General features: G+C 65.8%; 35 protein-coding genes and 1 pseudogene. 20 read left to right on the plus strand and 16 right to left on the minus strand.

Annotation, left to right across the window (positions count from 1 at the left end; genetic code table 11):
• Nucleotides 1-130: 130 nt before the first annotated feature.
• Nucleotides 131-1,192 carry an ABC transporter ATP-binding protein gene (locus ACOHX0_RS19805; protein ID WP_420678961.1) on the minus strand — a complete coding sequence of 354 codons (1,062 nt, stop codon included), beginning with the start codon at nucleotides 1,190-1,192 and terminating at the stop codon, nucleotides 131-133.
• Between the two features lie 28 nt (nucleotides 1,193-1,220).
• Nucleotides 1,221-2,006, minus strand: a complete 786-nt coding sequence (locus ACOHX0_RS19810; RefSeq protein ID WP_420678962.1) for an IclR family transcriptional regulator — start codon at nucleotides 2,004-2,006, stop codon at nucleotides 1,221-1,223.
• A gap of 147 nt (nucleotides 2,007-2,153) precedes the next feature.
• Here ACOHX0_RS19810 and ACOHX0_RS19815 point away from each other — a divergent pair, with 147 nt between their 5' ends.
• The 12 genes from ACOHX0_RS19815 (at nucleotide 2,154) to ACOHX0_RS19870 (ending at nucleotide 17,308) form a co-directional block, all read left to right on the plus strand.
• On the plus strand, nucleotides 2,154-3,392 hold the full coding sequence (locus ACOHX0_RS19815) for an ABC transporter substrate-binding protein (protein ID WP_420678963.1): 1,239 nt from the start codon (nucleotides 2,154-2,156) through the stop codon (nucleotides 3,390-3,392).
• Nucleotides 3,393-3,471: 79 nt separating this feature from the next.
• Nucleotides 3,472-4,401, plus strand: a complete 930-nt coding sequence (locus ACOHX0_RS19820; RefSeq protein WP_420678964.1) for a carbohydrate ABC transporter permease — start codon at nucleotides 3,472-3,474, stop codon at nucleotides 4,399-4,401.
• Between the two features lies 1 nt (nucleotide 4,402).
• A complete protein-coding gene (locus ACOHX0_RS19825; protein ID WP_420678965.1) occupies nucleotides 4,403-5,251 on the plus strand; it encodes a carbohydrate ABC transporter permease in 849 nt (282 codons plus the stop codon).
• Complete coding sequence (locus tag ACOHX0_RS19830) at nucleotides 5,248-7,332, plus strand: alpha-galactosidase (RefSeq protein ID WP_420678966.1); 2,085 nt, start codon at nucleotides 5,248-5,250, stop codon at nucleotides 7,330-7,332. The genes ACOHX0_RS19825 and ACOHX0_RS19830 overlap by 4 nt, the downstream gene beginning before the upstream one ends.
• Nucleotides 7,329-9,038: an IlvD/Edd family dehydratase gene (locus ACOHX0_RS19835; protein WP_420678967.1), complete on the plus strand. Its 1,710-nt coding sequence runs from the start codon at nucleotides 7,329-7,331 to the stop codon at nucleotides 9,036-9,038. Before ACOHX0_RS19830 ends, ACOHX0_RS19835 begins: the two co-directional genes overlap by 4 nt.
• Nucleotides 9,038-9,808, plus strand: a complete 771-nt coding sequence (locus tag ACOHX0_RS19840; RefSeq protein WP_420678968.1) for an SDR family NAD(P)-dependent oxidoreductase — start codon at nucleotides 9,038-9,040, stop codon at nucleotides 9,806-9,808. The genes ACOHX0_RS19835 and ACOHX0_RS19840 overlap by 1 nt, the downstream gene beginning before the upstream one ends.
• A complete protein-coding gene (locus ACOHX0_RS19845; protein WP_420678969.1) occupies nucleotides 9,805-10,710 on the plus strand; it encodes a 2-dehydro-3-deoxygalactonokinase in 906 nt (301 codons plus the stop codon). Before ACOHX0_RS19840 ends, ACOHX0_RS19845 begins: the two co-directional genes overlap by 4 nt.
• Entirely contained in the window at nucleotides 10,707-11,315 is a 609-nt protein-coding gene (locus ACOHX0_RS19850) for a 2-dehydro-3-deoxy-6-phosphogalactonate aldolase (RefSeq protein ID WP_420678970.1), read from the plus strand. Before ACOHX0_RS19845 ends, ACOHX0_RS19850 begins: the two co-directional genes overlap by 4 nt.
• On the plus strand, nucleotides 11,312-12,163 hold the full coding sequence (locus ACOHX0_RS19855) for an SMP-30/gluconolactonase/LRE family protein (RefSeq protein WP_420678971.1): 852 nt from the start codon (nucleotides 11,312-11,314) through the stop codon (nucleotides 12,161-12,163). Before ACOHX0_RS19850 ends, ACOHX0_RS19855 begins: the two co-directional genes overlap by 4 nt.
• Before the next feature lie 8 nt (nucleotides 12,164-12,171).
• The gene (locus tag ACOHX0_RS19860; protein WP_420678972.1) at nucleotides 12,172-13,185 is read left to right on the plus strand and encodes an aldose epimerase family protein; all 1,014 of its coding nucleotides are present in this window, start codon (nucleotides 12,172-12,174) and stop codon (nucleotides 13,183-13,185) included.
• A 27-nt stretch (nucleotides 13,186-13,212) separates the two neighbouring features.
• On the plus strand, nucleotides 13,213-15,129 hold the full coding sequence (locus tag ACOHX0_RS19865) for a beta-galactosidase (RefSeq protein WP_420678973.1): 1,917 nt from the start codon (nucleotides 13,213-13,215) through the stop codon (nucleotides 15,127-15,129).
• A 286-nt stretch (nucleotides 15,130-15,415) separates the two neighbouring features.
• Nucleotides 15,416-17,308, plus strand: coding sequence for a methyl-accepting chemotaxis protein (locus ACOHX0_RS19870; protein ID WP_420678974.1), 1,893 nt, complete (start codon nucleotides 15,416-15,418; stop codon nucleotides 17,306-17,308).
• 538 nt (nucleotides 17,309-17,846) lie between these two features.
• Here the strand turns inward: ACOHX0_RS19870 and ACOHX0_RS19875 are convergent.
• Both ACOHX0_RS19875 and ACOHX0_RS19880 read right to left on the minus strand, forming a co-directional pair.
• On the minus strand, nucleotides 17,847-20,060 hold the full coding sequence (locus ACOHX0_RS19875; protein ID WP_420678975.1) for an NADP-dependent isocitrate dehydrogenase: 2,214 nt from the start codon (nucleotides 20,058-20,060) through the stop codon (nucleotides 17,847-17,849).
• Nucleotides 20,061-20,382: 322 nt separating this feature from the next.
• A complete protein-coding gene (locus ACOHX0_RS19880; RefSeq protein WP_420678997.1) occupies nucleotides 20,383-20,874 on the minus strand; it encodes an SH3 domain-containing protein in 492 nt (163 codons plus the stop codon).
• Nucleotides 20,875-21,092: 218 nt separating this feature from the next.
• On the opposite strand from ACOHX0_RS19880, the gene ACOHX0_RS19885 reads away from it, so the two are divergent.
• The 6 genes from ACOHX0_RS19885 to ACOHX0_RS19910 all read left to right on the plus strand — a co-directional run bounded on the left by ACOHX0_RS19885 (nucleotide 21,093) and on the right by ACOHX0_RS19910 (nucleotide 29,651).
• Nucleotides 21,093-22,079, plus strand: coding sequence for a 2-hydroxyacid dehydrogenase (locus ACOHX0_RS19885; protein WP_420678976.1), 987 nt, complete (start codon nucleotides 21,093-21,095; stop codon nucleotides 22,077-22,079).
• Between the two features lie 63 nt (nucleotides 22,080-22,142).
• Nucleotides 22,143-23,942, plus strand: coding sequence for a gamma-glutamyltransferase (ggt, locus tag ACOHX0_RS19890; protein WP_420678977.1), 1,800 nt, complete (start codon nucleotides 22,143-22,145; stop codon nucleotides 23,940-23,942).
• 91 nt (nucleotides 23,943-24,033) lie between these two features.
• Nucleotides 24,034-25,437: an FAD-binding oxidoreductase gene (locus ACOHX0_RS19895; protein WP_420678978.1), complete on the plus strand. Its 1,404-nt coding sequence runs from the start codon at nucleotides 24,034-24,036 to the stop codon at nucleotides 25,435-25,437.
• Between the two features lie 360 nt (nucleotides 25,438-25,797).
• Nucleotides 25,798-28,305 (plus strand): GcvT family protein, encoded by a 2,508-nt coding sequence (locus ACOHX0_RS19900; protein WP_420678979.1) that lies wholly within the window; start codon nucleotides 25,798-25,800, stop codon nucleotides 28,303-28,305.
• A 293-nt stretch (nucleotides 28,306-28,598) separates the two neighbouring features.
• Nucleotides 28,599-28,871: a hypothetical protein gene (locus ACOHX0_RS19905; RefSeq protein WP_420678980.1), complete on the plus strand. Its 273-nt coding sequence runs from the start codon at nucleotides 28,599-28,601 to the stop codon at nucleotides 28,869-28,871.
• A 360-nt stretch (nucleotides 28,872-29,231) separates the two neighbouring features.
• Nucleotides 29,232-29,651: a PRC-barrel domain-containing protein gene (locus tag ACOHX0_RS19910; protein WP_420678981.1), complete on the plus strand. Its 420-nt coding sequence runs from the start codon at nucleotides 29,232-29,234 to the stop codon at nucleotides 29,649-29,651.
• Between the two features lie 72 nt (nucleotides 29,652-29,723).
• Here ACOHX0_RS19910 and ACOHX0_RS19915 read toward each other — a convergent pair whose 3' ends face one another.
• The gene (locus ACOHX0_RS19915) at nucleotides 29,724-30,314 is read right to left on the minus strand and encodes an HD domain-containing protein (protein WP_420678982.1); all 591 of its coding nucleotides are present in this window, start codon (nucleotides 30,312-30,314) and stop codon (nucleotides 29,724-29,726) included.
• 98 nt (nucleotides 30,315-30,412) lie between these two features.
• On the opposite strand from ACOHX0_RS19915, the gene ACOHX0_RS19920 reads away from it, so the two are divergent.
• Entirely contained in the window at nucleotides 30,413-31,264 is an 852-nt protein-coding gene (locus ACOHX0_RS19920) for a LysR family transcriptional regulator (protein ID WP_420678983.1), read from the plus strand.
• 105 nt (nucleotides 31,265-31,369) lie between these two features.
• On the opposite strand, the gene ACOHX0_RS19925 is transcribed toward ACOHX0_RS19920, so the two are convergent.
• The 10 genes from ACOHX0_RS19925 to xdhA form a co-directional block, all read right to left on the minus strand.
• On the minus strand, nucleotides 31,370-32,038 hold the full coding sequence (locus ACOHX0_RS19925; RefSeq protein ID WP_420678984.1) for a DUF938 domain-containing protein: 669 nt from the start codon (nucleotides 32,036-32,038) through the stop codon (nucleotides 31,370-31,372).
• The gene (locus tag ACOHX0_RS19930; RefSeq protein WP_420678986.1) at nucleotides 32,038-33,114 is read right to left on the minus strand and encodes an NAD(P)/FAD-dependent oxidoreductase; all 1,077 of its coding nucleotides are present in this window, start codon (nucleotides 33,112-33,114) and stop codon (nucleotides 32,038-32,040) included. The genes ACOHX0_RS19925 and ACOHX0_RS19930 overlap by 1 nt, the downstream gene beginning before the upstream one ends.
• Nucleotides 33,115-33,117: 3 nt before the next feature.
• Nucleotides 33,118-34,059 (minus strand): aldo/keto reductase, encoded by a 942-nt coding sequence (locus tag ACOHX0_RS19935; protein WP_420678987.1) that lies wholly within the window; start codon nucleotides 34,057-34,059, stop codon nucleotides 33,118-33,120.
• 211 nt (nucleotides 34,060-34,270) lie between these two features.
• On the minus strand, nucleotides 34,271-35,347 hold the full coding sequence (locus ACOHX0_RS19940; protein ID WP_420678988.1) for a BMP family ABC transporter substrate-binding protein: 1,077 nt from the start codon (nucleotides 35,345-35,347) through the stop codon (nucleotides 34,271-34,273).
• A gap of 65 nt (nucleotides 35,348-35,412) precedes the next feature.
• Nucleotides 35,413-36,333, minus strand: coding sequence for an ABC transporter permease (locus ACOHX0_RS19945; RefSeq protein WP_420678989.1), 921 nt, complete (start codon nucleotides 36,331-36,333; stop codon nucleotides 35,413-35,415).
• Nucleotides 36,333-37,415, minus strand: coding sequence for an ABC transporter permease (locus ACOHX0_RS19950; protein WP_420678990.1), 1,083 nt, complete (start codon nucleotides 37,413-37,415; stop codon nucleotides 36,333-36,335). Before ACOHX0_RS19950 ends, ACOHX0_RS19945 begins: the two co-directional genes overlap by 1 nt.
• A gap of 100 nt (nucleotides 37,416-37,515) precedes the next feature.
• On the minus strand, nucleotides 37,516-39,033 hold the full coding sequence (locus ACOHX0_RS19955; protein WP_420678991.1) for an ABC transporter ATP-binding protein: 1,518 nt from the start codon (nucleotides 39,031-39,033) through the stop codon (nucleotides 37,516-37,518).
• Complete coding sequence (gene xdhC, locus ACOHX0_RS19960) at nucleotides 39,030-39,977, minus strand: xanthine dehydrogenase accessory protein XdhC (protein ID WP_420678992.1); 948 nt, start codon at nucleotides 39,975-39,977, stop codon at nucleotides 39,030-39,032. Before xdhC ends, ACOHX0_RS19955 begins: the two co-directional genes overlap by 4 nt.
• Entirely contained in the window at nucleotides 39,967-42,363 is a 2,397-nt protein-coding gene (gene xdhB, locus ACOHX0_RS19965; protein WP_420678994.1) for a xanthine dehydrogenase molybdopterin binding subunit, read from the minus strand. Before xdhB ends, xdhC begins: the two co-directional genes overlap by 11 nt.
• Entirely contained in the window at nucleotides 42,360-43,736 is a 1,377-nt protein-coding gene (gene xdhA / locus ACOHX0_RS19970; RefSeq protein ID WP_420678995.1) for a xanthine dehydrogenase small subunit, read from the minus strand. The genes xdhB and xdhA overlap by 4 nt, the downstream gene beginning before the upstream one ends.
• Nucleotides 43,737-44,097: 361 nt before the next feature.
• On the opposite strand from xdhA, the gene dnaE reads away from it, so the two are divergent.
• Nucleotides 44,098-47,610, plus strand: coding sequence for a DNA polymerase III subunit alpha (dnaE, locus tag ACOHX0_RS19975; RefSeq protein WP_420678996.1), 3,513 nt, complete (start codon nucleotides 44,098-44,100; stop codon nucleotides 47,608-47,610).
• Between the two features lie 120 nt (nucleotides 47,611-47,730).
• On the opposite strand, the pseudogene ACOHX0_RS19980 reads toward dnaE, so the two are convergent.
• Nucleotides 47,731-47,844: pseudogene (locus ACOHX0_RS19980) on the minus strand (IS5/IS1182 family transposase); the annotation flags it as partial.

The following is a 47,844-nucleotide window of genomic DNA, read 5'->3' on the forward strand; positions in this document are numbered from 1 at the left end:
GCGCATCGTTGTAGCTGGACCAATTCGTCGTGCGGTAGCGGGCAGGTGCGGGCTTACTCATCGGCCCCGTCTAACCGCATGGATTCGTGATGTGAATCCTTAGCAGTAAGAGTTCTGCAACAACGCCCGTTCAGCGCAGGCGGAGTTCCGTCTTGGCGTCGAAGAACATCGCATTGGCCGGATCGAAATCCAGCATGACGCCGCTGCCTTCCGGGATCGCCTCGTCGCCCCTGGTCTCGACCACGATGCGCTCGCCCGTGGGTGTGTCGAGGTAGTCGTAGGCGACGCCGCCAAGGCTTTCGCGGATGTCGACGGTCACCGGCGAGGGACCTTCGCGGACCGCCAGGTGCTGGGGGCGCAAGCCGACAATCACCTCGCTGCCGTCGCGGGGCAGGGCGACGGGGGCCGGAATCGCGGTGTTGTCCAAGGCGGGAACCGTCACCTGACCGCCCGTCACCTTGCCCGCCATGAAGTTCATGGCAGGCGAGCCGATGAAGCCCGCGACGAACTTGTTGTCCGGGTCCTGGTAGAGATGCATCGGGGTGCCCACCTGCTCGATATGGCCCGCGCGCAGCACCACGATCTTGTCGGCCAGCGTCATCGCCTCGACCTGGTCGTGGGTGACGTAGATCATCGTCGCGCCGATTTCCTTGTGCAGCCGGGCGATCTCGACACGCATGTCGACGCGCAGTTCGGCGTCGAGGTTCGAGAGCGGCTCGTCGAAGAGGAACACTTCGGGGCCGCGGACGATGGCGCGGCCGATGGCGACGCGCTGGCGCTGGCCGCCGGAGAGCGCCTTGGGCTTGCGACTCAAGTAGTCGTCGAGCTTCAGGATGCGGCTGGCCTCGGACACTTTCGCCTTGATGGTGCCCCTGTCGACTCCGTTCATCTTGAGCCCGAAGCCCATGTTCTCCTCGACCGACATGTGCGGGTAGAGCGCGTAGGTCTGGAACACCATGGCGACGCCGCGTTCGGCCGGGTCGGCGCGGGTCACGTCGCGCCCGCCGATCATGATGGCGCCGTCCGAGGTTTCCTCCAGCCCGGCGATCATCCGCAGGAGCGTGGACTTGCCGCAGCCCGAGGGGCCGACGAAGACGCAGAACTCGCCGTCGGCGATCTGCAGGTCGACGCCGTGAATCACCTGGGCTTTGCCATAGCGCTTGACGGCCTGTTGAAGTGCAACACCTGACATGGTTTTCCTCCCAAGTTTTCCGATACGGCTATTGCGCCAGCGGATAGGGCCAGACCGCGGCTTCCGAGCCGATCTGTGCCGCGGTCCGCAACAGCGCGGGCCGGAATTTGTCTAGATCTTCCAATGGCATGCGGAACGTCGACGTGACCACTGAAATGGCCCCGATCACCCGGTTCGCGCCGCCAAGGAGTGGCGCGGCGATGCTGATGATACCCTGCTCGTGCTCTTCCCGGTCAAAGGCGACGCCCTCGGCGCGGATCTGCTCCAGTTCGGGGCAGAGGGTGTCGGGGCCGGCGTGGGTTGCAGGGGTGAAGCTTTCGTAGAGCTGCCGCTCCAGCGCGGCGTTCTGCCGGTCCGCGTCCATGAAGGCCAGCATCACCTTGCCGACGCCGGTGCAGTGGGCGGGGGAGCGGCGGCCGGGGCGGGCCATGGTCTGGAATCCCTGCGCGGGCGTCACTTTCTCGATGAATACCACGCGGCTGTTTTCCATCTGCGCCAGGTGCACGGTCTCGCCCACGTCATCGGCCAGCGTGCCGAGGAACGGCAGGGCCATCGGTGCGAGCGAGGACTGGTCCCAGGCATGGCGGGCGATCCGCACCAGCCGCATGCCGGGGACATAGACCTGCCGCTCCGCCTCATAGGCCAGCATGCCCTGGTTGGTGAGGGTCTGCAGCAGGCGGTGCAGGGTGGCCTTCGGGTAGGGGCTGGCCTCCAGAACCTCGGAAAACCGCACCGCGCGGCCAAAGGCCACTACGATATCGAGGAGATCCAGAGCCTTTCCGACCGTTCCGTCCGTTCCTGTCTGCTTGTTCATGCTGTCCGCTTGCTCAGATGTCCGGGGCTGCCAAAAGCAATTGTTGACTCAATAGCAAGTCGAAACTAGAGTGTCAATTGATAAAACGTTTGTTCCAATATGTGGAACTTACGGATTGAGAAATGTCTGGAGGAGAAAGGGAGAGACATGATCCGGAGAGCAAAGAAGCTGACGGCGGCATTGGCCGCGTCGACCCTCATCGCATCGGCGGCCTTTGGGGGCGAGCTGGTGATCAACACCGATACCTCCGACCCCGCGCCCAAGGCGGCTTTTGAAGCGCTGATCGCCGGGTTCGAGGCCGAGCATCCCGATGTCAAGGTGACCTGGAACCTGTTCGACCACGAGGGCTACAAGACCTCGATCCGCAACTTCCTGACCGCCGATGCGCCGGATCTTGCCAGCTGGTATGCCGGCAACCGGATGCTGCCTTACGTGAACGCGGGCCTGTTCGAGCCGGTGAATGACGTCTGGGAGGACAACGGCCTGGAGGAGACCCTTGGCTCGGCGCTTGGTTCCATGACCATCGACGGCAAGATCTGGGGCGTGCCCTATACCTACTACCAATGGGGGGTCTACTACCGCAAAGACCTGTTCGAGGAGCATGGCATCGAGGTGCCTGCGGACTGGGAGGCGTTCAAGGCGGCCGGGGCAAAGCTGAAGGAGGCGGGCATCACCCCGGTCACCATCGGCACCAAATACCTGTGGACCGCGGGCGGCGTCTTTGACTACCTGAACCTGCGCACCAACGGCTATGATTTCCACATGGCGCTGACCAAGGGCGAAGTGCCCTGGACCGACGACCGCGTGAAGGCGACCTTCAACAACTGGAAGGAACTGATCGACGCGGGCTTCTTCCTCGAAAACCACGCCGCCTATTCCTGGCAGGAGGCGCTGGCGCCGATGGTGCAGGGCGATGCAGCGATGTATGTGATGGGCAACTTCGCGGTCGCGCCGCTGCGCGAGGCGGGGCTGAGCGACGATCAGCTGGGCTTCTTCCAGTTCCCGCAGATCAACCCGGACGTGCCGATGGCCGAAGACGCGCCGACCGACACGATGCACATCCCGGCCAACGCCAAGAACAAGGCGGACGCCAAGAAGTTCCTGGCGTATCTGGCCCGCGCCGAGGTGCAGACCGAGATCAACAAGACACTCGGCCAGCTGCCGATCAACAAGAACTCCGAAGTGGGCGACGACAAGTTCCTGCAAGCCGGCTACGAGATGCTGTCCTCGACCGAAGGCGGCATTGCCCAGTTCTTTGACCGCGACGCCCCCGCCGAAATGGCCAAGGCGGGCATGGAGGGCTTCCAGGAATTCATGGTCAAGCCCGAGCGCATGGACAAGATTCTGGAGCGGCTCGAGAAGACCCGCCAGCGCGTCTACAACTGACATCCCTTGAACATGGCCCTGTCCGGCAGCGCCGGGCGGGGCAGGGCGCCAGCCTGCGCGCCCCAGTGGAGGAGAAGCCATGACCGCCCCCGTTGTCCCCGACACCCATCCGCCGCTGCGCAAGAAAAGCTGGTGGAAGCAGAACCAGCAGCGGCTTGCGCCCTGGCTGTTCCTGGCGCCGGGTATCTTCATGTTCCTGATCTACGTGATCATCCCGATCTTCCAGTCCGTGAATATCTCCTTTTACGACTGGGATGGCCTGGGCGCGAAAACCTGGGTCGGGGGTGCCAATTACGCCGAGCTGATGGATGACGAGGCGTTCTACACCTCGCTCAAGAACAACGTGATCTGGCTTGTCCTCTACATGCTGGCGATCCCGATGGGGTTGTTCGTGGCGCTGTTTTTGAACCAGACGGTGCGCGGCATCCGCATCTACAAGTCGCTGTTCTTCTTTCCCTTCGTGATCTCGCAGGTGGTCGTAGGGCTGGTCTTTGCCTGGTTCTACGATCCCAGCTACGGGCTGATGAATATCGCGCTGGGCTGGTTTGGGATCGAGCCGGTCGCGGTGCTGGCCAATGAGGACTACGTGACCTACGGGATCATCGCCGCCGGGCTCTGGCCGCAGACCGCCTATTGCATGATCCTCTATCTCACCGGTCTGAACGCCGTCGATCCCGAGCAGATCGAGGCGGCGCGGCTCGACAATGCCAAGGGCGCCAGGATGCTCTGGTACGTGATCCTGCCGCAGCTGAGGCCCGCGACCTTCATTGCCGTGGTGGTGACGGTGATCGGTGCGCTGCGCAGTTTTGATCTGGTCTCGATCATGACCGACGGCGGGCCCTGGGGGTCTTCGCGGGTGCTGGCCTTCTACATGTATGAACAGGCGTTTTCCGAATACGGCTTCCGCATGGGCTATGGCGCGGCCATCGCCGTCGTGCTGTTCCTCATCATGATGATCTACATCGTGGGCTTCCTGTGGAAGATGTACCGCGACGAGAAAGGCCACTGAGATGTTCCCCAGACCCATCGAGAAAACCTCTCCCGCCACCCAGCTTGCCTACAAGATCGCCCTGCCGGTTGCGCTGATCCTCTGGCTGCTGCCGCTCATTGCCGTGGCGCTCACCTCGGTGCGCTCGGCCGGTGACATCACTGCGGGCAACTATTGGGGCTGGCCGACCAGCTTCAACCTGTTGGAGAACTACACTGCGATCTTCAAGCAAACCCCGATCGGCCAGTACATCCTCAATTCCTTCAAGGTGACGATCCCGACGGTGATTGGGGCTGTGGCGCTCAGCTGCATGACGGGCTTTGCGCTGGCGGTCTACCGGTTCAAGGGCAACCTTCTAATCTTCTTCATGTTCATCGCGGGCAACTTCGTGCCCTTCCAGATTCTGATGGTGCCGGTGCGCGACCTGACGCTGGATCTGGGCATGTACAACACCTGGTACGGGCTGGCGCTGTTCCATATCGCCTTTCAGGCCGGGTTCTGCACGCTGTTCATGCGCAACTTCATCCGCGCACTGCCATACGAGCTGATCGAGGCGGCACGGGTCGAGGGGATTTCCGAGATCCGCATCTTCTGGTTCGTGGTGATGCCCTTGATGAAGCCCGCGCTTGCGGCGCTGTCGGTGCTGATTTTCACTTTCATCTGGAACGATTACTTCTGGGCCACCGTGCTGACCCAGGGCGCCGACAACCAGCCGATCACCGCCGGGCTTTATTCGCTGAACGGCCAGTGGGTGGCGGCCTGGCACCTGGTCTCGGCCGGGTCCATCGTGGCGGCGCTGCCGCCGGTGCTGATGTTCTTTCTGATGCAGCGCCACTTCATCGCCGGTCTGACCTTGGGAGCCGTGAAATGATCCGAAGCTGGCGGCTGGATGACAATAAGCAGACCCTGGTCCTCGCCTCGCAGAACGGCCGCCTGGCCGGGGTGGTCTATTGGGGCCCGCGCCTGCCGGAGGATGAGAACCTCGACACGCTGGCCCGGGCGCAGGCCATTGACGTGACCGGCGGTATGCTGGACGAAAACCCCGAACTGTCGCTCTGCCCCGAGGCGTCGCGCAGTTTCCCCGGCCAGCCGGGGCTGGTGATCGCGGATGCGGCAGGGCGGCCGGTTCTGCCGCGGTTCCGGTTCGACGCGGCGGAGGCGGACGGCCAGCGCCTGACGCTCACGTTCCGCGATCAGGCCGCGGGGCTGGCCTACCGGGCGCTCTTTGCCCTGGATGCCCAGACCCACGTGCTTGAGGTCCGGGCCGAGATCGACTGCACCCAGCCAATGCGCCTGCACTGGCTCGCTGCCCCGGTGGTCCCCGCGCCGCAACTCAGCGACGGGATGATAGACTTTGCCGGACGCTGGTGCGGCGAGTTTCAGATGGTGCGCACGCCTTGGACTGCTGGCATCCGCTGCCGCGAGAACCGCACCGGCCGCTCCGGGCACGAGCACTTTCCCGGACTTATCGTTCCCTGCCGCGGCGCCACCAATACCGCGGGGGAGGCCTATGGGTTCCACTACGGCTGGTCCGGCGGGCACCGCATGGTGGCCGAGGAGCTTCCCGACGGGCGCCGCCAGGTGCAGTTCGGGCATGCCACCGGGATCGAGGCGGAACCGGCCACCCGCTTTGCCACCGCGCCGCTCTACGCGGTCTATTCCGGCGAGGGGCTGAACGGCTGCGGTGTCGCCTTCCAGCGCCACCTGCGCGACCGGATCGTGCAGTTCCCCGATCCCTCCCGCCCGCGTCCGGTGCATTACAATTGCTGGGAGGCGGTCTATTTCGATCACAAGCTGCCCGAGCTGAAAGAGATCGCCAGCCGCGCGGCGGAGCTTGGCGCGGAGCGCTTCGTGCTGGATGACGGCTGGTTCGGCACCCGCGACGATGACACAAGGGCGCTTGGCGATTGGCAGGTCGATGCGCGCAAGTACCCCGATGGGCTCAAGCCGCTGATCGACCATGTGCAAGGGCTGGGCATATCCTTCGGCCTCTGGTTCGAGCCGGAGATGATCAACGCCGACTCCGACACCTTCCGCGCCCATCCCGATTGGGTGCTGGGGGATGAGGACCAGATCCCCGGCCGCCAGCAGTTCGCGCTGAACATGGCCCTGCCGGAGGTCCGGGACTACCTGTTCGGGCGGATCGGCAAGGTGCTGTCGGATCACGAGATCGACTACGTGAAGTGGGACCACAACCGCGTGTTGCCCGCGCCCGATGCCGCCCAGACCCGCGGCACCTATGCGCTGCTCGACCGGCTGCGGGAGGCCTTCCCGCGGGTCGAGATCGAAAGCTGCGCCAGCGGCGGCGGGCGGATCGATTTTGGCATTCTGCAGCGAACGCAGCGGGTGTGGCTGTCGGACAGCAACGACGCGGTGGAACGCCTCAGGATACAGCACAACGCGGCGCTGTTCCTGCCGCTGGCGGTGACCGGCAGCCATGTCGGCCCGCGCCGCTGCCACACCTCGGGCCGCAGCCTCGATATCCGTTTCCGCGCCTGGGCCGCGGCTCAGCGCCACATGGGTTTCGAGATGGACCCGCGGGAGCTGACGGATGAGGAGGCGCAGGTGCTGCGCGAGGTCACCGGCTGGTGGAAGGCCAACCGCGGCTGGATGGCATCGGCGGATATCCTGCGCCTTGACAGCGCCGATGCCGCGGTGATTGCCGAACAGCAGCTGGCCCAGGACGGCAGCCAGTTCGTGGTCTTTGCGGGCAAGGCCGAAACCTCGCCCCAGATCGCGCCTCGCCCGCTGCGGCTGACCCGGCTGCAACCGGAGTGCTACTACCGCATCGAGCTGGTGAACCGGGGTGATGCCCCGGCGCTGTCGCGCGGTGCCCAGGCGATCAAATCGGAACCCCTCGTCCTCAGCGGGACCAGCCTGATGACCCAGGGCCTGACGCTTCCGTGGACGTTCCCGGAAACGATGTGGGTCATCAAAGGAGAGCAGGTATGAGCAAGGAGCGACGCAACCGCGCCTGGTATGGCAAGCTGGACAAGGATGGCTTTATTCACCGCAGCTGGATGAAGAACCAGGGCTTTCCGGATCATGTCTTTGACGGCCGCCCGGTCATCGGCATCTGCAACACCTGGTCCGAGCTCACGCCCTGCAACAGCGGCCTGCGCGAGCTGGCCGAGGGAGTGAAGCGCGGCGTCTGGGAGGCGGGCGGCTTCCCGGTGGAATTCCCGGTGATGAGCCTCGGGGAGACCCAGATGAAACCCACCGCGATGCTGTTCCGCAACCTGCTGGCGATGGATGTGGAGGAATCGATCCGCGCTTATGGCATCGACGGCGTGGTGCTGCTTGGCGGCTGCGACAAGACCACGCCCGGGCAGCTGATGGGCGCGGCCTCGGTCGACCTGCCCGCGATCGTGGTGAGCTCGGGTCCGATGCTGAACGGCAAGTGGCAGGGCCAGGACATCGGCTCGGGCACGGATGTGTGGAAGTTCTCCGAAGCGGTGCGCGCGGGCGAGATGACACTGGCCGATTTCATGGCCGCGGAATCGGGCATGAGCCGCTCCAAGGGTGTCTGTATGACCATGGGCACCGCCAGTACCATGGCCAGCCTGGTCGAGGCGATGGGCATGAGCCTGCCCACCAACGCCGCGCTCCCGGCAGTGGACGCCCGCCGCATGGCGCTGGCGCATCTGACCGGCAAGCGCATCGTGGGCATGGTCGAAGAGGGGATGTGCATGTCCTCCATCCTGACCCGCGAAGCCTTCGAAAACGCGATCCTCGCCAATGCCGCCGTTGGCGGGTCGACCAACGCGGTGGTGCATCTCCTGGCCATCGCGGGCCGTGTCGGCATCGACCTGACACTGGATGATTTCGAGATCGGCTCGGAAATACCCTTGCTGGTCAACTGCATGCCCTCGGGAAAATACCTGATGGAAGATTTCTGCTATGCGGGCGGAATGCCGGTGATTCTGAAGGAGCTGTCGCACCTGCTGCGCCCGGCGCGCACCGTGATGGATACCGATATCCAGGCTTACGGCGAAGGCGCGGAGTGCTGGAACCGCGACGTGATCCATGCCTTCGACGCGCCCCTGAAACCAGCCGCGGGCCTGCGTGTGCTGCGCGGCAACCTGGCCGAGCGCGGCGCCATCGTGAAGCCCTCGGCCGCCACCGACGCGCTCCTGGAACACGAGGGGCCGGCGCATGTGTTCGAGAATATCGAGGAATTGAAGGCCACCATCAACGACCCGGACCTGCCGGTGAACAAGGACACCATTCTTGTGCTGAAGGGCTGCGGCCCCAAGGGCTATCCTGGCATGGCCGAGGTCGGCAACATGCCGATCCCGCTGAAGCTGGTGCAGGAGGGCGTGCGCGACATGGTGCGGATCTCTGACGCCCGGATGTCCGGCACGGCCTATGGCACGGTGATCCTGCATGTCTCGCCCGAGGCAAACGAGGGCGGCACGCTGGCGCTGGTGCGCACCGGCGACCGCATCCGGGTCTCGGCCAAGGCGGGCGTGCTGGAGCTGCTGGTGCCGGAGGAAGAACTCGTCGCCCGCCGCGCGGACTGGCAACCGCCCGAGCCGCATTATACCCGCGGTTATGCGAAGATGTACGTTGACCACGTGATGCAGGCTGACCAGGGCGCGGACCTCGACTTCCTCGTCGGCAAGGACACCCGCCCGGTAACAAGAGAGAGCCACTGATGACCAAGACCGCCACATTCCACGACCTCGCGGGCAAGAGCGTCTTCATCACCGGCGGCGGCGCGGGTATTGGCGCTGCGCTGACCGATGGCTTCATGGCGCAGGGCGCGCGGGTCGCCTTCGTGCAGCGCTCCGATGCCACCGCTTTCTGTGATGCGATGGAAGAAAAGCACGGCACGAGGCCGCTGTTCCTGCCCTGCGACATCACCGATATCGCTGCGCTGAAGGACTGCATCGCGCGGGCCGCAAAGGCGCATGGCCCCGTCACCGCGCTGGTCAACAACGCCGCCAACGACCAGCGGCACGGCGCGCTGGAGGTGGACGAGGACTTCTGGGACTGGAGCCAGGCGATCAACCTCAAGGCCTATTTCTTTGCCTGCCAGGCGGTGATCCCCGGCATGCGCGATGCCGGCGGCGGCGCGATCGTCAACTTCTCCTCGATCAGCTACATGATGGGCAATACCGGCTACGTCAGCTACACCACCGCCAACTCCGGCATCAACGGCATGACCCGCTCGCTCGCGCGGGAGTTCGGGCCGGACCGCATCCGCGTCAACGCTTTGGCACCGGGCTGGGTGTTGACCGAAAAGCAGCTGGACCAATGGGCCACGCCCGAAGCGCTGGCGGCGCATATGGAGCGGCAATGCCTGAAGGATCACCTGAAGCCGCAGGATATTGTCGATGCTGTGCTGTTCCTCGCCTCCGATACCAGCCGGATGATGACCGGGCAGGCCATGGTTGTCGACGGCGGCGTGGTGGTGACGGGATGAGCACGGCGGAGGCAGCCTGGGTTGCGGCGGACTGGGGCACGTCGAACCTGCGGGCCTGGGTGATGGATGGTTCGGGCGGCGTGATCGCGGCGCTGTCGTCGGACCGGGGCATGGGCAGCCTGAAGCCCGCGGAGTTCGAACCAGTGCTGCTGGACCTGCTCGCGCCGCATCTTACGGACCGGCCCATGCCGGTGATCGTCTGCGGCATGGCAGGCGCCCGGCAGGGCTGGGTCGAGGCACCTTATGCCGCGGCCCCCTGTCCGCCGCCGGGCGCGGGCGCGGCAGCGCGGCCGGTGGTCTTGGACCCACGGCTGGACGTCCGTATCTTGCCGGGGGTCCAGCAAGACAGCCCGCCGGACGTGATGCGCGGCGAGGAAACCCAGATCGCGGGCTTCCTGCGCGAAGATCCTGCTTTCGAAGGTGTGCTCTGCCTGCCGGGAACCCACAGCAAATGGGTCCGCATCAAGGGCGGGCAGATCACGGGGTTCACCACTTTCATGACCGGAGAGCTGTTTGCGCTGCTGTCCGGCCACTCGGTCCTGCGCCATTCACTGGCGGGAGAGGGCTGGGAGGACGCGGCTTTCCATGGCGCTGCCGGGGAGGTCCTAGCCGCGCCTGAGCAGCTGGCGGCGCTGCTGTTTCCCTTGCGGGCGGCGTCTCTTTTGCAGGGCGCCAGTGCCGCCACCAGCCGCGCGCGCCTCTCGGGGCTGCTGATGGGAGCGGAGCTCGCCGCCGCACGGGAGCATTGGCAGGGACAGGCCATCGTGCTGATCGGCGCGCCAATGCTGACCGCGCTCTACCGCGCGGCGCTGGAGGCCCAGGGCGCCGCTGTGCGTGAAACGGATGGTGCCGGGCTGGCATTGGCGGGGCTGACGGCCGCTTACGAGGAGATGACGACATGAGCCGCGAAATCATTGCAATTCTGCGCGGGGTGACACCCGAGGACGTTCTGGAGATCGGGCAGGCCCTGGCCACGGCCGGCATTGACCGCATCGAGGTGCCGCTCAACTCGCCCGACCCGTTCCGCTCCATTGAAGCGCTTGCTTCCGCGCTGTCCGGGACGGCGCAGATCGGCGCGGGCACCGTGCTGCGCGCCGAAGAGGTGGACGCTGTGCACGCCGCGGGCGGCAGGCTCATCGTCTCGCCCGACTGCAACCCGGAGGTGATCACCCGCACCAAGGCGCTGGGCATGGCCTCCTATCCCGGCGTGATGACCCCGACCGAGTGCTTCACCGCCCTGCGCCACGGCGCCGACGGGCTGAAGCTGTTTCCCGGCACGCTCATCGGCATCGGCGGTTTGAATGCCATCCGCGCCGTTCTGCCGTCTGACGCGCGCACCTATGCCGTCGGTGGCGTGGAGCCTGCGAATTTCGCCGAATGGCTCGCTGCCGGCGCCACCGGATTCGGCATTGGAACCGCGCTCTACAAGCCCGGCTTCACGGCCAAGGAGGTTGCCGCCCGCGCCGCCGACATCGTTTCTGCCTACGACGCGGCGGTCGCGTCATGAGCCCCGAGGTGTTCGACAGCCGCGCTTGCACGCTGGGCGAAGGCCCGCTCTGGCACCCGGAGCGCGAACAGCTGTTCTGGTTCGATATTTTGGGCAAGCGGCTCATGAGCCGGGACGCAAGCGGCGCGCTGGAGTGGCAATTCGGCGAGCATGTCTCGGCCGCGGGCTGGATCGGCCCCGGCATCTTGCTGATCGCGTCTGAGACTGCGCTGTTCCGGTTCAGCCTTGCGGACGGCTCACGGGAGGATGTGGTTGCGCTGGAGGCGGACAACCCGGTGACCCGCTCCAATGACGGCCGCGCCGACCCCTTCGGCGGCTTCTGGATCGGCACCATGGGCAAACAGGCCGAGCCGGGGGCGGGCGCGATCTACCGCTTCTACAAGGGAGAGCTGGTGCCGCTGGTGCCGGATATCACTATCTCCAACGCGATCTGCTTCAGCCCGGACGGGCGCCACGCTTATTACACCGACACGCCCGCCCGCCGCATCCTGCGCCAGCCGCTGGATGCCGAAGGCTGGCCCGAGGGCGCGGCGGAACTGTTCCTTGATCTCTCAAAAGAAGGTCTGAACCCGGATGGCGCGGTCGTGGACGCCGAGGGCTGCCTGTGGTGTGCCCAGTGGGGCGCCTCGCGTGTGGCACGTTACGGGCCGGACGGGGCGTTCCTCTCTGCCATCGAATTTCCGGCCAGCCAGATGTCCTGCCCGGCCTTCGGCGGCCCCGGCTTGCAGACACTGTTCGCCACCTCCGCCGCGCAGGGGCTCGATCCTGCGGGAGACCATGACGGGCGGACCTTCGCGGTGAAAACCGGCTTCACCGGGCAGGCCGAACACCGCGTTTTGCTTGGGTGAGGCAAGGGATGGAAGGCGCCGGGGACTTTGGCAGGCTGCCCTCGGGAGATGCGGTGCGCCGTTTCACCATCGAAGGAGGCGGGCTCACGGCCAGCATCCTGAGCTACGGTGCAACCGTGCAGGACCTGCGGCTGGAGGGTTTTACGCACCCGCTGGTCCTCGGCGCGGATCACCTGGCGCCCTACCTCGGGCCGATGGCCTATTTTGGCGGTCTGGTGGGGCGGTTCTCCAACCGCATTGCGGGCGGGCGCTTCGAGACGGACGGGCAGGCGTTCCAGGCGGACCGCAACGAGAACGGCAAGCACTGCCTGCATGGCGGACGCGCGGGGGCCAGTTTCCGGCTGTGGTCGCTTGCGGAGCTGCGCGGGGACCAGGTGGTTCTGTCCTTGCAAATGGCGGATGGCGAGATGGGCTTTCCGGGAAACCTGGACGTCCGGGCGGCTTTCACGCTCACCGCCTCAAGGGCGCTGGAGATAGACTTATCCGCCACAACCGACGCGCCCACCCCGGTGTCCTTCGCGCATCACGGTTATTTCACCCTCGACGGCAGCCCGTCGATTGGCGGGCACATGCTGCAGATTGAGGCGCCGGAGTACCTGCCCGTGGACGAAGACAGCATCCCAACCGGGGACATCCGCAGCGTCGCCGGCACAGAGTTCGACTTCCGCAGCCCCCGCAATATCGGCACCCAGCCGCTGGACCACAACTTCTGCCTCTGCTCGCAGCCTGGAACGCTGCGTGAGGCCGCGGTCCTTTACGCTCCGCAGAGCGGGCTTGCGATGGTGGTGGAGACCGCCGCGCCCGGGGTGCAGGCCTATACCTGCGATCACCTCCCGCCCGCTGGCGTGCCGGGGCTGGAGGGCCGCCGCTACGGGCCGCGCGCCGGGCTCGCGCTGGAAACCCAGGCCTGGCCGGACGCTCCGAACCGACGCAATTTCCCAGCTGCGATCCTGTGTCCGGGAGAGACCTATAGACACCAGGTCAGATACCGGTTCATCACCCCGAGCCACCCAGACCGCTGACCGGCCATCCAACCATATGAGGGCACCATGAAACGCACCCTTGGCACCTGCTATTACCCCGAGCACTGGCCGCGGCACATCTGGGAGGAGGACGCCCGCCGCATGGCAGAAGCCGGGCTCACCTGGGTCCGCATCGGCGAGTTTGCCTGGTCCCGGCTGGAGCCGCAGCCACGCGCCTATGACTTTGCCTGGCTGGACGAGGCCATCGGGATCCTCGGGCAGGCGGGGCTCAAGGTGGTGCTGGGCACGCCCACCGCGACACCGCCGCGCTGGATGCTTGACCGTCACCCGGACATGCTGGCGCGCGATGCCGAGGGCCGCCCGCGCCATTTCGGCTCGCGCCGCCACTATTGCTTCAGCCACGAGGGCTACAAGGCTGAATGCGCGCGGATCGTCACGCTCCTCGCCGAGCGCTACGGCACCAACCCCCATGTCGCCGCCTGGCAGACCGACAACGAATACGGCTGCCACGACACCGTGCTCTCCTACAGCAACTGCGCGCTGCAGGCGTTCCGCAAATGGCTTGAGGCCCGCTATCCGGCGCAAGGCAACCAAAGCGGGATCGAGGCGCTGAACGAGGCTTGGGGCAACGTGTTCTGGTCGATGGACTATGGCGACTTCGAGCAGATCGGCCTGCCCAACCTCACCGTGACCGAACCGAACCCCTCCCACGTGCTCGACTTCCACCGCTTCAGCTCCGATCAGGTGGTGGCTTTCAACCGGCTCCAGACCGAGATCATCCGCGCCCATTCCAAGGCGCCGATTGCCCATAACTACATGGGCCGGATCACCGGTTTCGACCACTACAAGGTGGGCGGCGACCTGGATATCGCCAGCTGGGACAGCTACCCGCTCGGTTTCCTCGAAGACCGGGTCAAGACGGACGCCGCCCATCAGCGCGCCTATGCGCGCCAGGGTGATCCGGACTTCCAGGCCTTCCACCACGACCTCTACCGCACGGTCGGGCGCGGCCGCTGGTGGGTAATGGAGCAGCAGCCCGGGCCGGTGAACTGGGCGCCGCACAATCCGGCGCCGCTGCCGGGCATGGTGCGGCTCTGGAGCTGGGAGGCCTTTGCCCATGGTGCCGAGGCGGTCTGCTATTTCCGCTGGCGGCAGGCGCCGATGGCGCAGGAGCAGATGCATGCCGGGCTCCTGCGGCCCGACAGCCTGCCCGCGCCCGGGCTGGGTGAGGCCGCGGAGGTCGCGCGCGAGCTTGCGGAGGCGCCGGAGGTCGCGCCCCGGAAGGCCGAGGTGGCGCTGATTTTCGACTACGAGGCCGACTGGGCCTGGTCGATCCAGCCGCATGGCGCGGGGCTCAGCTATTTCGACCTGGCGTTTGAGACGTACCGCGCGATGCGCCAGCTTGGCTGGTCGATCGACGTCCTGCGCCCTGATGCGGATCTGAGCGGCTACCGCCTGATCGCTGCACCTGGGCTGATGCATATGACGGATACCTTGAAGCAGAGGCTGAGGGAAAGCGATGCCATCTGCATCCTGGGCCCGCGCAGCGGTGCCCGGGACGCCACCATGCGCACGCCGGTGCCGCTGCCGCCGGCTCTGCCGGGCTGGAACCTGACTGTCACCCATGTCGAAAGCCTGCGGCCGGACATGCCCATTCCCTTGCAGGGCGGCGGCGCGGTCACTGGCTACCGCGAGGCGGTGGAGGGCGACTTCGAGGCCGTGGTGCAGCTGGACGACGGCAGCCCCGCCGCCGCCGCGGATGGCCGCATGATCTACCTCTGCGGCTGGATGGACCCCAGCGCTCTGGCCCGCGTGCTGCGCCATGCGGCAGGCGAAGCCGGGCTGGATTGCCTGGACCTGCCGGAAGGCGTGCGGGTGCGGCAGACCGGCAAGGAATGCTTCTGGTTCAACTACTCGGCAGAGGCGCGCAAGGTTTCGGGCCGGACCCTGCCGCCGGTGTCCGTACTGCGGACGGTGATCTGAGACGGGCGGGCGGGGCTTTTGCCGCCCGGAATTTTACGCGCTGAAGAAGAAGCCCGCCTGACGCGGGTCTTTTGCGGTGGCCGCGGCCGGGCGGGTCCGCTGCCGGGCGCCTGGGGCAGGGCCGGGGCCACGGAATGGCCTTGGTCCTGCCGTTTTGGCGCGGCGGTCCGCGTTGCGCGGGCGCAAATAATAGGCCGGAATTTATGCGAACCTCAGTGGCTAGGGAATTCTTAGGATTCCCTGCCTAACCGTATGTGGAACTGCCCTCAGAAAGGACCTGTTCCCGATGCCTGCACTTCTCTACCGTCTTCCTGTGCGAATTTACGCCTTGGCGGCGCTTGCGCTCGGCTTGGCGGCCGCGCTGACGGCGGTGCTGCTGTCGCAGTCCGTCAAAAACGCCTACGACATGCGCTACAAGGAGCTCCACCATGTGACGGACGCGGCGGTGAGCTTGTTGCAGGATCTGGAGGCGGGTATCCATGACGGCCGGTTCACACCGGAACAGGCCCGCGACATCGGCCGCGAGCGCCTGACTGCCCTGCGTTTCGGAGAGGCGGGCTATGTTTTTGTCTTCGATCATGACCTGGTCGTTCAGGCGCATCCGACCGTGCCGGACTGGAATGGCACCAACCAGGGCGACTTTGAGGATGTGACCGGAATCAAGGTATTCCGCGAACTGGAGAAGATCGCCGCCGCCGATGGCGCCGGGCCGCTGACCTACTACTTCAAGAAGCCGAATTCCGAAACCATCGAAGCCAAGATCGGCTACGTGCAGGCCTTCCAACCCTGGGGCTGGATCGTGGGAACCGGGGCCTATGTCTCTGATATCGATGCCGATGTGGGGGTGATGCGCACCAAGGCGATGGTGATGTTCGCGATCAGCCTTGTGGTTCTGACGCTGGCGGCCTTCTTCATTACCCGCGGCGTCACCGGCCCGCTCGGCGCGCTGCGCGACCGGATGCTGACGCTGGCCGATGGCGATACGGAGAGCGAAATTCCAGCCACCCGGTCCCGCAGCGAGCTGGGCGAGATGGCGCGCACCCTGGACGTGTTCCGCCAAGCCCAGATCCGGCAGCGCGACTTGGAGGAAGCCAAACAGGAGCAGGACGAGCGGCAGAGCGAGGTCGTGAGGGTGCTCAGCGGCAAGCTGTCGGCGCTGTCGCATGGCGACCTGACCGCGCAGATCACCGAAAGCTTCCCGGAGGAGTACGAGCAGCTGCGCGCCGATTTCAATTCCACCTCCAGCCGTCTCAGTGATACGGTCGCGCAGGTGATCGACGCAGCCAGCAGCATCCGCAATGGCGCCGCCGAGATCAGCCAGGCCTCCGACGACCTGTCGCAGCGCACCGAAAGCCAGGCCGCCACGCTGGAGGAAACCGCGGCTGCACTGGACCAGCTGACCGCCAGCGTCAAGTCCGCGGCGGACGGCGCCCGCGGTGTCGAGGCCACGATGGGCGAGGCCCGCGCCGAGGCCGAGGAAAGCGGCAAAGTGGTGCAGAACGCTGTGCAGGCAATGACCGGGATAGAGCAATCTTCCACGCATATCTCGCAGATCATCAGCGTGATCGACGACATCGCCTTCCAGACCAACCTGCTGGCGCTGAACGCAGGTGTGGAAGCGGCCCGCGCAGGCGAGGCTGGCAAGGGCTTTGCGGTTGTTGCAAGCGAAGTCCGCGCCCTGGCGCAGCGCTCGTCGGATGCGGCAATGGAGATCAAGACCCTTATCGGCGACAGCTCGAAACAGGTGGAGCGCGGCGTCGATCTTGTCGGCAAGACCGGCGAGGCTCTGCAAAGCATCGTGGCGCGGGTCGGCCACATCTCGCAGCTGGTCTCGGGCATCGCCGAAAGCGCGGCCGAGCAGTCCACTGGTTTGGGGGAAATCAACACCGGTGTGACCCAGCTGGACCAGGTGACCCAGCAGAACGCCGCCATGGTGGAAGAGGCCAATGCCGCGGGCCACATGCTGAAATCGGACGCGGCCAAGCTGGCCGGGCTGGTGGAGCATTTCAAGATCAGCGGCATGGCCGCAGCACCAGCGCGGGCGGAACCGGCGGCTGCGCCTGCGGTGCCGACGGCCCATGGCGACGATGGCTGGGACAACAGCGCCGCGGTTCAGCCGGTCAAGGCAGTGCCAGCCAGCGAAGGCAACACCGCCAGGGCACTGTGGGAAGATTTCTGACCTGCCAGCGGCCTGGCAAAAAATCAGGACGCCCGGGTTCGGCCCGGGCGATTTCTGTTTGCGCAGTTTGCGCCGGGGCAGAAACTGCTTTCACCCGTGCGCCCGGCAGGGCTTGCTCCGCTTCCGGCCTCACATTCGCGTGTTTGCGGCTCGGGCCTCTGCTGGCGGTGACGGCGACAGGTCTTTGATGCGGCGGGCGGGCGCTGTCCCGGTCCGAAGAAATTTCGGGCAGCGTGTGCAGCCGGCCTTTCGCGGCCGCAGTGGGATAAGCGCAGGATCGCGTTATTTTTGGGTGCCTTGCAGGAAATTGCTGCGGGCAAGCCGTTTTGGAGACAGTTGGGCGAAGCGTTCGCGGCCGGCATCCCCATGCCCTGCTTGAAAAAGGGGAACAGGGAGAAGCGTATTTTCCGAGGCACCTGTATGTCACCGGCGCCGCATTCTGGCGGGCAGCTCTGGCGGCGCCCGCCGGGTCAAGCCGGAATGAAAATGCCCGGCGCGAGGGCCGGGCATTTCGGAGTTTTTGTTCAAGCGCAGGCGCTTAGCCGATGATGGCGTTCAGCGTTGCCGAGGGACGCATCACCTTGGCCTTCAGCTCGGTGCTGGGGTGGTAATAGCCGCCGATATCGGCCGCATCGCCCTGCACCGCTGCGAGTTCGCTCAGGATCTCTTCTTCCTTTGCCCCCAGCGCTTCGGCGATCGGCGCGAAATGCGCGGCCAGCTCGGCGTCTTCGGTCTGCGCCGCCAGCGCCTCGGCCCAGTAGCGGGCAAACCAGTAGTGGCTGTCGCGGTTGTCCGGTTCACCCACTTTGCGCGAGGGCGAGCGGTTATTGTCGAGGATGCCTTGAGTCGCGTCCTCCGCCGCCTTGCCCAGCACGTCGGCCTTGGCATTGCCCTTGACGTCGGCCAGGAACTTGAGGCTTTCCCCCAGCGCGCAGAACTCACCCATCGAATCCCAGCGCAGGTGGTTCTCCTGCACCAGCTGCTGCACGTGTTTCGGGGCCGAGCCGCCGGCGCCGGTCTCGAACAACCCGCCGCCGTTCATCAGCTTCACGATCGACAGCATCTTGGCCGAGGTGCCCAGCTCCAGGATCGGGAACAGGTCGGTCAGGTAGTCGCGCAGCACGTTGCCGGTGATGGCGATGGAATCCTTGCCTGCGGTGATCGTCTCCAGCGACTGGCGGGTGGCTTCGCGCGGGGCGAGGATCTGGAATTTGTCCGCGACACCGGCCGCGTCCAGCGCGGGCTTCACGTATTTGATCAGCTCGGCGTCATGCGCGCGGTTTGCATCCAGCCAGAATATCGCCTCGGAGCCGGTGAGGCGCTGACGGTCCATTGCCAGCTCGATCCAGTTCTCGATCGGGGCTTTCTTCACGGTGCAGGCGCGCCAAATGTCGCCCTGTTCCACTTCATGGGAATGCAGCGTGTCGGCGTTGGACAGCACAATGCGGATGGTGCCGTCGGCGGGGGCTTCGAAGGTGGTCGGGTGGGAGCCGTATTCCTCTGCCTTCTGCGCCATCAGGCCGACGTTGGCGACCGAGCCCGCCTTGGTCACGTCCAGCGCGCCGTTTTCCTTGAAGAAATTGATGGTCTCGTCATAGACCGGCGCATAGCAGTTGTCCGGAATGACGCAGTTCACGTCGCCCTTGTCGCCCTTGGAATCCCAGCCCTTGCCGCCGGCGCGGATCACCGCGGGCATCGAGGCGTCGATGATCACGTCGGAGGGCACGTGCAGGTTGGTGATGCCCTTGTCGCTGTCGACCATGTACATTTCGGGGCGCTCGGCGCGGATGTTTTCGATCGCGGCGACGATGTCGGGGTTGTTCTTCACCCGCTCCAGGAGGTCGCCCATGCCGGAGTTGGGGTTCACGCCCAGCTCGCGCAGCTCGGTGCCGTATTTGTCGAACACAGGCGCCAGCCAGGCTTTCACGGCATAGCCGAAGATGATCGGGTCGGAGACCTTCATCATCGTCGCCTTCATGTGCAGCGAGAACATGGTGCCGTCGGATTTTGTGTCCTCGATCGCGTGGCCCAGGAAGTCCGACAGCGCCTTGACCGACATGAAGGTTGCATCGGCGACGGTGCCCTCGTCCAGCGGCCAGCCGTCCTTCAGCACGGTGACGGAGCCGTCCTTGGCAACAAACTCGATCCGCGCGGCACCGGCCTGGGCGGCGGTGATGGTGGCGGATTTCTCGTTTGCGTAGAAATCATTCCCCGGCATCGAGGAGACCTTGGTCTTGCTGTCTGCGGACCACTCGCCCATCGAGTGCGGGTTCTTCTGGGCGAAGTTCTTCACCGCCTTCGCGGCGCGGCGGTCGGAGTTGCCTTCGCGCAGGACCGGGTTCACCGCCGAGCCCTTGATCGCATCGTAGCGCGCACGGATCGACTCGGCTTCCTTGCCCTCGGGCTTTTCCGGGTAGTCGGGGATGTCGTAGCTCTGCGCCTGCAGCTCGGCGATGGCGGCGGTCAGCTGCGGCACCGAGGCCGAGATGTTGGGCAGCTTGATGACATTGGCCTCGGGCGTCTTCACCAACTCGCCCAGGGCGGCGAGGTCATCGGACTGGCGCTGGTCTTCGGTCAGCTTCTCCGGGAAGGCTGCGATGATGCGGCCCGCAAGCGAAATGTCCTTGGTGCCCACGGTGACGCCTGCGGCGGCGGCAAACTTGCGGATCACCGGCAGGAAGGAGGCCGAGGCCAGCTCGGGCGCTTCGTCTACGATGGTATACAGAATGTCGGGGTTTGAGTTTTCTGCCATGTTTCACAACCTTTCAGAGAGTTCGGAAGCTTTGATACTTTTAGCGTAGCGGCGCTGCGCCCCTGGGATAAGCCCGTGGCGGGGCCGGTGCCGGCACCGGCCGGCCATGCGGGGCGGCCATCGGGTATGGCCCTCATGTAAAACACGATTGCCGCGGGTGCAATTGCCGCATGTATCTTTCCCGCTGCGCGGATTGCCGCGTTTGCGGGTGCGGGGTGCGACCGGAGGAAGGGGAGGGGCGCTGCCCCTCTTGGCCTGACGGCCAATTCACCCTGGGGTATTTGCGGTCAGAAAGTGGCTGCGGGACGTTTTAGCGCGGCGGTTACTCGCGGATTTCGCCGGGTGCCACGCCCCAGAGCTTTGTCTTGGGCGCCCAGCCGCGGTAGCCGCCGGCCGAGATATGGCACCAGTCCGGGGTGCAGCTGCCGAGCCGCGCCACCACGCCCAGCTCGAAGGCGGCAGTGACCGGGGCGCGGTCGTCAGGTTTGGCGTGCACGGTCAGCATGTCTTCCTCCACCAGCACGGTGCGCACCCCCGAGAGCAGCGCGTAATGCACCCAGCCGCCGGCGCCGTCGCGGTCGCGCACCCGGCGCCAATGGCCGTATTCGGCGGTGATTTCCAGCGGCATGCTGCGGCGTTTGAACACCCAGTCGATCTTGTGGGTGAGGGAGGGGCCGCGGCGAACGTTGCCCTCGGCGGCCTTCATCGAGACGAAACGGGGCAGCGGCAGGTTGGTGACCGGGCCGCGGTTTTCCGCCAGCGCCGCGCTGCACGCGCCAGCCGCCAGCACAAGCGCGGCTGCCGCCGCTGCCAGATGGCGCCATGCCGATGCCGCTGTCTTCACTGCCTGTCCGCCTCTCTGCCTAGCCGCCCGGGGTTGCCCGGTTCGCCGCCCGCCTCTGTTTCCCCGATGTGGCGCCGCGGCACAAGGCGGCGGGTCGGGGGAATGCGCATGGGTTCTTGTGCCCGTCTGCGTCCTGCGCCACGATGCCATGCAAGCGCAACAATTGAAAAGACCAGGGGAGAGCGCAAGTGCCAAGAGAACGTCTGAGTGTTGTCGTGACGCGACGGTTGCCGGAACCGGTGGAGACGCGGCTGAGCGAGCTGTTTGATGTGCGCCTGCGCGAGGATGACGCGCCGATGAGCAAGGCTGAGCTGGCGGTGGCGATGAAGGAGGCCGATGTGCTGGTGCCCACGGTCACCGATACGATCGACGCAGGTCTTCTGGGGCAGGCGGGCGAGCGGCTGAAACTGATCGCCAACTACGGCGCCGGGGTCGACCATATCGATGTCGCGACGGCCCGGCAGCGCGGCATTCTGGTCTCCAACACGCCGGGGGTGCTGACCGATGACACCGCGGACATGACGATGGCGCTGATCATGGCGGTGGTGCGCCGCATTCCCGAGGGACTTGCAGTGATGCAGAGCGGCGACTGGAAGGGCTGGGCGCCGACCGCGCTTCTGGGCGGGCGCATCGCCGGGCGGCGGCTGGGTATCCTTGGCATGGGGCGGATCGGCCAGGCGGTGGCCCGCCGCGCCTCTGCTTTCGGCATGCAGGTGCATTACCACAACCGCCGCCGCCTCCGCCCCGAGGTCGAGGAGGCGCTGGAGGCAACCTATTGGGAGAGCCTTGATCAGATGGTGGCGCGGACGGACGTGCTGTCGATCAACTGCCCCTCGACGCCCTCGACCTTCCACTTGATGAATGCGCGGCGGCTGAAGCTGATGAAGCCCTCGGCGGTGATCGTGAACACCTCGCGCGGGGAGGTGATCGACGAGCATGCGCTGACGCGGATGCTGCGCGCGGGCGAGATCGCGGGCGCCGGGCTCGACGTCTATGAGCACGGCACTGACATCAACCCGCGCCTGCGCGAGCTGCCGAATGTGGTGCTGTTGCCCCATATGGGCTCGGCCACGCTCGAGGGGCGGATCGAGATGGGCGAGAAGGTGCTGTTGAACATCAAGACCTTCGAGGACGGCCACCGGCCGCCGGATCAGGTGGTGCCGTCGATGCTGTAGGCTGGCGCCCTCGCCGGGGCCGGAATTGAAGCGGAGCATTTGCAAGAATAGGGAGAGATTTCCATGAGGCATTCGAATCTGGCTCTGGCACTGGCGGCGGCTCTGGCCGCTCCGGCCGCGGCGCAGGAGGCCGCGGATGCGGTGGCGCCGGAAGGCGCGGCGGCGGGCAGTGCCGCGGCGATCTCGCAAGAAGTCGCGGCGGCGCAGGAGGCTAAGGCAGCGGGCCGCGTAGTGGAGGCGGAAAACTGGATGGTTGCGGCCGCCAATCCGCACGCGGTGGCGGCAGGCGCCGAGGTGCTGCGCCGGGGCGGCACGGCGGCGGATGCGATGGTGGCGGTCCAGGCGGTGCTGGGGCTGGTGGAGCCGCAATCCTCAGGCCTCGGGGGCGGCGCCTTTCTGGTCTGGTATGATGCTGAAACCGGCGAGCTGACTACGCTCGACGGGCGCGAGACCGCGCCGATGGCGGCAACGCCGGTGCTGTTTCAGGATGAAAACGGTGAGCCGCTGAAATTCTATGACGCGGTGGTGGGCGGCCGCTCGGTCGGCACGCCTGGGACGCCCGCACTGATGGAAGCCGCACACCGGCGCTGGGGGCGGGCCAATTGGGCGGGTCTGTTCGAACCTGCGGTGCGGCTCGCCGAGGAGGGCTTTGCCGTCTCGCCGCGCCTGGCCGCGCTGGTGGAGGGGGATGCCGATCGGCTGGGACGCTTCCCGGCCACCGCCGCCTATTTCCTGCCGGACGGCGCGCCGCTGGCCGAAGGTGCCACGCTGAAGAATCCGGATTATGCCGCCACCCTGCGGTCCTTGGCCGATCAAGGCGCCAAGGCCTTCTACACCGGCCCGCTGGCGGCCAAAATCGTCGAGGCTGTGACCGGCGCGGAAGGCAACCCGGGCGTGCTCTCGGCCACGGATCTTGCGCTTTATCACGTGAAGGAGCGTCCGGCGGTCTGCGTCACCTACCGCGCGTTCGAGGCGTGCGGCATGGGGCCGCCGTCTTCTGGCGCACTGACGGTGGCGCAGATACTCGGCATGCTGGAACAGTATGATCTGGCTGAACTGGGCGCGGAGAGCGCCGAGGCCTGGCGGCTGATCGGCGACGCCTCGCGTCTGGCCTTTGCCGACCGCGGCCGCTTCATCGCCGACAGCGACTATGTGCCGGTGCCTGCGCAGGGGCTGGTGGCGGCGGATTACCTCGCCGCGCGGGCTGAGCTTTTGGCCGGTGACGACGCGCTGCCCGAGGTGGCGCCCGGCGCGCCGGAGTTCGACCATGCGGGGCTGATGCCCCGGCTTGCGGATGACCAGTCGATCGAGCTGCCCTCGACCTCTCATATTTCGATCGTGGATCAATATGGCAACGTGCTGTCGATGACGACGACGATCGAGAACGGCTTTGGCTCGCGGCTGATGGCGGGTGGCTTCCTGCTCAACAACGAGCTCACGGATTTCTCCTTCCGCACCCATGTCGACGGTGCGCCGATTGCCAACCGGGTGGAGCCGGGCAAGCGGCCGCGCTCCTCGATGGCGCCGACGATACTGCTGAAGGAGGGCGAGCCGGTGCTGGCGATTGGCTCTCCGGGCGGCAGCCGGATCATCGGCTATGTGGCGAAATCCATCGTCGCCTGGGCCGACTGGGGGCTGAACCTGCAGGAGGCGCTGGCGCTGCCGCATGCGGTGAACCGCTTTGGCACCTACGATCTGGAGGCGGGCACAAGCGCCGAAGGGCTGGAAGGGCCGCTGACCGAGATGGGGTATGAGGTGAACATCCGCGATCTGAATTCGGGCCTGCACGCCATCGGGATCGGGGAGGACGGGCTGAAGGGCGCGGCCGATCCCCGCAGGGAAGGCATCGCGCTGGGCGGGTGAGGCCCGCCGCCCTTGTTCCCCGGCACTGCCCGCCTATAGTGCCGGGAAAAGAAATGGTGTGTCCGCATACCAGTCACAGGGAGACCCGCACATGGTGCAAGCCACATCGCTGCCGCGCAACGAGGCCGGCATCAAAGCCGCCGTAGATATCCTGAAACAGCAATTCGGCGAGCGGTTGCAGACCGGCCAGGCGATCCGCGAGCAGCACGGTCATACCACCACCTGGATCGTCACCCAGGCGCCCGACGCGGTGGTGTTCCCCAGCTCCACCGAAGAGGTCTCGGCCATCGTGAAGGTCTGCGCCGAGCATGGCGTGCCGGTGATCCCCTTCGGCACCGGCACTTCGCTGGAGGGGCATGTGAACGCGCCGGCGGGCGGCATCTGCATCGACCTGATGCGGATGGACAAGATCATCGCCGTTCACCCGGAGGACCTCGACGTGGTGGTGCAGCCCGGCGTCACGCGCGAGCAGCTCAACACCCATCTGCGCGATCAGGGGCTGTTTTTCCCGATCGACCCCGGCGCCAATGCCTCGCTTGGCGGTATGGCGGCGACGCGCGCCTCGGGCACCAATGCGGTGCGCTATGGCACTATGAAGGACAATGTTCTGGGGCTGGAGGCAGTGATGGCCGATGGCGGCGTGATCCGCACCGCCCAGCGGGCGCGCAAATCCGCGGCCGGGTATGATTTTACCCGGCTGCTGGTCGGCTCCGAGGGCACACTGGGGCTGATCACCGAGCTGACACTGAAGCTGCAGGGCATTCCAGAGGCGATCCGCTCTGCACGCTGCTCCTTCCGCTCGGTCGACGACGCCTGCCGGGCGGTGATGATGACCATCCAATACGGTATCCCGGTCGCGCGGATCGAACTCCTGGACGCGCTGAGTGTGCGCGCCGCCAATGCCTATTCCAAGCTGGAATTGCCGGAAACGCCGCTGCTGCTGCTAGAATTCCACGGCTCTGATGCGGGGGTTGTGGAGCAAGCGGAGACCTTCGGCGGCATTGCGGAGGAATTCGGCGGCTTCGACTTCGCCGCCGCCTCCACCGCGGAGGAGCGCAACGCGCTGTGGCAGGCGCGCCATGACATGTACTGGGCCTGCCTGCAGCTGCGCCCCTCCGCCAAGGGCATCTCCACCGATGTCTGTGTGCCGGTGTCGCGGCTGGCGGAATGCGTGGGTGCTGCGCGCGCCAAGGCCGAGGAACTGGAACTGATGGCGCCGATGGTGGGCCATGTGGGCGACGGCAATTTCCACGCGCTGCTGCTGATCGACATGGAGAGCGCGGCGGAGCGGCAGAAGGCCGACGACTACATCGGCTGGCTCAACGATCTGGCGATCTCGATGGAGGGCACGTGTACTGGCGAGCACGGCATCGGCCAGGGCAAGCGGCCCTATCTGCAAAAGGAGCTTGGCGCGGCCACCCGCTACATGGCGGCGGTGAAGGCGGCGCTGGACCCGGAAAACATCCTCAATCCAGGCAAGATTCTGGAGATCTGAACCGCGCTCGGAACCAGCCGCCCGGAACAAGCCGAAGGCGCCGGGCGAGCGCCTGCCCGTCCCCGCGCGCTGGCGCTCTGGCAACCGCTGCACCCTGCCGGACCTTTGAGGCACTTCGCCGGGATAAACTTCCCTGCAATGTTCGCTCAGCGCCGCTTTACGGGCAGGCGCCCGCCCGGCGCGGCGAGGGCGAAATTCGCGCCGATCAAGGGCGCTCCTGCCTGCCAGAGGCAAGAATTCCGCCCTGCCGGCAGGCTCAGGTCGGTTTTGTCGGTTTTTGGGTCGGATGGATTTCGCGCACTGTTCCGCGCTTCGGCATAAACCGTGATCAAGAATCCCACAACTCCGGAGAGCGGGCGAATGAAAACCCAAGTCAAAGCACTGGTTGTCGGCGGCGGTGCCGTTGGTGCCTCGATTGCCTACCACCTGGCCAAAGCGGGCTGGGACGACGTCATGCTGATCGAGCGTGACGAGCTGACCTCGGGCTCGACCTGGCATGCGGCTGGCCTGCTGCCGCTGTTCAACATGTCTTATGCCACCACCCACATCCACAAGTACTCGGTCGATTTCTACAAGACCCTGGAAGCGGAAACCGGGCTCAACGCGGGCTTTGCCGTGGTCGGCAACCTGCGGATGGCACAGACGCAGGAGCGCATGGATGAGTACATGCTCTATGCCTCCACCGCGGAAACCTGCGGCGTGAAATACGAGTGGCTGACCCCGGATGAGATCAAGGCGCGCTGGCCGCTGATCAATACCGAAGACCTGAAGGGTGCGATTTACCACACCGAAGACGGCTACATCAACCCGGCCGACGTGACCCAGGCGATGGCCAAGGGCGCGCGCCAGCGCGGTGTCGCGATCGAGCGCAAGTGGCAGGCCGATGCCTTCGAATGGAAGGGCGATCACTGGGACGTCACCCTGACCAAGATGGTCGAGAAAGGCGGAAACCTGGTGCCCGGCGAGGAGCAGATCGTGGTCTCGGCCGAACATGTGGTCACCGCGTCGGGCAACCATGCGCAGCGCACCGCCAGGATGCTGGGTATCAAGATGCCGGCCATCCCGGTTGAGCACCAGTTCATCGTCACCGACGCCGACCCCTCGCTGCAGCAGTACCGCGAGGAAGGCAACCCGGAACACCCGGTGATCCGCGACGCCGACGCGCAGTCCTACGTGCGCGAGGAACGCGGCGGCTGGATCCTGGGCGTCTACGAAAAGCACGCCCCCGCCTGTTTCGAGCACGGCGTGCCCGACAGCTTCCGCGCCGACCTGTTCCCGCTGGATCTGGAGCGGATCGAAGAGCAGTACATGGCGATGATCCACCGGATGCCCTCCTGCGAGGAGTCGGGCCTCAAGGACGACTTCAACGGCCCGATCTGCTACACACCCGATGGCAACCCGCTGGTTGGCCCGGCTCCTGGCCTGCGCAACATGTGGCTGGCAGAGGGCTTCTCCTTCGGGATCACCGCCGCTGGCGGCACCGGTTACTATCTGGCGCAGATGATGGTCGACGGCGAAGCCGAGATCGACATGGCCTCGCTCGACCCGAAACGCTACAGCCAGAACTGGATGACCACCGAGTTCGCGGCCCGCAAGAACGAAGAGTGCTACGATCACGTCTACATCCTGCACCACCCGGACGAAGAACGCCCGGCTTGCCGGCCCTTGCGCACCGCACCTGCCTACGACCGGCAGAAGGCGCGCGGCGCCCAGTTCGGATTTGTCAACGGCTGGGAACGCCCGAACTACTACGGTCCGCTGGATGCGCCGGAAAACTTCGACCATGATGCCCGCAGCTTCCGCCGGGGAGACTGGTGGCAGCATGCGGTGGAAGAGGCCAAGGCGATCCGCGAAGGCGTGGGCCTGATCGACGCAACCGCGTTCACCAAACATGTGGTCAAAGGCCCCGGTGCCACGCAGTTTCTGGACTGGTTCACCTGCAACAAGCTGCCGAAAGTCGGCCGCATCAACCTGACCTACGCGCTGACCTCGCTTGGCACCACCCGCACCGAATACACCATCGTGCGCAACGGCGAGAACAACTACTATCTGGTCTCCGCAGGTGCCTGGTCCGAGTATGACGCGGACTTCCTGCGCAAGGCCGCCGAAGACAAGATGGAAGAATTCGGCTATATCGAGATCCAGGACGTGACCACCCAGTGGGGCGTCTTCGCCATCGCAGGTCCCAAGTCCCGCGATGTGCTGAAAGAGGTGATCAACGACGCGGATCCGGAAACCGCGCTGTCGAACAAGCGCTTCCCCTGGCTGTCGGCCAAGCAGATCGAACTGGGCATGTGCCCGGTCAATGCGATCCGCGTTGCCTACACCGGTGAACTCGGCTGGGAACTGCATCACCCGATCGAGATGCAGAACTACCTGTTCGACCTGCTGGAGAAGGCCGGCGAGAAACACGGCATGAAGCTGGTTGGCGCCCGCGCCCAGAACTGGCTGCGCCAGGAGAAGAGCTACCGCGCCTTCGGCAACGAGCTTGGCCGTGACGCGACCCCGCTGGAAGCCGACCTGCCGCGCTTTGTCGATTTGGAGAAGGACTTCCACGGCAAGGACAAACTGGTCGAGACCGGTGTGCGCGTCAAATGCTGTACCCTGCTGATCGACGGCCCGGCGGACGCCGATCCCTGGGGCCGCGAGGCGCTTTATACCGAAGACGGAACCCGCGTCGGGCGCCTGACCTCCGGCGGCTACTCGGTGGCTTTCGAGAAGTCGATCGGCATGGGCTACGTGAAGCCCGAGCAGGCGGTGGAAGGCACTCAGTTGAAGGTCAAGATCCAGGACAAACTGTGGGATGCGGTCGTCACCTGCGACAGCCCCTACGACCCGAAGAACGAGACCATCCGCCAGAACGGGTGAAGGACGCCTGGACGGGTGTCCAGTGGGCACTCATCCGTGACGAAGGCGGAGTTCCCAGGAATTCCGCCGGTATGGAAACGAGAAAGCCCCGGCCGATGTGCCGGGGCTTTCTTGTTGGGGCAGTGAAACCTTCGCGCTTGCACAGGGTTGGGCAATCCCGCCATTCTTCAGGCATGGATTACCCGCCTTGGCTTCCGCAGCCCGTGAACACTCATACGGGAAGGCTGCTCGCTGTCGCCCGTTGCATTCATCAATTGCATTACTGAGAGGAGGTCCACTTAACCAAAGGCCCCATGAAGACCTTTGACAACTTGTGCGTTGGACCGCTTGAATTGGCCGCTGAAGTTCTCCATTCCTCGGGCTTCATAGAGTTTTTGGACGATCTTCAGCGCAGAAGCGTATTTGTCTGCGGTCCTGCTGACTTTGAAGCTGTTGCAGCATCCAGTGCGGCGCAAGACATCGACGTGGAACTTGTAAAGACCGCAGTTGTCCGCCTTAGCGATGAAGGTTTCGGAGCAACTGACGAGATCGACTGGCTTGTCGGAGAACTGCGCAGGGAAAGCTGATCTGAAACTCCGCGGGCAGGCGCTGGCCTGGCGGCGTTGCTTTGATTCCGGGCGCTCGCGGGACTGGCGCTTGCGAGCGCCGGTCCGTCCGGACCGGCCCGATCCGAACGAAGCCCTCCTGCCGTCCCCGTTCGGATATGAAATCCGGAGGTTCCATTCGGGCCAGGCGCGGCCTGTCTGGCCCGTGTGGCGGCGCGCAACGCACGGTCCACAGCATCCTCCTGTGTCTGCTTCCCGCGGCCTGCGGGTCCGCCGAGACGGCGGCCTCCGGCAAAGACTCAGACTTGTCTCGCGTTTTTCAGGAACTTTCGCGCGCGGCACTCGTTACCTTGATGAAGCAACTGGCAAAGGAGAAGACACATGAAACGTCTCGCAACCATCGCTCTCGCCGCAGGTATCGCAGCAGCACCCGCACTGGCGGAAACAAGCATGGACACCGACGGCCTGATCCGCACCCGTGATATCACCGGCGGCGACATCTACACGCTGAACGGCCCGATGGATGACGACACCTGGGGCAACTGGGAAGCTGACGGCGTTGGCCCGGACTGGAACGACATCGGTGAGATCGAAGACATTATCCTGGACCGCAGCGGCCAGATGATCGGCGTCGTGGCGGAAGTTGGCGGCTTTCTGGACGTGGGCGACAAACACGTGATGATCCCCGTCGAGAACATGCGTCTGACGCCGGTCGATGACAAGAAATACGTGATCGTCACCCGATTCACCGAAGAGCAGCTGGAAGAAATGCCCTCGGTCGACGAAGGCTGGTGGGACTAACTGTTCCTAACCTGGAAGAGGGGCCGCATGGCCCCTCTTTTTTTGTGCGCGGACTGCCGTCGTGCACCCGGTTCAGTCCGATGCGGTCTGGTTCAGTTCCATATGGCCATTGCCCCGTGTCAGGACCCGCCGCAGGATCGGCTCGAAGAATTCCAATGGCCGTGTCGGGTAGTCCGGGTCGAAGGCGCATTGGTCGTATTCATGGCAAAAGTAGCGGCAGTCCTCCCAATAAGGGCTGTTGCGGTATCTGTCCCGCGCGTGGCGGTCGCCGCCCAGATGGTGATTGTAGTAATATCCCTGGAACACACAGTGGTGCTTCATAATCCAGTAGCATTTCTCGCTCACATAGGGTTTCAGCATCGCCGCCGCCAGTTCGCCGTGGTTGTAGGGCGACAGGATGTCGCCGATGTCATGCACCAAGGCGGCCACCACGAACTCCTCCTCGGCGCCGTCCGCGTAGGCCCGCGTCGCGGCCTGCAAGCTGTGCTGGAAACGGTTGACCGGGTAGGGCGTCCACGCCTCGTCAAGGGAGCGGATCGCGTCCAGGATGCGGCCGGGCAGGGCGGCGTTGTAGGCGGCCTCATACTCCACCACCGCGGCCCAGTCCGCCGCCGTGGCCTGTTCGAAACTGGTCCAGCCGGGTTTGCATGTTTGGTCGGGCATAGTCGTTGTTCCTCGCTTGTGTCCGGATGAGGCTAGCGGCGGGCGGGCGAGCAGAAAAACGAATTGATTTGGTCATTGTGAGCAGAAATATTGCTCATATGCAGATCAGCGCTTTCGAGACCTTTCTCGCCATCGAGGCAACCGGCAGCTTTCACGCCGCAGCGGCGCGGCTGCACATTACCCAGACTGCCGTGAGCGCCCGCATCAAAGCGTTGGAGGAGCGGCTCGGCACCGCCCTGTTCGAGCGCGGTCCCGGCGGCGCAAGGCTCAGCGCGGCGGGACGGCAGTTCCTGCCCCACGCGGTGCAACTGGTGCGCAGCTGGGAGATGGTGTCCGGGGGCTTGCGCGGCAGCCTTGTCCGGCAGGCGCCGCTGCGTCTTGGGGCTGCGCTGTCGGTCTGGGATGCGCTTCTCGTGGATGTGGTGGTCCGGCTGGAGCGGCGGCAGGGCACGGTGCCATTTACCCTCAACTACGACCACCTGCTGAACATGGACGAGGCGGTGGCGCAGCGGCTCTTGGATCTGGCGATCGTGAACGAGGTGCCCGCGGGCACCCGGCTGGGCGTGGAGGAACTGCCGCCCGAGCGCCTGCTGCTGCTCTCGGACCGGCCCTTGCGGCTGGAGCGGGATGCGCTGCCGCTGTTCGTCAACCTGGAGCTTGGCCGCGAATATCAGGCAGGGGTTGCACAGGTGCTGCCGCGCGGCGGCCATCAGCAGGTTGTTCTGGGCAATGCCCCGATGGGTCTGCGCTACCTGATGGAGCGTGGCGGCGCGGGGTATTTTCCGGCCGTGATGGCGGCGGAGGCCCTGGCGGACGGGCGCCTGCATGTGGCCGAAGGCGCGCCGGAGCTGCTCTTGAGCTGCAAGGCGCTCTATCTGCCGGGCAACCCGGCACTGGAGCAGATCCGCACGGTGCTTTCGGGCTTGCGCGCGCTTCGGTCCGCCGGATGACCCCGCCGCCCGCGGCTGGAACCGGTGCCGGCCAAACCGGAAAATGGAGATTTTCCGGCCCGGATTCCGTGCCGGAATCCGGGGCCCCGTTGCAGCCGCCAGGTCTCAGCCAGCCGGTTTTTCGGTAACAAAAGCAAGGTTGTTGGCTGGCATTTCCGCTGCCTCGAGCAGATGCAGTCCGGCCGCGTCCAGCCAGTTCCGGACTGCGCGATCGTCCTTGTAGCCGGTCTCGGGGTCATGCGCCTTGAGGCTTGTGTGAAACGCGCGGTCGCCAGCGCTGGTCAGCCGCCCTGCCCGCAGAAAGGGGCCATAGAGCACGAAGCGGCCACCGGGGGCGAGGGCGGCGGAGGCTTCGCGGATCAGCACCTGCGCCTCGCTCTCGCTGATCAGGTGCAGCAGGTTGACCAGCACGATCAGGTCCTGCCCAGGATGTGCCGCCGCCCAGCCCGGTGCTGTGGCGTCCAGTTCGGCCGGCGCCTTGAGGTTGCCGCGTCCGGCTTCAGCCGTATAGGCCTGGATGCTGGCGAGCCGGGACGGGTCCAGCTCGCTCGGTTGCCAGTTGAGCTGCGGCAGGCGGGCGGCAAAGGCCACCACGTGCTGGCCGGTGCCGCTGGCCAGTTCCAGCGCGTGGCCGCGCTCCGGCGCGATGCGCAGGAGCAGTTCGCAAATCGCGGGCGCGTTGCGCGCCGCGGCCGGGGCAGTGAGCTTGCCCGTCTCCAAGCCTGCGTCAGGCCGCGCCACCGGGGCCGCGCCGGGCACCCCGCGCAGGGGCATCAGCGCAGCCGGTCCGGGCGGAGCGCCGTCACCGCTGCGGCCTCCAGCTCCGGGCTGCGGCCCGCCACCAGATCGGCCAGCATTTGCGAGGCGGCGGGCGCGGTCTGGAAGCCGTAGCCGCCTTGCGCCGCGCACCAGATGAAATCCGGGCAGGCAGGGTCAGGCCCCAGCACCAGCGCCCCGTCCGCCACAAAGCTGCGCAGCCCGGCCCAGTTGGCTTCCACCCGGGTGACCGGCTCGCTCACCATCGCCTCGTAGCGGGCGAGCCCCTCGGCCAGCACCATGTCGTCGGCGAAGGCATCATGCGGCTCCACCAGGCCGGTATCGGCGGGGGAGACCAGCAGCTTGCCCGCGTCCGGCTTGGCGTACCAGGTTTCGCCTGCGCCGATCAGCATCGGCCAGCCGCGCACGTCATGGTCGGCGGGTGCGGGCAGCCGCGCCATGGAGCGCCGCCGCGGCTGCAGGCCAACGGGCGCGATGCCTGCTAGTGATGCGATGCGGTCGGCCCAGGCGCCCGCCGCGTTGACCAGCTGGCGGCCTTCATACGCCTCGCCGCCCGCCTGCAGTTGCCAGCCGCGCGCGGTGCGGGTGATCGCGGTGACGGCCGCTTTTGTCACCACCCTGCCGCCGCCCGCGCGTATGGTCCTGGCGAAGTCCTGCAGCATCCGGTCGGTGTCGATATCTTCGGCGGCGCTGCTGATTGCAGTATGGGCCACGGCGCCGGGCTTCAGGATAGGCACCATGGCGCGCGCTTCCTCCAGGTCCAGCGGCGCCATTCGCAGCGCGTCGCAGTCGCGCTCAAAGAGTGCAGCCTCCTCCGGCCCCGCCACAAGCAGCAGCCCGCGCGGGGTGAGGTAGCCGCCATTGGCCTCCCGGTGGTAGGCGGCGCTCGCCCGGCTCAGCGCCACAACCGCGGCGTTGCCGTAGTTCTGCTCGAACAGCGCTGCGGAACGGCCCGAGGCGTGGTAGCCAAGCGCGTCCTCCATCTCCAGCACGGTGACGCTGCCGAGTGCGGAGAGCCGGGCTGCTGCGCTCAAGCCCGCGATGCCGCCGCCGATCACGAGGAAATCCTGCATCGCTCAAGCCTCCTGTTCTTCGAGCCGGTCTGTGGCGGGCGCGGGCCGCGGGCTGAGCGCGGCGATGGCCTGGTAGAGCGCGCCGTCCATCCGAAAGTCCAGCGCCGCCAGCGAGGGCCTGAGCTGGACCGCGTCGCGGCCGGAGATGATCGGCATCGGCCGGCAGGTATGCGCCGCGGCCCAGGCCACGGCGAGAGTTGCCGGGTGGGTGCCGCGCTCCGCCGCCAGCTCCGCCAGTTGCCGGGCGGTCTCGTGCATGTGCGCTTCGCCATAGCGGCGGTTGTAGCGCGGATCCTCGTCCAGCCGCCCGCTGCTGCCTGCGGCGTATTTGCCGCTCAAAAGCCCGCCACCCAGCGGCGAATAGGGTGCCACAGCGATGTCCTGATCGGCGCACATCGGCAGGATTTCGACCTCGGCCTGGCGCTTCACCAGCGAATACATCGGCTGCAGGATGTCGATGGCAAGGCCCGAGGCCGCGCCTTCCATCTGCGCCTTCATCACCTGCCAGGCGGCGAAATTCGACAAGCCCGCATAGCGGATCAGCCCGGCATCCTGCAGCGTGGCGAGGCATTCGAGCGTCTCAAGCAGGTCCGTGTCCGGGTCGAACCGGTGCAGGTAGAGGATGTCGACCATCTCCAGGCCCAGGCGCCGGCGGCTTTCGTCGAATTGCTTGCGGATGTTCTCCGCCCCCGCGCCGCCCGAGTAGCCCGCCTTGGTGGCGATCAGCAACCGGTCGCGCTCGCCGCCGATCAGCCGGCCCAGGATCCGTTCCGAGCGGCCATCGGTATAGACCCAGGCGGTATCGAAGTGATTGATGCCCGCGGCCCTGCAGGCGGCATACATGGCGGCCGACTGCGCCTCATCGGCGCGGCCGCCGAACTGCATGCTGCCAAAGGCAAAACGGCTGGCCGGAGTGCCATCCGGAGTGGTCAGAATCCTGCTCATGCGCGGAGAGTGGCACAGGACCGGACCATGCGAAAGCGCGATTTGGCCGATGCCGCCGATAGGGCGGCGGGGAAGAATTTTGAAAAATTCTTGGCCGGAAAATTTCGAATTTTCCGGCGCCCGCGTGAGCCCGGCGCAGCGCATCAAGGGGTGCGCAACAATAAAGGCCCGCCGTGCGGCGGGCCTTTCCGGTGTCGGGAAAGCCGAGGGCTTACTGCGGGATGTCGCCTTCGATGCCTTCGACATAGAAGTTCATGCCCGCCAGCGTGCCGTCATCGGCGGTTTCGCCTTCAGCCAGCCAGGGCGTGCCGTCCTGCTTGTTCAGCGGGCCGGTGAAGGCGTGGTGCTCACCGCTGGCGATGGCTTCCTTGACCGCCAGCGCGGCTTCCTTGATTTCGGCCGGCACCGCGTCGGAAATCTCGCCGATCTCGACCATGCCTTCCTTGATGCCGTGCCAAGTGTCGACGCTCTCCCAAGTGCCGTCCATCACCGCCTTGGTGCGCTCGATGTAGTAGGGCGCCCAGTTGTCGATAATCGAGGAGACCCGCGGCTTCGGCGCGTATTCCGCCATGTCGGAGGCCTGGCCGAAAGTGATCACATTGCCCGCCGCCTGTGCAGCGGCTTGCGGTGCGGTGGAGTCGGTGTGCTGCAGGATCACGTCGGCGCCCTGTTCGATCAGCACCTTGGCGGCGTCGGCCTCTTTCGCCGGGTCGAACCACGTGAAGGCCCAGACGATCTTGAATTGAACGTCGGGGTTCACCTTCTTGGCGTGGATATAGGCCGAGTTGATGCCGCGGATCACTTCCGGGATCGGGTAGGAGCCGATATAGCCGACGATGTTGCTCTCGGTCATGTGGCCCGCGATTGTGCCTTGCACGGCGCGGCCTTCGTAGAAGCGGGCGGAGTAGGTCGAGACGTTCTCGGCGCGCTTGTAGCCGGTGGCGTGCTCGAACTTCACGTTCGGGAACTTCTTGGCGACGTTGATGGTCGGATCCATGTAGCCGAAAGAAGTGGTGAAGATCAGGTCCGCGCCTTCCAGCGCCATCTGAGTCATCACCCGCTCGGCGTCCGGGCCTTCGGCCACGTTTTCCACGTAGACGGTTTCGACCTTGTCGCCGAACTCCGCCACGACCGCCTTGCGGCCCTGGTCGTGCTCGTAGGTCCAGCCGCCATCGCCTACCGGGCCGACATAGACGAAGCCCACTTTGGTCTTGTCTTCGGCGGCCAGCGCGCCGCCGGCCAGGCCCAGGGCCATTGCGGCACTGGTGAGAAGGGTTGTCAGTTTCATCAACGGGCTCTCCCAAGTTGGTTTTGTTTGGCCCCGGCAGCCCGGGGCGGGCGTAGGCCCCCGCGCTAGCGGGCGGCGTGGAAATTGCGGCCCAGCGAGGCCGGAGCGCTGCTCTTGTCGGCAGAAAGAATAACCAGCACAAGGATCGTGATCAGATAGGGCGACATTGCCAGATACTCGACCGGGATGGCAACGCCCGCGGCCTGCAGATTGAGCTGCACCACGGTGACGCCGCCGAAGAGATAGGCACCGGCCAGCGCGCGCCACGGCTTCCAGCTGGCAAAGACCACCAGAGCGAGGGCAATCCAGCCGATGCCCGCGGTCATGCCCTCGGTCCATTGCGGCACCCGGATCAGGCTGATGTAGGCACCGCCAAGACCGGCGCAGGCGCCGCCGAACATGATCGCCATCAGGCGGATCTTCACCACCTTGTAGCCAAGCGCATGGGCGGCGTCGTGGCTTTCGCCCACCGCGCGCAGGACCAGCCCCATGCGCGAATATTTCAGCATCCACCAGACCGCCGCGGTCAGCACTATGCCGAAGTAGAGGACGATGTCATGGCTGAACAGGATGGGCCCCAGAACCGGAATCTCGCTCAGGACCGGGAAGCGGATATCGCCCATCTGCGGCGGCTTGACGCCGACATAGCGCTGCCCCATCAGCGCCGACAGCCCGAGCCCGAAGAGGGTGAGCGCCAGGCCGGAGGCGACCTGGTTTGCCAGCGCAAACTGGGTGAGGATGGCAAACAGCACCGACAGCGCCGCGCCGGCAAGCGCCGCGGCGATGAAGCCGAAGAGGGGCGAGCCGCTTTCCACCGCGGTGGCAAAGCCCGCGATGGCGCCGACGATCATCATCCCCTCGACGCCGAGGTTCAGCACACCGGATTTCTCCACCACCAGCTCGCCGATGGCGGCCAGCAAGAGCGGCGTGGCCGCGACCATCAGCGAGGCGATCAGCAGGACCGGGTTGATTGCAGAAAGGTCCATCATGCCACCTCAGGCTTGCCGATTGCGATGCGGAAATTGGTGAGCAGGTCGAAGGCCAGGAGGAAGAACAACAGCATCCCCTGGAACACCTGGATGGCTGCCGCGGGCAGCTGCAGGTTCGACTGCGCAATGTCACCGCCGATGTAGGTCAGCGCCATCAGCCCGCCCGCCAGCAGGATGCCGACAGGGTGCAGGCGGCCCAGGAAGGCGACGATGATGGCGGTGAAGCCATAACCCACGTTGAAATCGATTGAGATCTGGCCGGACGGGCCGGAGACCTCGAACATTCCCGCAAGCCCCGCCAGCGCGCCGGAGGTGCCAAGGCAGAACAGGATCAGCCGCGCCGGGTTGACGCCCGCAAAGCGCGCCGCGCGCGGCGCCTCGCCGGTCAGTCGGATGTGGTAGCCGGTCATGTGGCGGTTCAAGAGCACATAGGCAAAGATCACCGCGACCAGCGCCGCCACCACGCCCCAGTGCATGCCGGTTCCGGCGATCAGTTCGGCGTTGTGGGCGCTGTCATAGGCCTGAAGGTTGCGCGAACCGGGGAAGCCGAAGCCCTCGGGGTTCTTGAGCAGTCCAAGGGAGACCGAGGCCAGCAGCTGTTCGGCCACATAGACCAGCATCAGCGACACCAGGATCTCGTTGGTGCCAAAGCGCACTTTCAGCACTGCCGGGATCATTGCCCAGGCCCAGCCGCCAAGCGCGCCGGCAATCACCATGACCGGGAAGATGTAGAAGGCCTCCAACGGATAGAAGGCCAGCCCCGCCCCGGCGCCGCAGATGGCGCCCATGATGTACTGGCCCTCGGCGCCGATGTTCCAGATGCCCGCGCGGAAGCCCAGGGACAGGCCGATGGCGATCAGCACCAAGGGCGCGCCCTTCACCAGGAGCTGCGGCCGGTAGTAGAAGGCAAACTCGCCGAACAGCGGGTCCCAGAAAATAATGCGGATCGCCTCGACGGGCGGTTTGCCAAGCGCGGCGAACAGCAGCCCGCCGAACACCATCGTGGCCAGAACCGCCACCAGCGGCGTGGCCAGCGACCAGGCGCGCGACGGCTGCGGCCGTTTCTCAAGCCGGATCATTCAGACGGCTCCTTCATTCATCTTGCCAAAAATACTCTCGCCCCTTGCCCGGCAGGCGGCTTTGCCGCCGAGAGGGGAAGCGAAAAAACTGGGCACCGGCTTACACATGAGCCACTTCCATGCCATGCGCGCCGCCCATCATCAGCCCGATCTCATCCACGGTGAGGCCCATCGCTTCGCGCGGGGCGCTCAGGCGGCCTTCGTTCAGCGCGGCAAAGTTGTCGGAGATCTCCATCAGCTCGTCCAGGTCCTGACTGATGCAGATGACGGCCGCGCCTTTGGCGGCCAGATCCAGCAGCGACTGGCGGATTGCCGCAGCGGCCGCGGCGTCGACGCCCCAGGTGGGCTGGTTCACCACCAGCACTTCGGGATCTTGCAGCACCTCGCGGCCGATCACGAACTTCTGCAGGTTGCCGCCGGAGAGCGAGCGCGCCGCATTGCCGGGGCCGGGGGTGCGCACGTCGAAAGCCTCGATCACACGCTCGGCAAAATCCTTGGCGGCGCCCCAGTTCAGGAAGCCGTTGTTTTCCAGCTTCTCCCGCACCGAGGCGGTCAGCATGGCATTCTCCGTCAGGCTCATGTCCGGCGCCGCGGCGTGGCCGAGGCGTTCTTCGGGTGCGGCCAGCACTCCCAGCCGGCGCCGCGCGGTGGGGCCGAGGCGGCCGATCGGTTGACCATGCAGCTTCACTGCATCCGCGGCGGTCAGGGTCTCGCCCGACAGCACGCCCAAAAGCTCGTCCTGGCCATTGCCGGCCACGCCGCCGACGCCCAGGATCTCACCTTTGCGCACAGTCAGATGCACGTTCTTCAGCGCGGTGCCAAAGGCCGAGGGCGCGGGCACCGAGAGGCCTGAGATATCCAGCGCCACTTCACCGAGCGCGCGGCCCGAGCGTTCGGGCGTCTGCAGCGCGGTGCCGACCATCATCTCGGCCATGTCGCGGGCCGAGGTTTTGGAGGGCGTGCATTCGCCCACGTTCTTGCCCAGCCGCAGGATGGTGGCGTGGTCGCAGAGCGTGCGGATCTCTTCCAATTTGTGGCTGATATAGAGGATCGAGGTGCCCTCGCTGCGCAGTTTCTGCAAGGTTTCGAACAGGATATCCACTTCCTGCGGCGTCAGCACCGAGGTCGGCTCGTCCATGATCAGAAGCTTCGGATCCTGCAGCAGGCAGCGGATGATCTCCACCCGCTGGCGCTCCCCGGCAGACAGGTCGCCGACGGTGCGGAACGGATCGAGCGGCAGGCCGTAGGTCTCCGACACCTCGCGGATGCGGGCGGCCAGGTCGCGCATCGGCGGCGGGTTTTCCATGCCAAGGGCGATGTTCTCCGCCACGTTCAGCGCGTCGAACAGGGAGAAATGCTGGAACACCATGGCGATGCCATCGGCACGGGCCTGGCGCGGCTCGCCCGGCTCAAACGGTTCGCCGCGCAGCAGCATCCTGCCGCTGTCGGGCTTCACCAGCCCGTAGATCATCTTCACCAGAGTGGATTTCCCGGCCCCGTTTTCGCCCAGGAGGGCATGCACTTCGCCTTCGCCGATGTCGAAGGAAACAGTGTCGTTGGCCACGACTCCGGGATAGGCCTTGGTCAGACCCTGCAGGCTCAAGAGTGGTACGGTCACGCGCGGCGGTCCTCTTTCAATTCATTCTTGGCACCGAGCCGCAGCAGCTGTGCCGCGACGCCGACCGCAATCATTTGCGGATGTTTGCCCAGTTGCGGATCGCCGATGGGGCAAGTGATCCTGGTGATCTGCTCCGGGGCATGGCCCAGGGCAGAAAGGCGCGAGCGGAACCGCGCCCATTTCGTGGCCGAGCCGATCAGCCCGGCAAAGGCAAAACCGTGACCCAGCAGGCCGTGGCATAGCGCCAGATCCAGCGCATGGGAATAGGTCAGCACCAAATGTTGTGCGTTTCCAGGGGCATGACGCAGCAGGAGCACAGGATCTGCCGCCACCAGCTGGGTGACCTGCGGCGGGATCCGGGCCGGAAAACGCTCTGCCGCGGTGTCGATCCAGGTGATCTCCAGCCCGGGCAGCGGGGCGAGCACATCGACAAGCGCGCGGCCGACATGGCCCGCTCCCCAGATCCACAGGGGAGTCTCGGGGCGATGGACGGCCTCGATCATCCAGCCGTCCGCCAGCTGCGGCTCAGGGGTGCGGCCCTGGCTGCGGGCGGCGGCGAGGATGCGGCTGACCGGAAGCGGGATCTCTGCGGGTACTGGCATAGACGCCGCCGGGCGGGCGATGACCTCTGTGTCCAGCGCTGAAGTCTCCGCCGCCGTATAAACTTCGCTCAGCAGCGTCACCGAGCCGCCGCAGCACTGGCCCAGCTGAGGCCCCAGCGCATGGTTGCTGAGCACCGACGCCTTGGTCTGCTGCCGCGCCGCCTCCGCCGCCTCGTATTCCAGGGCGCCGCCGCCGATGGTGCCCGATTGGCCGCCCTCCCAGACCAGCATGGCGGCACCGGGCTCGCGCGGGGCGTGGCCGCGCACGGCGGCAATCACCACGCGGACCACGCGGTCCTGCGCTTCCACTGCCTGCCGGAGCTCTTCGACGTCAAATCCCATCGCGCAGCCTCCGCGTGACGCGCCAGAGCTCCTCCGCCGTGGCAGGCGCGTTCAGATGCGGGTAGCCGTCACCGAATGCCGCGGCTGCATCGCTCAGCGCCAGCCAGGCGGAAATGCCCAGCATGAAGGGCGGCTCGCCTACCGCTTTGGAGCGGTAGATGGTGCTTTCGCGGTTGGTGCAATTGAACAACTCGACGTTGAAGACATCCGGGCGGTCCGAACAGGCCGGGATCTTGTAGGTGGAGGGCGCATGGGTCCTGAGCCGCCCGGCGCCGTCCCAGACCAGCTCCTCGGTAGTTAGCCAGCCTGCACCCTGCACATAGCCGCCCTCGACCTGGCCCTTGTCCAGCGCCGGGTTCAGCGAGGCGCCCGCGTCATGCAGGATGTCGCAGCGCAGGATGCGGTTCTCGCCGGTGCGCCCGTCCAGCGCCACTTCGGTGATTGCCGCGCCATAGGCAAAATAGAAGAATGGCCGCCCGCGGCCCTTGATGCGATCCCATTCGATCTTGGGAGTCTTGTAGAAGCCGGTGGCGCTGAGGCTGACGCGGTTTTCGTAGGCCAGCTTGGCAGCTTGGGCAAAGGTCAGCACCTCGCCGCCCACATGCACCTTTCCGCCCGCAAAGCGGATGTCGCGGGTCTGGTAGCGCTCGGCCAGCAGATCCTCGATCCGGGCACGGATCTCGTCGCAGGCGGCCTTCACCGCCATGCCGTTGAGGTCGGAGCCGGAGGAGGCCGCAGTGGCCGAAGTGTTGGGCACCTTGGCGGTGTCGGTAGCGGTGATCTTCACCATCTCCAAGCCCACGCCAAAGCGGCTCGCGGCCACCTGCGCCACCTTCTGGAACAGGCCTTGGCCCATCTCGGTGCCGCCGTGGTTCATGTGGATGGAGCCGTCCTGGTAGACATGCACCAGCGCGCCGGCCTGGTTGAGGTGCGTGAGGGTGAAGGAGATGCCGAACTTGACGGGGGAGAAGGCGATGCCCTTCTTGATAAAAGCGTTCTCGCGGTTCCACTGCCGCACCGCCTCGCGCCGGGCGGCGTAATCGGCGCTTTCCGCCAGCTGCTCGGTCATCTCGTGCAGAATGAAGTCCTCGACCGGCATGTGGTAGGGCGTTGTCTGCACTCCAGCTGGCGGCTCTGGCACCTCGGCAGGCTGCGGGGCGGCCCCGCGGGAGGTGAGGTCGCCGCCGCCTTCAGGAAGCTTGCGCCGGTCGTGAGCCTCGCCGGGGGCGGCCTCGCCGTCCTGCATCGGCGCGTAGTAGTTCAGCCGCCGCACTTCCAGCGGGTCGCGGCCGAGGCTATGGGCGATGTGGTCCATCACCCGCTCGATCCCGACCATCCCCTGCGGGCCGCCAAAGCCGCGGTAGGCGGTGGCGCTTTGCAGGTTGGTCTTGAGCCGGTGGCTCTCGATCCGCACGGCGGGGATCAGATAGGCGTTGTCGGCATGCAGCATGGCACGGTCGGCGACCGGCAGCGACAGATCCTGCGCCCAGCCGCAGTTGACCAGATGCAGGAACTCCACCCCCTGCAGGCGCCCGTCCTCGTCGAAACCGGCCCGGTAGGAGATCCGGAAGGCATGGCGCTTGCCGGTGATCACCATGTCGTCGTCGCGGTCGTAGCGCATCTTGCAGGGCTTTCCGGTGAGCCGCGCGGCGACGGCACAGGCCACCGCCAGCGCGTTGCCCTGGCTTTCCTTGCCGCCAAAACCGCCGCCCATGCGCCGGGTCTCCACCCGGACCGAGTGCATCGGCAGGCCGATCGCCTCGGCCACCTTGTGCTGGATCTCGGTCGGGTGCTGAGTGGAGGAATGCACGAGCATGCCGCCATCTTCCTGCGGCAGCGCCATTGCGGCCTGGCCTTCGAGGTAGAAATGCTCCTGGCCGCCGATCTCGAAGGTGTCCTCCACCACATGCGGGGCGGTGTCGATGGCCTCGGCCGTGTCGCCCTTCTGATAGATGCGCGGGCCATCCTCAAAGCGGCTGTCTGCGGCCAGCGCGGCATCGAGGCTCAGCAGCGCTTCCTCCTCTGCGTAATCGACGCGGCCCTTGCGGGCGGCGACGCGGGCGTGGCGGTGGCTGTCGGCCACCACCAGGAAAACCTGCTGCCCTATGTAGTGCACCGTACCGTCCGCCAGCAGCGGCTCGTCGTGCAGCGAGGGGGAGACGTCATTGTCGAACGGCAGATCGGACGCCGTGAGCACCGCCACCACGCCGGGGCTTTCTTTCACCTCGGTGAGATCCATCGCGGTGATCCGCCCCTTGGCGATGGGAGAGAGGCCGAAGGCCAGGTGCAGTGTGCCCCGCGGCGTGGGAATGTCGTCCACATACCGCGCTGCCCCGGTCACATGCAGGCGGGCGGCGTCATGGGGCAGAGGTTTGGTCACGCTCATGACTGCACCTCCAGCACCGAGACGGGCTCGCCGGAAAGGTCAGCATAATAGCGCGCCAGCATGTTGCGGGCGGTTTCCAGCCGGTAGCCGGCGGAGGCGCGCATGTCGGTCATCGGGGTGAAGTCCTGATCGAAGGCGGCGGCGGCCTTCTGGATCGCGGCCTCGCTCCAAGGCTCGCCGATCAGCGCGTCCTCCACGTGATTTGCGCGTTTCGGAATTCCCGCCATGCCGCCAAAGGCGATGCGGGCGGCAGTCACGGTGCCGTCCTCCACCGTCACGTTGAAAGCGCCCAGCACGGCGGAGATGTCCTGATCGAAGCGCTTCGAGAGCTTGTAGACCCGCAACACGTCCGGCTGGCGGAGGAAGCTGACGGCCTCGACAAACTCGCCCGGCTGGCGGTCCTGCTTACCGTAGTCGAGGAAGAAGTCCTCCAGCGGCATCTCCCGCCGGGTTTCGCCTTTGCGAAGGTGCAGAGTGGCCCCGAGCGCGATGAGCGCAGGCGGGTTGTCCCCGATCGGCGAGCCATTGGCGATATTGCCGCCCACGGTTGCCGCCGCCCGTATCTGCTGGGAGGCAAAGCGGCGCGCCATTTCGGCGTAGGAGGGGTGCAGGTCCTGCATCGCCGCGCGCATCCGGTTCATGTCAGCCATGGCGCCGATGCGCACGCCGTCGTCGGTGATGGTGATCTCCTTCAGATCGGCGCAGCCGTCGAGGAAGATCATCTGCGGCAGCGCACGCAGGCCCTTGGTGACCCAGAGGCCAACGTCGGTGGCGCCGGCCACGAGGGTGGCGTCGGGGTGCTCTTCATAGAGTGCCGCCAGTTCGTCGGAGGAGGCAGGCAGGAGAGGGGTCTCCCCCCGGGGTATGTCCGGCAGGACGAAGTTGGCATCCTGCGCGATCCAGTCCGGCACCGGGTGGCTGGCGGCGGCCTCCGCCGCGCGGATAATCGGGACGTAGCCGGTGCAGCGGCAGAGGTTGCCTGCAAGCTGGTCGTCGTAGTCCTTTGCGTCATTGGCGTGGGCGGTGACCATCGCCATGATGAAACCCGGAGTGCAGAAGCCGCACTGGCTGCCGTGATGCTGCACCATTGCCTCCTGCACCGGGTGCAGGGTGCCATCGGGGCCGGCCGCGCCTTCGACGGTGCGCACCGCCTTGCCGTGGAGCTGCGGCAGGAACAGGATGCAGGCGTTCAGGGGCTTGCTGCCCTGCGCGTCCGTCACCATCACCGTGCAGGCGCCGCAGTCGCCCTCGTTGCAGCCTTCCTTGGTCCCGGTCAGTCCACGGTCTTCGCGCAGCCAGTCGAGCAGGGTTGCTGCCGGGTCGGGGTGCGGCAGGCTTACCTCCTCACCGTTGAGATGAAAGGTAACCGTCATAGCTGAAACCCGCCGCCTTACCCCGTGAACCCGATATGCCCTCCTTCGATGCGGCGTAGAAAGAGTGGCGGGCCTTGCTTTTGCTTGCTGATCAATAGCCTAGGGAGCATTGCCGCGTTCTGGCAAGAAAAACTGACACCGCAATGCAGAAAACCGGGCGACAGAATGTTTCATCGCAGCAGGCTTGCGTATTATTATCTAATAATTCTAGCGGCTTGCTGTATCTGATCTGCTGCTTGCACTGGAAGCACTTTCAATTTTTTCCGAATGGTCCGGCGCCCCGTGCCCGGCGCTGTGCAGGCCTGCCGCGCAACCGCAAATGGGCCTTCGCCCCGCCGCGCGGATCGGGTAGCTTGCCGGCATGACCAGCTCTCCCCGATTCATACACCTGCGCACCCATACCGAATACTCGCTTCTCGAGGGCGCGCTGCGCCTCAAGAAGCTGCCGGATCTCTGCAAAAAGCACGAGATGCCCGCGATTGCGGTCACCGATACCAATGCGATGTTCTCGGCACTGGAGTTCTCGGTCACCCTGTCCGGTGCGGGCATCCAGCCGATCGTCGGCTGCCAGGTAGATCTGACCTTCCAGGAGGCCGAGCCGGGCGGCAAGCCCAAGCTGCCGGCGCCGCTGGTGCTGCTGGCCCAGAACGAAGAGGGCTACGAGGGGCTGATGCGTCTCTCCTCCTGTCTTTACGTCGACAAGGGCGGCCAGCTGCCGCAGGTGACGCTGGTTGATCTGGAAGCCAACAGCGCCGGGCTGATCTGCCTTAGCGGCGGGCCGGAGGGGCCGGTTGGCCAGCTGCTGCAGCAGCGCCAGCGCCCGGCGGCCGAGGCGTTGATGCAGCGGCTGAAGGACATCTTCCCCGACCGGCTTTATGTGGAACTGCAGCGTCATCCGGGCGAGGACGGCCAGCCGGAAGCGGAGCGGCTCACCGAGCGCGGCCATGTGGAGATGGCCTATGCGATGGATCTGCCGCTGGTCGCCACCAATGACGTCTACTTCCCCAACCCGGAGATGTACGAGGCGCATGACGCGATGATCTGCATCGCGGAAGGCGCCTATGTCGATCAGGCCGAGCCGCGCCGCCGCCTGACCGCGCAGCATTACTTCAAGAGCCAGCAGGAAATGGTGACCCTGTTTGCCGACCTGCCGGAGGCGGTCGAGAACACGGTGGAAATCGCGCGCCGCTGTGCTTTCATGGCCGCCCTTCGCGACCCGATCCTGCCGAAATTCGCCGATGACGAGGTCCAGGAACTGCGCCGCCAGGCCAACGAGGGCCTGCAGAACCGGCTGGCGGTGATCCCGCATGCGGTGAGTGTGGAGGAGTACCAGGAGCGGCTCGATTTCGAGCTGGGCATCATCGAGGGCATGGGCTTCCCCGGGTACTTCCTGATCGTGGCCGACTTCATCAAGTGGGCCAAGGAGCAGGGCATCCCGGTGGGGCCGGGCCGGGGTTCGGGAGCGGGCTCCCTGGTGGCCTATGCGCTGACCATCACCGACCTCGACCCCTTGCGCTACTCGCTGCTGTTCGAACGCTTCCTGAACCCGGAACGGGTGTCGATGCCCGACTTCGACATCGACTTCTGCATGGACCGGCGCGAAGAGGTGATCCGCTACGTGCAGGAGAAATACGGCCGCGACAAGGTCGGGCAGATCATCACCTTCGGTGCGCTCCTGTCCAAGGCGGCGGTGCGCGACATCGGCCGGGTGCTGCAGATGCCCTATGGCCAGGTGGACCGCCTGTCGAAGATGATCCCGGTCGAGGGCGTGAAGCCCGTATCCATCGAGAAGGCGCTGCAGGACGAGCCGCGCCTCAAGGAAGAAGCCTGCAACGAGCCGGTGGTGGACCGGCTTCTGACGTACGGGCAGCAGGTCGAGGGCCTGCTCAGGAATGCCTCCACCCACGCCGCGGGCGTGGTGATCGGCGACCGGCCGCTGGATGCGCTGGTGCCGCTCTACCAGGATCCGCGCTCGGACATGCCGGCCACCCAGTTCAACATGAAATGGGTGGAGCAGGCGGGGCTGGTGAAGTTCGACTTCCTGGGCCTGAAGACGCTCACCGTGATCCAGAACGCGGTGAACCTGATCCGCCAGTCGGGCCGCGATCTGCATACTTCCGCCGATGGCACCCGGCTTTACGATCCGCCCGAAGGCGCCGAGAACGAGATCAACGCCATTCCGCTGGATGACAAGGTCACCTACGACCTCTACTCGCGGGCCAAGACGGTGGCGGTGTTCCAGGTGGAATCCACCGGCATGATGGACGCGCTGAAGCGCATGAAGCCCACCTGCATCGAAGACATCGTGGCGCTTGTGGCGCTGTACCGTCCCGGCCCGATGGAGAATATCCCGGTCTACTGCGAGGTGAAGAACGGCCAGCGCAAGATCACCTCGGTGCATCCGCTGATCGACCACATCCTGGAGGAAACCCAAGGCATCATCGTCTACCAGGAGCAGGTGATGCAGATCGCCCAGGTGATGGCGGGCTATTCGCTTGGCGGCGCCGACCTCTTGCGCCGCGCCATGGGCAAGAAGATCAAGGAGGCGATGGACGCCGAACGTCCGAAGTTCGAGAAGGGGGCTGCGGAAAACGGCGTGCCAGCCAAGAAGGCCAGCGAGGTCTTCGACCTGTTGGAGAAATTCGCCAACTACGGCTTCAACAAGTCGCACGCGGCGGCCTATGCGGTGGTCTCCTACCAAACCGGCTGGCTCAAGGCGAACCATCCGGTGGAGTTCATGGCGGGTGTCATGAATTGCGATATCCACCTGACCGACAAGCTGGCCATCTACTTCGAGGAGGTCCGAAAGGGGCTGGGCCTGAAATACGTGCCGCCTTGCGTCAACCGCTCGCTTGCAACCTTCAACGTGATGAACGGCGAGCTGGTCTATGCGCTGGGCGCGCTGAAGAACGTCGGCCTCGACGTGATGCGGCTGGTGACGGCGGCGCGGACCGAGGACGGGCGCGAGCGGCCCTTTGTCAACCTTTACGATTTTGCCCGCCGGGTGAACCTCAAGAAGGTCGGCAAGCGGCCCTTGGAGATGATGGCGCGGGCCGGGGCTTTCGACCAGCTCGACCCCAACCGCCGCCGGGTGTTCGACAGCCTGGAGGCGCTGGTTGGCTACTCCGCCGCGATCCATGAACAGAAGAATTCCAACCAGGTATCGCTGTTCGGGGAGGCGGGTGACGACCTGCCGGAGCCGCGGCTGGCGGCGGTGCCGGACTGGCTGCCCGCCGAGCGGCTGAGCGAGGAATTCAAGGCCGTCGGCTTTTACCTCTCGGGGCATCCGCTTGACGATTACATGCCGGCGCTCAAGCGCAAGGATGTGATGACGCTGGACGAGGTGACGGCCAAGGCCGAACGCGGCCCCTTCATGGCCAAGATGGCGGGTGTGGTGGCGGGCCGGCAGGAGCGCAAATCGGCCCGCGGCAACCGCTTCGCCTTTGCCCAGCTGTCCGACCCGTCCGGCGCTTTCGAAGTCACGCTGTTCTCCGAGGTGCTGGAGAAGAGCCGCGAGTTCCTCGACACCGGCGCCAAGGTGGTGATCACCGCGGAGGCGACGATGGAGAGCGACCAGCTGAAGCTCCTGGTGCGCTCGGTCGGGCCGGTGGACGCGGCGATTGCGGATGCCGGGCGCAGTTCGTTGCGCGTCTACATTGGCGACGCCGCCGCGGTGGCGACGGTAGCGCAAGTTCTGGAGGACGCCAAATCCGCTGCCCGCAACGCCGCGCGGGGCGAGATCTACATGTACCTGCAGGACTCGGGCCTGCCCGGCGACGTGGAGATGGACCTGGGCCAGCCCTTCCCGATCAACCCCCAGATCAAGGGCGCGCTGAAGTCGCTCGAAGGCGTGCTGGATGTGGAGGAGATTTGAGGACCGCTATCTGCTCGCATCTAGCATTGATTGAATTCTTTCTGGGACGTCTTTGGGCAACTTTATGGCATTGATTAGCCACTCCATTCCTTCTCGAAAGCAGGGATCTAGGGTCAGGACTCATAGCCAGTAAATGACGAGTGCGGCGAGGGCGATGGCTGAGAGGAAGACCTTCGGGCATCTGTCGTATCGGGTCGCCACACGCCGCCAATCCTTCAGCCTGCCGAACATGAT

The sequence above is a fragment of the Cribrihabitans pelagius genome, assembly GCF_048820915.1.
GTDB classification, from domain to species: Bacteria; Pseudomonadota; Alphaproteobacteria; order Rhodobacterales; family Rhodobacteraceae; genus Cribrihabitans_A; species Cribrihabitans_A pelagius.

What these genes read in the sequence shown, in the direction of transcription:
- ACOHX0_RS19900 (WP_420678979.1), top strand. Translation starts at nt 25,798, where the DNA reads ATGAAAACCCAAGTCAAAGCACTGGTTGTCGGCGGCGGTGCCGTTGGT.
- ACOHX0_RS19825 (WP_420678965.1), top strand. Translation starts at nt 4,403, where the DNA reads ATGTTCCCCAGACCCATCGAGAAAACCTCTCCCGCCACCCAGCTTGCC.
- ACOHX0_RS19925 (WP_420678984.1), bottom strand. Translation starts at nt 32,038, where the DNA reads ATGCCCCTGCGCGGGGTGCCCGGCGCGGCCCCGGTGGCGCGGCCTGAC.
- ACOHX0_RS19875 (WP_420678975.1), bottom strand. Translation starts at nt 20,060, where the DNA reads ATGGCAGAAAACTCAAACCCCGACATTCTGTATACCATCGTAGACGAA.
- ACOHX0_RS19870 (WP_420678974.1), top strand. Translation starts at nt 15,416, where the DNA reads ATGCCTGCACTTCTCTACCGTCTTCCTGTGCGAATTTACGCCTTGGCG.
- ACOHX0_RS19865 (WP_420678973.1), top strand. Translation starts at nt 13,213, where the DNA reads ATGAAACGCACCCTTGGCACCTGCTATTACCCCGAGCACTGGCCGCGG.
- ACOHX0_RS19950 (WP_420678990.1), bottom strand. Translation starts at nt 37,415, where the DNA reads ATGATCCGGCTTGAGAAACGGCCGCAGCCGTCGCGCGCCTGGTCGCTG.
- ACOHX0_RS19935 (WP_420678987.1), bottom strand. Translation starts at nt 34,059, where the DNA reads ATGAGCAGGATTCTGACCACTCCGGATGGCACTCCGGCCAGCCGTTTT.
- ACOHX0_RS19940 (WP_420678988.1), bottom strand. Translation starts at nt 35,347, where the DNA reads ATGAAACTGACAACCCTTCTCACCAGTGCCGCAATGGCCCTGGGCCTG.
- ACOHX0_RS19860 (WP_420678972.1), top strand. Translation starts at nt 12,172, where the DNA reads ATGGAAGGCGCCGGGGACTTTGGCAGGCTGCCCTCGGGAGATGCGGTG.
- ACOHX0_RS19895 (WP_420678978.1), top strand. Translation starts at nt 24,034, where the DNA reads ATGGTGCAAGCCACATCGCTGCCGCGCAACGAGGCCGGCATCAAAGCC.
- ACOHX0_RS19815 (WP_420678963.1), top strand. Translation starts at nt 2,154, where the DNA reads ATGATCCGGAGAGCAAAGAAGCTGACGGCGGCATTGGCCGCGTCGACC.
- ACOHX0_RS19830 (WP_420678966.1), top strand. Translation starts at nt 5,248, where the DNA reads ATGATCCGAAGCTGGCGGCTGGATGACAATAAGCAGACCCTGGTCCTC.
- ACOHX0_RS19930 (WP_420678986.1), bottom strand. Translation starts at nt 33,114, where the DNA reads ATGCAGGATTTCCTCGTGATCGGCGGCGGCATCGCGGGCTTGAGCGCA.
- ACOHX0_RS19850 (WP_420678970.1), top strand. Translation starts at nt 10,707, where the DNA reads ATGAGCCGCGAAATCATTGCAATTCTGCGCGGGGTGACACCCGAGGAC.
- ggt (WP_420678977.1), top strand. Translation starts at nt 22,143, where the DNA reads ATGAGGCATTCGAATCTGGCTCTGGCACTGGCGGCGGCTCTGGCCGCT.
- xdhC (WP_420678992.1), bottom strand. Translation starts at nt 39,977, where the DNA reads ATGGGATTTGACGTCGAAGAGCTCCGGCAGGCAGTGGAAGCGCAGGAC.
- ACOHX0_RS19810 (WP_420678962.1), bottom strand. Translation starts at nt 2,006, where the DNA reads ATGAACAAGCAGACAGGAACGGACGGAACGGTCGGAAAGGCTCTGGAT.
- ACOHX0_RS19905 (WP_420678980.1), top strand. Translation starts at nt 28,599, where the DNA reads ATGAAGACCTTTGACAACTTGTGCGTTGGACCGCTTGAATTGGCCGCT.
- dnaE (WP_420678996.1), top strand. Translation starts at nt 44,098, where the DNA reads ATGACCAGCTCTCCCCGATTCATACACCTGCGCACCCATACCGAATAC.
- xdhB (WP_420678994.1), bottom strand. Translation starts at nt 42,363, where the DNA reads ATGAGCGTGACCAAACCTCTGCCCCATGACGCCGCCCGCCTGCATGTG.
- ACOHX0_RS19945 (WP_420678989.1), bottom strand. Translation starts at nt 36,333, where the DNA reads ATGGACCTTTCTGCAATCAACCCGGTCCTGCTGATCGCCTCGCTGATG.
- ACOHX0_RS19845 (WP_420678969.1), top strand. Translation starts at nt 9,805, where the DNA reads ATGAGCACGGCGGAGGCAGCCTGGGTTGCGGCGGACTGGGGCACGTCG.
- ACOHX0_RS19920 (WP_420678983.1), top strand. Translation starts at nt 30,413, where the DNA reads ATGCAGATCAGCGCTTTCGAGACCTTTCTCGCCATCGAGGCAACCGGC.
- ACOHX0_RS19915 (WP_420678982.1), bottom strand. Translation starts at nt 30,314, where the DNA reads ATGCCCGACCAAACATGCAAACCCGGCTGGACCAGTTTCGAACAGGCC.
- xdhA (WP_420678995.1), bottom strand. Translation starts at nt 43,736, where the DNA reads ATGACGGTTACCTTTCATCTCAACGGTGAGGAGGTAAGCCTGCCGCAC.
- ACOHX0_RS19910 (WP_420678981.1), top strand. Translation starts at nt 29,232, where the DNA reads ATGAAACGTCTCGCAACCATCGCTCTCGCCGCAGGTATCGCAGCAGCA.
- ACOHX0_RS19835 (WP_420678967.1), top strand. Translation starts at nt 7,329, where the DNA reads ATGAGCAAGGAGCGACGCAACCGCGCCTGGTATGGCAAGCTGGACAAG.
- ACOHX0_RS19820 (WP_420678964.1), top strand. Translation starts at nt 3,472, where the DNA reads ATGACCGCCCCCGTTGTCCCCGACACCCATCCGCCGCTGCGCAAGAAA.
- ACOHX0_RS19805 (WP_420678961.1), bottom strand. Translation starts at nt 1,192, where the DNA reads ATGTCAGGTGTTGCACTTCAACAGGCCGTCAAGCGCTATGGCAAAGCC.
- ACOHX0_RS19855 (WP_420678971.1), top strand. Translation starts at nt 11,312, where the DNA reads ATGAGCCCCGAGGTGTTCGACAGCCGCGCTTGCACGCTGGGCGAAGGC.
- ACOHX0_RS19840 (WP_420678968.1), top strand. Translation starts at nt 9,038, where the DNA reads ATGACCAAGACCGCCACATTCCACGACCTCGCGGGCAAGAGCGTCTTC.